Raw genomic sequence first — 56,818 nt, forward strand, 5'->3', positions numbered from 1 at the left:
CCGCCAGCGGCAGCATGCTCATGCCGGCTTCTGACGGCGAATAGCCCAGCGCCACTTGTAACAGCAGCGGCACCAGGAACGGCAGTGCGCCGCTGCCCAGGCGCGCAAACAGGTTGCCGAGGATCCCCACGGCAAAGGTGCGCGTCTTGAACAGCACCGGCGAGAACAGCGGGTTGTCGATGTGCCCGGCGCGCAGCCAGTACGCCGCCAGGCAGGCAAGCCCGCCGAACAACAGCAACATCACCCGCAGGTGCGGCAGGTGCAGTTCGCCCAGGCCCTCCATGGCGATGGTGATCAGCACCATCGCCGCGCCGAACAGCAGAAAGCCCAGGCCGTCGAAGCGCGTGCGCTCGCTGCCGCGCAGGTCGGGGATGAATTTCCACACGGCATAGCAGCCGATCATGCCCACCGGCAGGTTGATCAGGAAGATCCAGTGCCAGGTCAGGTATTGCACCATCCAGCCGCCCATCGTCGGGCCAAGCAAGGGGCCGAGCAGGCCGGGAATGGTGATGAAGCCCATGATCCGCACCAGCTCGGAGCGCGGATAAGCCCGCAGCACCACCAGCCGCCCGACCGGCAGCATCAGCGCGCCGCCCAGGCCCTGGACCACCCGTGCCCCCACCAGCATGCTCAAGCTACTGGACAGCGCACACAGCAACGACCCGATGCTGAACAGCATGATCGCGCCAAAGAAAATCTTCTTGGTGCCAAAGCGGTCGGCGATCCAGCCCGAGGCGGGAATCAGCAAGGCCACGGTGAGCATGTAGGCGATCACCACCCCTTGCATGCGCAGCGGGTTTTCCGCGAGGTCCTGGGCCATCGCCGGCAGCGCGGTGTTGAGAATCGTCCCGTCCAGCGACTGCATGAAGAAGGCAATCGCTACCACCCAGGGGAGCCAGCGGGCGGTCTTGGCATCGAGAGGGGCACGATTCGGCATGGGATCCCTTTTTATTAGCAGGCTATGTGTTGGCGATTATGCGCCATCCGTCGCCCCTTTTCCCACTGGCGGTTCGTCTATAGCTGACAAGCTCGCATGCTCGCCCACCAGGAAGTCCAGCAAGGCCCGATGCACTGCCAGCGCGGCTTCGCGGGACTCCAGGTCCAGCAGATGGCCGGTGTGTTCGGCCACGGCAAAGCTGCTGCGGCCTACATAGTGTTTAAACAGCTGGGCCTCGTCGGCCGGGGTGTATTCGTCCAGCGCGCCGTTGAGAAAGTGCACCGGTGTTTCAATCTGCTTGAGCGCCGGCAAGTAGTTGCCATCGCCCAAGCCCAGCACCTGATGAATATGAAAGCGCGCCTGGCGGTACTCGGTGGTGGCCATGGTCGACAGGTGCCGATGGTTATTGCGTTTGAGGCGCGGCGACAGGTATTTGCCCACCGTTTCGTTGAGCAGATGGCCGACCGCCGACTTGTCATCAGCCTCGATCAGCACACGCACGCGCTCGACATATTCCAGCATCGCCTGGTTGAGGTTGGGCGCCAGGGCCATCACCACCGAGCTTTCGATGGAGGGCGGGTTGTGCGCCAGGGTCAACAGCGTGGAGATGCCGCCCCATGATGCCGAGACCAGATGATTGACTTTGAAACGCGCCACCAAGGCCCGCAGGATTTGCACTTCGTCGTCCTTGGTGACCAGGTCGAGTTCGGTGTTGTGCTCGCGCGACAAACCAGAGAAGGGCAAGTCGAACAGCAGCACATTGAAGTGCTCGGCCAAGCATTTGCTGGTACGGGCAAAGGAGCGCGTGGTGGATAGCGCGCCGTTAACCATCAGTACGGTTTTTCTGTGCGGGTCGTTACCCAGTTGCTCTACGTGAACGTTGTAGTGCTTGTACAACTTCTCAATGACAAAACTTCCATGGTTCATCTCAAGACTCCAGCTTGCCTTTCCCAGGCAAGGTTATGCTCTCGTGGGCAGGGGTGGCGGGATAGACGTTTCTTTGCAGTGCAGGTTATTGCTCTGTAGGAGCGAGCTTGCTCGCAAAAAACGTCAACGATAACGCAGTGCTGATAGCCAGCCGGCGGTGTCTGTAAGTTCTTCGCGAGCAAGCTCGCTCCTACGGTTTATAAGGTCAGCGTCAGGCGCTTTACCAAAGCGCCTGGCAACAGGTTGGAAGCGGTGTTGCGCTGGTCATAGGTACTGGCCGACAACAGCAGCTCCCGATCAGCAGTCAGCGCTTCCAATTGCGAACCGAGCAACTGATAGACACTGTCATCAAAGCGCATGGTGCTGACCGGCGCCTGGATCTCGCCGTTTTCAACCCAGAAGGTCGCAAAGCGCGTCATGCCGGTCAGACGCGCTGCCGGCAGGTCGGAGTAGTTCAGGTACCACAGGTTGCTGATATACAGCCCGGTGCCCAACTGCTTGAGAATATCGGTCTGGGCCAGGTTGCCGGCCGCCATTTGCAAGGCGCTGGGCGACTCGTCGCTGCTGGCGCCGTTGGTGTTCAAGCCGTATTCGGCGGCGCTGCGCGAGTTGATCAACTGGCCCTCGGCCTGGCCTGCATTGATCAGGGTGACATCCTCGCGCGGGTAGCCTTCAGTGGAAAACGCCTGGCTCAGGGAGCCGCTGATCTGCTCATCCACCGTCACCAGCGGGCTCAGTGACTGATCACCCGCGTACAGGCGTTGCAACGAACTGCCTTTGCTGGCGATGGCCTGGGCCGAAAAACCACCCCAGGTGATGATGCTGATGATTTCTTCCAGCGCTGCCGGCGCCAGGTAGGCGCGGTATTGGCCGGGCGCCAGGTTGTGCAGCGGGCGATCGAGAAACGCCAGTTGCTCCCGGGCCTGTTGGAAACGGGCGGCGAATTCGGCGCTGTTCCAGGTATGCCCGGCGTAGCTGGCTTTGACCGCTTCGCCATTGGCGTGGAACAGGCTGAAGTCGAAATTGAAGCTGTTAGCCCGGTGCCAGCCGAACGCGCCCGTTGAGCTGGCGAAACCACGGCTGATGGGGCCTGCGGCGTAGAAACCGACCAGGTCCACACCGTCGGCGGCTTGGCTGATATCGTCCAGCACCTGGGCCAGTTCCGGCAGCGGGCGCAGCTGTTCGTTATGGTTGTGCCAGGCGTCGGGGTTCAACAGCAGGTACGGGTCAGGCGGTAACAGCGGCAAGGTTTCGCGCAGTTGTTGCAGGCCATTCGCCAGGCGTTGGCGATCCAGCTCCGCTTCGCCCGACAGGGTGATACCCAGGTCGGCGTGGCGCCCATCGTTGATCAATTTGAGGTTCAGGCTGGCCTGCTGTACCTGGCCGGCCTGGCGCACCTGTGCGTGGTTGAAGCGCACGAACTCGGACGCTTCATCCGCGTAGCCGAGTTGAAAGTGTTCCTTGTCGGTGATGGCTTGCTGGAGCCAGTCCACCAGTGCCTTGAAGTGGTTCATCAGGCATCTCCCCCAAATACATCGACATTGCTGAATACACAGGCCGGCGACGCATGGCCGACGCGGATCACCTGGTTGGGTTCGCCCTTGCCGCAGTTCGGCGTGCCCAACACCTTGAAGGTGCTGGCATCGCCCACCGCGCTGAGCTTGCGCCAGAACTGCGCGGAAATCGCCCGGTAGTTGGGGTTCTTCACCACGCCCTTGAGTTCGCCGTTTTCGATCAACTGGCCCCACTCGCAGCCGAACTGGAACTTGTTGCGCGCATCGTCGATGGACCACGAACGGTTGGTCGACATCAGGATGCCGTTCTCTATGCCGCCCACCAATTGCGCGAGGCTTTTATCGCCGGGCTCGATATTCAGGTTGGCCATGCGGTCGATGGGCGCACGGTTCCAGCCGCAGGCGCGGCTGTTGGCAACGCCTGGCAGGTTGGCGCGAAACTGCGACAAGGCCCCGCCCAAGGGCTTGAGCAGCAGGCCCTCGCGAATCAGAAATTGCTTGCTGGCAGGCGTGCCGTCGTCGTCATGGCCGTAGCTGGCAAGCTGTTCGGGGATGTCCGGGTCGAAGGTCACGTTGAGCAACGGTGAGCCATATTGCAGATGGCCGAAGTCGCTGGCCTTCACAAAGCTGGTGCCGGCGTAATTGCGCTCGTCACCGAGGATGCGGTCCAGCTCCAGCGGGTGGCCGATGGATTCGTGGATCTGCAGGATCATCTGGTCGGGCATCAGCAGCAGGTCACGCGGGCCGTGGGGCGTATTCGGTGCGAGCAGCAACTGCAGGGCTTCGTCGGCCACTTTGCGGGCGGCGCCCACCAGGCCGAAGCGCTGGATCACGCCGGCACTGCCTTGCTGGCCGAAGTTGGTGCCGCCCAGGGTGCGGGTCTGGCTGTCGTTGCCGTCGAAGGCGGTGACGCTCAAACCGGGGAACACGAAACGCTGGGCCTGACGCAATTGCGCGCCGGCGCTGTTGAGGTAGATCTGTTCGACCCGCGTGGTGCCCAGGCTGACTTCCCAACTCACCAGGCGCTCATCCTTGGGCACGGCGGCGGACTCATCGCCGAGCAATTGGTAGCAGTCGCTCAGGGAAGGGAAGGGCTGGTCGAGGTCGGGCGACAGGTAGTCGGCGACGTCGCTGGACACTGCTTGCTGGTGCAGGTCGAGCAGGGCGTGGGGCTTGATCAACCGGGCTTGCTGTTCAGCACGCTCAAGGGCGGCTTGCAGGCCGGCAAGGGAAATATCGTTGGTCGCGGCGTAGGCTTCCACGCCGTTGAGACGCACGGTAAGCATGGCGCCTTCGTCATGGCCCAGGTGAGGCGGTTCGGCGACGTTCTTGCGCACCGACAGGTACTGGCCGGATTCGCGAACGTAGCGCAGGGAGAAAAATTCGGCGGTGGTGCGCAGGGCACCGAAGTGTTTCTTGAGCGTGGCGTGGTGTTCGAACATGGGGCCTTCCTTGTGGGCGGCTCGGCGCGGGCAGGCCAACAGAGTAGGCCTGGGCGGGGAGCTGATCAAGGGAGGTTTTGTTGTGTCTGGTCGGGCCTCATCGCGGGCAAGCCCGCTCCCACATTTTGAGTTGTGAACCCATTCAACTGTGGGAGCTGGCTTGCCTGCGATGCAGGCACCGCGGTGTATCAGTTACTGCGCAATCTCACGCAACGGCTTGCCACGCACCGGCGCATCGCCTGCCACGTAGTAGTCGGCGGTGCTGCGCGGCAGCGGCTGGCGGCCACGGATCTTGTCGGCGATTTTCTCGGCGATCATGATCGTCGGCGCGTTGAGGTTGCCGGTGGTGATGATCGGCATGATCGAGGCATCGACCACACGCAGGCCCTGCATGCCATGCACGCGGCCTTCACCATCGACTACGGCCATCTCGTCGGTGCCCATCTTGCACGAGCAGGACGGGTGGAACGCGGTCTCGGCGTGCTCGCGGATGAACTTGTCCAACTGCTCATCGGTTTGCACGTCGATGCCCGGGCTGATTTCGCGGCCACGGTATGGGTCCAGTGCCGGCTGCTGCATGATTTCACGGGTCAGGCGGATGCCATCGCGGAACTCCTGCCAGTCCTGCTCGGTGGCCATGTAGTTGAAGAGGATGCTCGGGTAGTCCCGTGGGTTTTTCGACTTCAGCTGGATACGGCCACGGCTTGGCGAACGCATGGAGCCCATGTGCGCCTGGAAACCATGCTCTTTCACACCGTTGCTGCCGTTGTAGTTAATGGCTACCGGCAGGAAGTGGTACTGGATGTTCGGCCACTCGAATTCTTCACGGGTACGGATAAACCCGCCCGCTTCGAACTGGTTGCTGGCGCCGATGCCGGTGCCGTTGAACAGCCATTCGGCACCAATCGCCGGCTGGTTGTACCAGAGCAGCGAAGGGTACAGCGACACGGGCTGGGTGCAGGCGTATTGCAGGTACAGCTCAAGGTGGTCCTGCAGGTTTTCACCCACGCCCGGCAGGTCGTGGACCACCGGGATGTCGAGGCTTTCCAGCAATTTGGCCGGGCCGACGCCGGAGCGTTGCAGCAGTTGCGGCGAAGCGATTGCGCCGCTGCACACCAATACTTCTTTACGCGCACGGGCTTCAACGCGCTCTTCGGCCGCGCCGATCAGGTAACGCACGCCCACTGCACGCTTGCCTTCGAACAGTACTTTGTCGGTGAGGGCATGGGTGACGATGGTCAGGGTCGAACGCTTTTTAGCCGTGTCCAGGTAACCGCGTGCGGTGCTGGCGCGACGGCCGTTCGGCGTGACGGTACGGTCCATCGGGCCGAAGCCTTCTTGCTGGTAGCCGTTCAAGTCTTCGGTACGTGGGTAACCGGCCTGTACGCCCGCTTCAACCATGGCGTGGAACAGCGGGTTGTTGCCCGCTTTCGGCGTGGTCACGCTGACCGGGCCGTCGCCACCGTGCCAATCGTTGGGGCCGATGTCGCGGGTTTCGGCTTTGCGGAAATACGGCAGGCAGTCCAGGTAGGTCCAGTCTTCCAGGCCCGGCAGCTTCGACCAGTTGTCGTAGTCCATGGCGTTGCCACGGATGTAGCACATGCCGTTGATCAGGGAAGAGCCACCCAGGCCCTTGCCGCGACCGCATTCCATCCGGCGGCCGTCCATGTGGGGCTCTGGATCGGTTTCGTAGGCCCAGTTGTAGCGGCGGCCCTGCAGCGGGAAGGCCAGGGCGGCTGGCATCTGGGTACGGAAGTCGAGGCGGTAGTCCGGGCCACCGGCTTCCAGCAACAGGACGGTGACGCCTTCGTCTTCGGTCAGACGGGTCGCCAGGGTGTTACCGGCGGAGCCGGCACCCACAATAATGTAATCGTATTCTTGGGACATGAATGTACCCTCTTTGAAGTATGGTCAGGTCTGGCGAGTGCTTCGCACTCGATCGCTGGCAAGCCAGCTCCCACATTTGATCGGGTTCACACAGAGCAAATGTGGGCGCCGGGCTTGTCGAGTCGTCGCACCGCCGCGATGGCCTCACGGGCAATACAAGACTCGCTGGTGTTAGAACACCGAGGCGTAATCGCCCAATTCAACCTGTACCGATTTGATGCGGGTGAAGTTGTTCAGCGAGCTGATGCCGTTCTCACGGCCCACACCCGACTGCTTGTAGCCACCGACCGGCATTTTCGCGTCGGACTCGCCCCAAGCGTTGATCCAGCAGATACCGGCTTCCAGTTGATGAATCACGCGGTGGGCGCGGTTCAGGTCGCGGGTGACCAGGCCAGCGGCCAGGCCGAAGTCGGTGTCGTTGGCGCGACGGATCACTTCTTCTTCGGTTTCATAGGTGAGGATGCTCATCACCGGGCCAAAGATTTCTTCACGCACGATCACCATGTCGTCGGTGCAGTCGGTGAACACGGTCGGGGCCACGAAGGCGCCTTTGGCGAAGTCGCCGTCAGTCAGACGATCGCCGCCGCACAACAGGCGGGCGCCTTGTTCTTTACCTTTGGCGATGTAGCCCAGCACGCTTTCCATGTGGGCGAAGCTGACCATCGGGCCGAAGTTGGTGTTTTCGTCTTCCGGGTTGCCGATGCGAATACGCGCAACACGCTCAACGATCTTGGCTTCGAACGCGGCTTGCAGGTGCTTGGGCACGAACACGCGGGTGCCGTTGGTGCAGACCTGACCGGAGCTGTAGAAGTTGGCCATCATGGCGGTATCGGCGGCGCGGTCGAGGTCGGCGTCGTCGAAAATGATCAGCGGGGACTTGCCGCCCAGTTCCATGGTCACGTCTTTGAGCGAGGAGCTCGACGCGCTGGCCATGACTTTCTTGCCGGTGTCGGTGCCGCCGGTGAAGGAGACTTTTTCGATGCGCGGGTGCTCGGTCAGCCAGGTGCCGACTTCACGGCCGCTGCCGGTCAGTACGTTGAACACGCCCGCTGGAACGCCAGCCTCGGTGTAGATCTCGGCCAGTTTCAGGGTGGTCAGCGAGGTGACTTCGCTTGGCTTGAAGATCATCGCGTTACCGGCAGCCAGGGCTGGTGCGGATTTCCACAGGGCGATCTGGATCGGGTAGTTCCACGCGCCGATACCGGCAACCACGCCCAGCGGCTCGCGGCGGGTGTAGACAAACGAGGTGTCGCGCAGGGGGATCTGCTCGCCTTCGATGGCGGGCACCAGGCCAGCGTAGTATTCCAGCACGTCAGCACCGGTGACGATGTCGACGTACTTGGTTTCAGAGAAGGCTTTACCGGTGTCCAGGGTTTCCAGGGCGGCCAGTTCATCGTTGCGCTCGCGCAGGATGTCCACGGCACGACGCAGGATGCGCGAACGCTCCATGGCGGTCATGGCGGCCCAGATTTTCTGGCCTTTTTCAGCGCTGACCACGGCACGTTCAACGTCATCGAAGGTGGCGCGTTGCACTTGGGCGAGAACTTCACCGTTAGCCGGGTTGATGGCTTCGAAGGTGGCATCGCTGCCAGCGTCGCTGTAGCCGCCGTCAATGTAGAGTTTTTGCAGGTCGAAACGGGCCATAAAGTCCTCGCAAGTGCATAAGTGGTTGGCGTTAACCGCCGAACAGTGGGCCATAAGGGTGTGGCAACACTGAGCGGCAGCAGTTCAGGGGTTGAGCGGTTATGTGTGCTCTAACTCACCTGCTTGGCCAATTGGAAATCCATGTATTCGTAAGCGATCCGTTGCGCCTGCGCCGTGTCGAAAGCGTCTCCCGACAGGGCGCCGCGCAACCACAAACCGTCGATCAGAGCCGCCAGACCTCGGGCTGCTTTGCGTGCGTGCGGCAGCGGCAGCACTCGGCGGAACTGGCAGCACAGGTTGGAATACAGACGTTGATCGTTGATCCGCTGCAACCTGTGCAATGACGGGTGGTGCATGCTGGTGGCCCAGAAGGCCAGCCAGGTTTTCATTGCCGGGCCGTTGACCTGGCTGGCGTCGAAGTTGCCTTCGATGATCACCTGAAGGTGCGCCCGTGGGCTGTCATCCTTCAAGGCACGCCTGCGTTCTTGCACGTTCTCGATCAGCGCATTCATCAGGTAGCGCATCGTCGCTGCGATCAGGCCGTTCTTGTCCTGAAAGTAGTGGCTGATGATGCCGTTCGAGACGCCGGCCAGACGGGCGATCAACGCAATGCTGGCATCTCCCATCCCGACCCGATCGATGGCCGTCAATGTGGCTTCGATCAACTGCTGGCGGCGTATGGGTTGCATACCGACCTTGGGCATGTAGCACCTCTCCTTAGGCCTGCCGATGGGCGATCCACGTCCGTCGGCTTGAGGGCCAGTCTATTTTGTTTTGATTGAACGTTCAATCAACAAAGAATAAGATCTGCGACAAATGGTCGCTGCCTACAGATGTTTCCTACCTGCGAGCTGCAACCTTCGACACCTGCAAAAACCCTTGAAACAGGCCACTTCAGAGCCTGATCACCGCCTTGGCGGGCTCAAGAATTTTCGGGGTGTCTTTATAACACCCGTCCGTCGACTGCCGAAAAATCGATGTCCCGGGATAACCGTTGCCTTGTGTTTCTCTTTCGCACTGCCTGGAGCATCTGCGCCATGAGTTCTGCCTCTCTTATAAAGACCCCACCGGAAAAGGTCCGGGTCAACGGTTGGGTGTTCTACACCTCCACCGCGCTGATTTTATTGTTGACCGCCATTCTGATCGTCGCCCCGCAGGAGGCCGGGCGCCTGCTCGGCGTAGCACAGGCCTGGCTGTCGAAAAGCTTTGGCTGGTACTACATGGTGGTCATCGCCGCCTACCTGGTGTTTGTGGTCGGCCTGGCGTTTTCGTCCTATGGGAAACTTAAGCTGGGTGCGAAGGACGATACCCCAGACTTCAGCTACGGCGCCTGGGCCGGCATGTTGTTCTCGTCGGGTATCGGCATCTCGCTGTTGTATTTCGGTGCGTCCGAGCCGTTGGACCACTACTTCAACCCGCCCGAAGGCGCTGCCGCCAGCAATGGCGCGGCACGCCAGGCGCTGCAACTGACCTTCCTGCACTGGGGCCTGCACGGCTGGGCGATCTATGCGCTGGTGGGCCTGGCCGTGGCGTACTTTGCTTATCGTCACAACCAGCCGCTGGCCTTGCGTTCGGCGCTGTACCCGCTGGTGGGCGAGCGTTGGGTGAAGGGCGCGGCCGGCCATGCGGTAGACGGTTTCGGCATGTTCGTGACCCTGCTGGGCCTGGTGACCAACCTGGGGATCGGCTCGATGCAAGTGTCGTCGGGGCTGGAAAACCTGTTCGGCATGGAGCACAGCAATACCAATTTGCTGATCGTGATCATCGTGATGAGCACCGTGGCGACCATTGCCGCCGTGTCGGGTGTGGAAAACGGTATTCGCCGCCTCTCCAACCTCAACATCGTGCTGTTCAGCGGTTTGCTGATCTTTGTGCTGTTGTTCGGCCCTACCTTGCACCTGCTCAATGGCCTGGTGCAGAACACCGGTGATTACCTCAACGGTATCGTGCTCAAAACCTTCGACCTGTATGTGTACGAAGGCGACGGTGCCAAGACCGAACGCTGGATGGGCCTGTGGACCCTGTTTTACTGGGCCTGGTGGATTTCCTGGGCGCCATTTGTAGGCATGTTCATCGCGCGTATTTCCCGTGGGCGTACCGTGCGTGAACTGGTGGCTGGCGTATTGCTGATCCCGCTGGGCTTTACCCTGGCGTGGCTGTCGATCTTCGGCAACTCGGCCCTGGACCTGGTGCTGAACCACGGGGCGGTGGAGTTGGGCAAGACGGCGCTGGAGCAACCGTCCATGGCCATCTACCAACTGCTTGAGCATTACCCGGCGTCGAAAGTGGTGATCGGCGTGTCGATCTTCGTGGGCTTCGTGCTGTTCCTGACGCCTGCGGATTCCGGCGCGGTGATGATGGCCAACCTTTCCTGCAAAGGCGGTAATGTGGATGAAGATGCGCCGCACTGGTTGCGTATCTTCTGGTCGGCGGTGATCACCCTGGTGACCATCGGCCTGCTGTTTGCCGGTAACTTCGAAGCCATGCAAACCATGGTGGTGTTGGCGGGGCTGCCGTTCTCGGTGGTGCTGGTGTTCTTTATGTTCGGTTTGCACAAGGCCATGCGCCAAGACGTGGCCATCGAACAGGAGCAGGCGCAATTGGCTGAACGCGGGCGTCGTGGTTTCAGCGAGCGTTTGACTGCCCTGGACCTGCAACCGAGCCAGGCCACCGTGCAGCGCTTTATGGACAAGCACGTAACGCCGGCGTTGGAAGAAGCCGCGAGTGCGTTGCGTGATCAGGGCCTGGAAGTGCAGACCTTGCTGGGCAAATCCAAGCGCTGCATCGGCGTGCGAATCGAGATGGACGAAGGCAACCCGTTTGTCTACGAAGTGAGCCTGGATGGCTACTCGGCAGCACCCGCTGACCTGCCTGAAGAAGAGCGCACTCGTTACTACCGTGCTGAGGTGTACCTGCACAACGGGCCTCAGGAGTATGACCTGATGGGCTTCACCCAAGAGCAGATCACCCGGGATGTGCTCGATCAGTTTGAAAGCCATCGGCAGCTCCTTGGCCGGGTCTATAGCTGATAGTTGAGCTGGCGGCGCCTTAACTGGCGCCGCTTAGCTAATGTGAAAGCAGATCAAAATGTGGGAGCGGGCTTGCTCGCGAATGCGGTGGATCAGTAATAGATGTACTCACTGACACACCGCATTCGCGAGCAAGCCCGCTCCCACATTTGCTCTGCGGTGCGGCTTAGCCCAGGTTCTTGCCCAGCAGGGCATGGTAGAGCTCACTGTCTCCCAAAATCCCCACCACCTTGTTGTTGTCGTGCAGCACCAGCTTGTTGCCTGTCTGGTAGCGAATCTGCAACGCATCGCGCATGCCGATGTTCGAGTCCACCAGCGTCGGTACGCGGCCCAAGCCTTCCACGGCCTGCCCTGGCGCCCAGTTTTGCAGGTTCATCGTCACGCCATTCTGGCGTGCGCCCTGGATGGTGTTGCCTTCGGCCAGGTCCAGCCAGGAGTCGCCACCCGGATCAAGGCACACTGAACCATTCACACGCGTGCAGTTATCCAGGGTGCGCATCAGGCTGCGCCCGCACAGCACGTTCAGCGGGTTGGTATGGGCGACGAAGGTGCGCACATAGTCATCCGCCGGGTTCAGCACAATCTCTTCCGGCACGCTGTACTGGATGATCTTGCCGTCTTTCATGATCGCGATACGGCTACCGAGTTTGAGTGCTTCGTCCAGGTCGTGGCTGACGAACACGATGGTCTTGCTCAACTTGCGTTGCAGTTCGAGCAGTTCATCTTGTAAGCCTTGGCGGATCAGCGGGTCGAGGGCCGAGAAGGGTTCGTCCATCAGCAGGATATCGGCGTCCATCGCCAGGGCGCGGGCCAGGCCGACGCGCTGCTGCATGCCGCCGGACAACTCGTCGGGCTTCTTGTTGCGCCATTGGCTCAGGCCTACCAGTTCGAGCTTTTCGTCCACCAGCGTGCGCCGTTCTTTCTCTGGGCGGCCCTGCATCTCCAGGCCGAAGCTGATGTTCTCGCGCACCGTCAGCCAGGGCATCAGGGCAAACTTCTGGAACACCATGGCGATGCGTTTGGTGCGCATCATTTTCAGTTCGGCGGGGGTGCAGGAGGCGATGTCGATCTGGCGACCTTCATGCTCCACAAACAGCTGGCCACGGCTGACGGTATTGAGGCCGTTGATGCAGCGCAGCAAGCTGGACTTGCCTGAGCCCGAGAGGCCCATCAGCACACAGATCTCGCCTTTCTCGATGTCCAGGCTGGCCTTTTCAACGCCGACAATCTGCCCGGTCTTCTTCAGGATTTCGTTACGGCTCATGCCCTGGTCCAGCAGCTTGAGCGCTTCGCGTGGGTCTTTGGAAAAGATCACGTCGACATTGTCGAATCGGATAATGCTCATGCATCACCCCCTACTTTAGCGTCGGGTTGTTTGCAGATACGGTCGAGCATGATGGCGAGCAATACAATGGCCAGGCCCGCTTCAAAGCCCAAGGCAATGTCTGCGGTGTTGAGTGCGTTGACCACCGGCTTGCCGAGGCCATCAGCGCCCACCAGGGCCGCGATCACCACCATCGACAGCGACAGCATGATGCACTGGGTAATGCCGGCGGCAATGCTCGGCATGGCGTGGGGCAGTTCAATGCGCGAGAGCAACTGGCGGCGCGAGCAGCCAAAGGCTTTGCCGGCGTCCATCAGCTCTTGCGGCACATCACGGATACCCAGGTAGGTCAGGCGGATCGGCGCGGCAATCGCGAACACCACCGTGGAAATCAGCCCAGGCACCACACCCAGCCCGAAGAGGGTCAGGGTAGGGATGAGGTAGACGAAGGTCGGCACGGTCTGCATCAGATCGAGTACCGGCCGCATCATGGTGTAGAACATCGGCTTATGCGCGGCAACAATGCCCAGCGGCACACCGATGACCACGCAGACCAGGGTGGCGAACAGCACCTGCGCGAGGGTTTCCATGGTTTCCTGCCAGTACCCCAGGTTGAGGATCAGCAGGAAGGAGGCGATGACAAAAACAGTCAGTCCCCATTTACGTTGAATAAAGTGAGCCAGCAGCGCAATCAGACCGATCAATGCCAGTGGATTGAACCAGGTCAGCGCAAACGTCACGCCGTGGATCATCGTTTCCAGGGTCGATGCGATTGCGTCGAAGTAGTTGGCCCCGTGTTGGGTCAACCAGTCGACGAAGGCAGCGATGTACTGGCCTAGTGGGATTTTCTGTTCAGTCAGCATGGTAGTGAATGTCCACATGCGAAGGGGAAAACATCCCAGGCCAGCGCACCGGCCTGGGGTCAGCGGGTGCTATTTGGCGAGGTAAGCTTTAACGGCATCGAGCCCTGGTTTGCCATCAACGGTGGTGACACCGGCGAGCCAGGTGTCGAGCACTTGCGGGTTCTTCTGCAGCCAGGCCTTGGCGGCAGCATCGGCCTTCATCTTGTCGTCCAGGACGTTCCCCATCAGGGTGCTTTCCATGTCGAGGGTGAACACCAGGTTCTTCAGCAACTGACCAACGTTGCTGCACTCCTGGGTGTAGCCTTTGCGGGTGTTGGTGTAGATGGTGGCCTGGCCGTAGTTGGGGCCGAACGAGTCGTCACCACCGGTCAGGTACTTCATCTTGAAGCGAGTGTTCATCGGGTGCGGTTCCCAGCCGAGGAACACGATGGCCTGGTCGCGCTTGGAGGCGCGCTCAACCTGGGAGAGCATGCCGGCTTCGCTGGATTCAACCACCTTGAAGCCGGCGGTTTTCAGGCCGAAGGCATCTTTGTCGATCAGCGTCTGGATGGTGCGGTTGCCATCGTTGCCCGGCTCGATGCCATAGATCTTGCCGTTCAGCTCATCCTTGAATTTGGCGATGTCGGCGAAGTCCTTCAGGCCCTTGTCGTACAGCGCTTGTGGGACTGCCAGGGTGTACTTGGCGTTCTCCAGGTTGGCGCGCACGGTTTCCACGGTGCCGGCATCACGGTACTGCTTGATGTCGTTTTCCATGGTCGGCATCCAGTTGCCGAGGAAAATGTCCATGTTCTTGCCGTCGGCCAGGGACTTGTAAGTCACCGGTACCGAAATCATCGTGGTGCGCGGCTTGTAGCCCAGGCCCTTGAGGATCTCGCTGGTGGTCGCGGTGGTGACGGTGATGTCGGTCCAGCCGACATCGGAGAAGTTGACGGTCTTGCACTGTTCCGGTTCTGCGGCGTGTGCCACGACTGGCAGACTCAGCATGGCGGCCAACAACAACGAGGGTGAACCTTTCATGTGGGTAGACTCCTGTGTCTTTTCTGGCGGCATTCGCCGCGCTTTATAAGTGTTGCGGTTGGAGCGTGAGACAACAGCTCTGGCGCGGTGCCTTGCAAACGAGTCGAGACTGATCATGTACCAGTGAAAATCTGACGCCTACAGGGGGCGTCGTATCCAGTACAGGGAGGGTCGCATCCAGTACCGATGACGTCGCTTACAGGTTTTTCCGAAGGTAAAACTGCTGTTTTTACCCTTCTGCACCGCAAAAAACGGCCAAAACTGGCGTTCGCACGCGAGCGCCGCTGGTGAGCATGAGTGCGTCGGTGTGAGACGCCGTGATGACGAATAAAAGCTTGATGATGCCGCCATCTGGGCGATCTGAGCGTAGCACCTCGTTCAAGCCCGGCCCGTGCTTATCGAGGAGTTTCACGTTAATGGCTATCAGCGTTTTCGACCTGTTCAAGATCGGCATCGGGCCTTCGAGTTCGCACACCGTGGGGCCCATGCGCGCCGCGGCGTTATTCGTTCAAGGGTTGCGTGAGCGTGGGAGGCTGGAACAGGTGCAGCGTGTCGAAGTGCAACTGTACGGCTCGTTGTCGGCCACCGGCATCGGTCATGGCAGCGACACCGCCACCATCATGGGCCTGATGGGCGAATGGCCGGACGCAATCGACCCCACGCAAATCGGCGCCCGCATTCACACCTTGCGCGAAACCGACACGTTGCTGCTCGACGGGCGGTTGCCGGTGCCGTTTGTGTGGGCCCGGGACATGCGCCTGCTCGATGAGAACCTGCCGTTTCATCCCAACGCCATGACCCTGGTGGTGTTTGGCGAAAACGGCGAGTTGCACCGCGACACCTATTACTCGGTGGGCGGCGGTTTCGTCGTGGATGAAGCCCAGGCCCAAAGTGGTGTGGCGGACATGGACCGTACCGAGCTGCCCTATGACTTTTCCAGTGCCGTGGAGCTGTTGCAGCTGTGCAAGACCCACAACCTGCGCGTTGCCGAACTGATGCTGGCGAATGAAAAAACCTGGCGCAGCGAAGAAGAAATCCGCAGCGGCCTGATGAAGCTCTGGCGCGCCATGCAAGATTGCGTGGAGCAGGGCCTCAAGCACGAAGGCATCCTGCCTGGCGGCTTGAACGTGCGCCGTCGCGCCGCCAAGTTGCACCGCAGCTTGCAGGAGCTGAACAAGCCCAATGTGATTGGCTCGACCTTGAGCGCCATGGAATGGGTCAACCTGTTCGCCCTGGCGGTCAACGAAGAAAACGCCGCCGGTGGGCGCATGGTCACGGCGCCTACCAATGGCGCGGCGGGGATCATCCCGGCGGTGTTGCACTACTTTATGAAGTTCAGTGAAGAAGTCACCGAAGCCAACGTGGTCGACTACCTGCTCGGCGCGGCGGCGGTGGGCATCCTGTGTAAAAAGAACGCCTCGATCTCGGGGGCCGAAGTCGGTTGCCAGGGTGAGGTCGGTTCCGCGTGCGCCATGGCTGCGGCCGGATTGGCGGAGATCCTCGGCGCCACGCCGGAGCAACTGTGCAACGCCGCCGAAATCGGTTTGGAACATAACCTTGGCCTGACCTGCGACCCGGTGGGCGGTTTGGTGCAAGTGCCGTGTATCGAGCGCAATGCGATCGCGGCGGTGAAGGCGATCAACGCGGCGCAAATGGCGTTGCGTGGCGATGGCCAGCACTTCATCTCGTTGGACCGGGTGATCCGCACCATGCGTGATACCGGGGCCGATATGCATGACAAGTACAAAGAGACATCGCGGGGTGGGTTGGCGGTGAGTGCGGTCGAGTGCTGAGACCGAGTTGCCTGCATTCGCGAGCAAGCCCGCTCCCACACTCGACCGCATTTCGTCAGGATGTACTCGGTCAAATGTGGGAGCGGGCTTGCTCGCGAATGCGGTAGCTCAGCCAGCGCTGCTCACAAAGTGAACACCCTAAGCCAAAATCGCCACCTTTTAGCGCGTCGCAAATAGATAAGTAGCTTCCGAACGATTCCTACACGATCACACGCCTGATGTGCTTTGGGTGACAGACTTCTCCTACGCCCGCAAAGCGCCTTCCCACAAGTGCTACCGATCTGCTCACACCCCTTGAACCCCGCCCGTTAGGCGTCATATCCCGCACTTCACGCGCGGGCTTGTATAGACGCATCAACAGGTCGTTTTCAGGAGTTCTTGAATAGCCATTCAATTTTAGGCATGGCATTTGCTCTATCAATTGCAAAGCCTCTCCTTTTCAGGACGAGCGCAATAACAAGAGCCTCGCCTGAGGCCACCACCTGCTTTGTGTGATGTGAGGAGATACTGCGATGACGTCGACCAACTCCGGGGCCCAACCCCAGAACCGTGCGCCTCAATCCATCGGCTTTTTGCTGCTGGACAATTTCACGCTGATTTCCCTGGCGTCAGCCGTGGAGCCACTGCGCATGGCCAACCAGCTGTCCGGCCGCGAGCTGTATCGCTGGACAACGCTGAGTGTCGACGGCAACCAGGTGTGGGCCAGCGATGGCCTGCAAATCACCCCCGATGCCTCCATGCACAAAGCCCCCGTCCTGGACACGGTCATCGTGTGCGGCGGCGTGGGTATCCAGCGCACCGTCACCCGTGAGCATGTGTCGTGGCTGCAAAGCCAGGCACGCCAGTCTCGTCGCCTCGGCGCGGTGTGCACCGGCAGCTGGGCCCTGGCCTGCGCCGGCTTGCTCGACGGCTTTGATTGCAGCGTGCACTGGGAATGCCTGGCGTCGATGCAGGAAGCCTTCCCGCGGGTGGCCATGAGCACGCGCCTGTTCACCCTCGACCGGAACCGCTTCACCAGCTCCGGCGGCACCGCGCCCCTGGACATGATGCTGCACCTGATCAGCCGCGACCACGGCCGTGAATTGTCCGCCGCCATCTCCGAGATGTTCGTGTACGAACGCATCCGCAACGAACAGGATCACCAGCGTGTGCCGCTCAAGCATATGCTCGGCACCAACCAGCCAAAACTGCAGGAAATCGTCGCGCTGATGGAAGCCAACCTCGAAGAGCCGATCGACCTGGACGAACTGGCGGTGTATGTCGCCGTGTCGCGCCGGCAGTTGGAGCGGCTGTTCCAGAAATACCTGCACTGCTCGCCGTCACGCTACTACCTCAAGCTGCGCCTGATTCGCGCACGGCAACTGCTCAAGCAGACGCCAATGTCGATCATCGAAGTCGCCTCGGTGTGCGGGTTTGTGTCTACGCCGCACTTTTCCAAGTGCTACCGCGAGTACTTCGGCATTCCGCCTCGGGATGAGCGCGTAGGCTCCAACACCACCCAGCAAGTGGCGATGATGCCGATTCCGCCGGCACTGGTGCTGTCACCGTTGTCGGGGCCGATGTCGGCGTTGAGCCAGGCGCGCAACGAGTCGACGTTTGCCAGCGTAAGGCTCTGACACCAGGCTGCCTTATGGTAGGAGCGAGCTCGCTCGCGAAAAACCCAAGATCGCCGTGGGGTATCTGACGCCCCGCGTTATCATTGGCGATTTTCGCGAGCAAGCTCGCTCCTACAGAGGATGTATTTCAGGCGCCAGAGCTTTGTTTGAACTGCATCAGCGCAGGCAACAATTGCTTGTCGATCGCCTGCCTCACCGCCGGCAAAATCGTCGCACTGCCGCTGTACATCTTTTCAACCATGCCCTTGAGCGCCTTGGCCCGCGCTTCGCTCAACCCGCGCACCGCACATTCGCAAGCCTGCTCGGCGGTAGCGCCGCTGGACACTTCAAAACCCAGTGAGCGCAGTTGGCCCAGCAGGTCATCCTGGTCAATCAAATCCGCGTGCATCATGACGGTCATCCTGGTGTAGGGAGCGGGAATTGACTTGGATTCTGGTAGGCCCCAGGACTGGCGGCAAGGGCAGAATCCAGCGATGGCTCGTATGGCTATGAACAGGTCGTTTTCGGGTCACTTGATCTGACCCGTAACAGGCACACTGACCCCAGGCACGCAGCTTGACGGTTTGGTCACCCTCGAATGCACGGCTCACACAAAGCACTCTGCCCCGATCCCGTCACGGCTGGATTGGGGCTTTTTTTTGCGCGGGCAGCCCGATCACCCGGCCGAGCAGGGCAGGCCGGGGTAGGTCGGCGTGTTCCTGGCTCAGGGCAGTGAGTTTTTCCAGGGTGGCGCCGGCAAACGGCGCCGACTGCGGCCCGGCCAGGTCGACATGCAGCAGCATCTGCTCGTTACCGGCCAACTCGCGCCCTTCGCCCACAAGGTGCAGGCTGTGATAGAGATGCAGGCGCTTGGCGTCGTGGGCGATCAGTTGGGTATGCACCTCAACCTCGGTGCCGAGCTTTACCTCGTGCAGGTAGTTCAGGTGCAACTCCAGGGTGAACAGCGAGTGGCCGCTGGCTTCGCGGTTTTCGCTGTCCAGCCCCAGGGTGTCCATCAGCGCATCGGTGGCGTAGCTGAAGATCAGCAGGTAGAACGCGTCACGCAGATGGCCGTTGTAGTCGACCCAGTCCGGCAGGATTTTCGTGGTGTAGGTGGTCAGTGCGGGCATGGTAGGAATTCCAATGTGTAGGAGCGAGCTTGCTCGCGAAAAACTCAAGATCGCCGTGGGGTACCTGATGCCCCGCGTTATCGTTGGCGATCTTCGCGAGCAAGCTCGCTCCTACAGGGTTATTCGGCGAAGTTCATGCCGTGCTTGGCCTTGGTTGTTTTTACGGCTTCCAGCACCGCTAGCAGGCAGTCATCACGATAGCGCTCCAGCGCCGAAATGCTGTGGTTACCTAACTGATCGGCGGTGCCGTCGACCACATCATCAATCAATTTTTCAGTCAGTTCAGGTGCTGGTAGATAAGTCCACGGCAACTGCAACGCTGGGCCGAACTGCGCCATGAAGTGGCGCATGCCGGCATCGCCGCCCGCCAGGGTGTAAGTGAGGAAGGTACCCATGAATGACCAGCGCAACCCGGCACCAAAACGAATGGCATCGTCGATTTCGCCGGTGGTCGCCACGCCGTCATTGACCAGGTGCAGCGCCTCTCTCCACAGCGCTTCCAGCAGGCGGTCGGCAATAAACCCCGGCACTTCCTTGCGTACATGCAGCGGGCGCATGCCGAGGGATTCATACACCTTGATCGCTGCCCGGATCGCCTCTGGCGCGGTGTTTTTGCCGCCCACCACTTCTACCAGTGGCAACAGGTAGACCGGGTTGAAGGGGTGGCCAACCACGCAGCGTTCCGGGTGGGTGGAGCTTTCATAGAATTCGCTGGGCAACAGCCCGGAGGTGCTGGAACCTATCAAGGCATTGGGCTTGGCCGAGGCGCTGATCTGGCTGTGCAATTGCAGCTTCAGCTCCAGGCGTTCCGGGGCGCTTTCCTGGATGAAGTCGGCGTCTTTCACGCAGTCTTCGATGGTGGTGACAAAGCGCAGGCGGTCTTGGGAGGCACCGGGCGCCAGGCCCTGTTGTTCAAGGGCAGTCCAGGCGTTGGCGACGCGTTTGCGCAGGGCTGCCTCGGCACCGGGCGCGGGGTCCCAGGCGACTACATCCAGGCCACGGGCAAGGGCACGGGACACCCAGCCGCTGCCGATGACGCCGCTGCCCAACGCGGCGAAGGTTTTGATGTCGGTGATAAAGCGCATGGCATATTCCTAAAAAGTTCGGTAATCCCCTGTGGGAGCGGGCTTGCTCGCGAATGCGGTGTGCCAGTGGGTGCATTCGGTACTGACCCACCGCATTCGCGAGCAAGCCCGCTCCCACAGGGTTGTGTGGTGTCTGTGTTAGCCGCGTTGGGTCAGGCCCATCTTGATGCGGCCTTCGGCCGGGGTCAGGACCCGTGCGCCTAACCGGCTGAGAATTTCACTGGCGCGTTCCACCAACTGGCCATTGGTGGCGAGCACGCCCTTGTCCAGCCACAGGTTGTCCTCAAGGCCCACCCGTACGTTGCCGCCCAGCAGCACCGCCTGCGCGGCCATCGGCATTTGCATGCGACCAATGCCGAAGCCCGCCCACACCGCGTCGGCGGGGAGGTTGTCGACCATGGCTTTCATGGTGGTGGTGTCGGCCGGTGCGCCCCAGGGAATGCCCAGGCACAGTTGGAACAGCGGGTTATCGAGCAACCCTTCCTTGATCATCTGCTTGGCGAACCACAGGTGGCCGGTGTCGAAAATCTCCAGCTCGGCCTTTACGCCCAGTTCCTGGATACGTTTGGCGCCGGCACGCAGTTGCGCCGGGGTGGACACGTAAATGGTGTCGCCATCACCGAAGTTCAGCGTGCCGCAGTCCAGGGTGCAGATTTCCGGCAGCAGCTCTTCGACGTGGGCCAGGCGGGTCAGTGGGCCGACCAGGTCGGTATTGGGCCCGAACTCCATGGGATTCTCGCCGCCACCGATCTCCAGGTCGCCGCCCATGCCGGCGGTGAGGTTGACGATGATGTCGATGTCGGCCTCGCGGATGCGCTCCATCACTTCACGGTACAGGGCTACATCGCGGCTGAATTTGCCGGTTTGCGGGTCGCGTACATGGCAATGCACCACGGTGGCGCCGGCTTTGGCGGCCTCTACCGCGGCGGCGGCGATTTGTTTGGGCGTGACCGGCACGTGTGGGCTTCGGGCGGTCGTGTCGCCAGCACCGGTGAGTGCGCAGGTGATGATGACGTCGTGGTTCATGAGGCGGTTCCTTACAGGCGTGGTGGTGCCGTTCGCGGTCGCAAGTGGCCGCGAAACGGTGGTTCGCAAAACGTTATTTGCTGGTCAGTTGCAGGTTGGTCGCGGCAGGTTTGCCGTCGAAAGTGGTGACGCCATCGAGCCAGCGCTGCCGGTCTTGAGGGTGATCCTTGAGCCACTGCCGTGCGGATTCCAAGGCGTCCTTGTGATCCAGCAGCGGCTGCATCATCCGGCTCTCGTCGGCGGCAGTGAATGTCAGGTTGGTCAGTAGCTTATGCACGTTGGGGCACTGTTCGGCGTAGGCCGGCGCGGTCACGGTCCACACGGTGGCCATGCCTTCGTTCGGGCCCAGGGCGTCTTCGCTGCCGGAGAGGTAAGTCATCGCCACATTGACGTTCATCGGGTGCGGCGCCCACCCAAAGAACACCACGGCTTCCTTGCGGCGCACGGCACGGTCCACGGCCGCCAACATGCCGGCTTCGCTGGACTCCACCAACTGGAACTTGCCCAGGCCGAACTGGTTCTTGGCGATCATCGCCTTGATCTGGGTATTGGCGCCCGAGCCCGGCTCGATGCCATAAATCTTGCCGCCCAGCTCTTTCTCGAACCTGGCGATGTCGGCAAAGGTTTTCAGGCCCTTGTCGGCCAGGTAAGTCGGCACTGCGAGGGTGGCGCGGGCGTCTTCCAGGCTGGCTTTGTCGAGGACTTTGACTTGCTTGGCGTCGACGAACGGCGTGATGGTCTGGGTCATCAGCGGGTTCCAGTAACCCAGAAACAGGTCCAGGCGCTGGTCGCGGATGCCGGCAAAGATGATTTGCTGAGAGGCGCTGGTTTGTTTGGTCTTGTAGCCGAGGCCATCGAGCAGCACCTGGGCCATGGCGCTGGTGGCGATGACGTCGGTCCAGTTCACCACGCCCATGCGCACGTTCTGGCAAGCAGGGGCATCCGCTGCCATGACAGGGGTGCTCAAAATAGCGCTGGCGCTGAGTGCAAGTACGCAGCGGCTGATCAGTCGGTTCATGGGTGTAGCCCTCGGCAGGTCGTTATTGTGGGTGCCGGCGTCTTGGTGCGCCGTGGGATCACGTTACGCAGCTTGGCGCCCCGCAAAGCGCACGGCGGCGACTCGCTCTTGCACTGCAGCGACCTGTGCTCTTGAATGGCCGGTTGAACTGGCGTATCACAGTGACCACGCTGCCCGTCCGACGAGAGCGCCACCATGTCCCAGGATGTCTATTTCTTGCTGATGCCGGGTTTCTCGGCCCTCGGTTTTATCTCCGCACTGGAACCGTTGCGGGTGGCCAACCGCTTTCGCGGCGAGCTGTACCGCTGGCACATCTTGAGTGCCGATGGCGGCGCGGTGCTGGCGAGCAACGGTATGTCGGTCAACGCCGACGCCGCGCTTGAGCCGCTGAAAAAAGGCGCGACTTTACTGGTGGTGGCCGGTTTCGAACCCCTGCAGTTCGCCACGCCCGCCCTGGAGCATTGGCTGCGCCGCCTCGACCATGAGGGTGTGACCCTCGGCGCCATCGACACCGGCGCCTGCGTGCTGGCCGAGGCGGGCCTGCTCGACGGCCACCGCTTGACCTTGCACTGGGAAGCCATCGACGCCTTCAAGGAAGCCTATCCGCACCTGAGCGTGACCCAGGAACTGTTCGAAATCGACCGGCGCCGCATCACCTGCGCCGGCGGCACGGCCTCCATCGACCTGATGCTCGACCTCATCGCCCAGGCCCACGGCCCGGAGCTGGCTATCCAGGTTTCCGAGCAATTCGTACTAAGCCGCATCCGCCCGCGCAAAGACCACCAGCGCATGCAGATCGCCACGCGCTACGGCATCAATAACAAGAAGCTGGTGCACGTGATCGGCGAAATGGAACAGCACACCGAACCGCCCCTGAGCACCTTGGCCCTGGCCGAAACAATCAAGGTCACCCGACGCCAACTGGAGCGGCTGTTTCGCCTGCACCTCAACGACACCCCCAGTAACTTCTACCTTGGCCTGCGCCTGGAAAAAGCCCGCAAACTGCTGCGCCAGAGCGACATGAGCGTGCTGGAAGTGAGTATTGCGTGCGGGTTTGAGTCACCGTCGTATTTCACGCGAAGTTATCGAGCCAGGTTCGCCAAATGCCCTAGGGAGGACCGGCGACGGGAGGTGGTTTAAGCGTTGGTGCAGATTCAAGGTGGGAGCTGGCTTGCCTGCGATTGCGATGTATCAGTTGGCCTATGCAGTGCTGACCCGCCGCCATCGCAGGCAAGCCAGCTCCTACATTGGTAAGTAGTGTGGTGTCAGGAAGCGCATGTGGTGGTGTGGGAATATTCTTGTTTTGCAAGGTTGCGGGCGATTACTGGAAACGGACTGCTAACGTTCAAAGGGTTCCTTACGTAACCATAAGAGGTTGGCATGCTGAAAAAACTAATCACTCTGATCGCACTCGCGTCCACCCCAGTGTGGGCCGCCCAGGCGCCAGCGCCTTTCACGGGCGCCGATTACAGCGGGCGTTATGAGTGCACTGGCCAGGACAAACATATCGGCAACTTCAAAGGCGTTGTCGACATGAAACTCGACGCCAAGCAAAGCACTGGCAAATATGCGGCCTACACCTTCACTCTGACCCTGGAAGACAAGTCCCGCTATGAAGGCATGGCCGCCGGGACTGCCGATACCCTGGGTATCTACTTCGCCCACACCGACCCTGCCTTGAAAGACTTTGGTGTGGGTGTCGCCCAAGTAACACCTACCCCAGAAGGCAAGGTGTCCTTCGTCAAGTATTACTACGGCCCAGAATACGAAGGCGGCGGGCACGGCCTGGAGCACTGCGTCAAAAGCTGACGCGCAGTTATTTCTTCATCAGGCCTGAGCAGGCTGTTTTATAGGCCTCGTGCTGATACTTGTTGAGCGTCGCGGGCAGATCAAAGGTGTGCTTCTTGTTCTGTGCATTGATGGTCTGCGGCGACAGCAGCGTCACCTCCACCCCATCCAGCAACTGAAACACCCCTTCAATCTTGAACGTCGTCGGGCCACCGGCGAACTCGCCTTTTTTGCTGCGCTTCTTAATGGCAATGCGCGTGATGCCGTTGGCCTGGACGAATGCTTTTGCCTGGGCGGCAAAGGCTTTGACGTTGGCCGCTTCGTCGTCATCGTCGAGGGCGATTTTCTTGGTGGCCAGGGCGACGTGGGTCAGCGCCTGGTTGTCCAGGGAGGCGACGGCGATGATGGCTTCGCTGCCTTTGATTTCGATGCCGCAGAGAGTCATGAGTAGCCTTGATCAAAAGAGAAAGTGGCGCGATTGTCGCTTATTCCTGGCCAATCGACTCCAAAAACTCCGACCGCTCATCACTCATCCGCGCCAGGCAGTCGTTGTGCGCAATGGCATAGGCCTTGGTGCCGGTTACCGCCGGGAAGGTGTCCACTGCACAATCGGCGTCGCGCAGTTTTTCCCATTTTTGCTGGGCATCCTTCAGACGGGCGGTAATGTCCGCCAGTTTGGTCTTGTCGCTGCCGTAGGTCGAACCCATGCGCTCCAGCAACCCCTGATAGTTATCCTTGAGCAATTGCTCGGCGGTGGTTTTGTTGTAGGTGGCGCATTCCAGGGTTTGCTGGTCGTTCTCGATACCGTCGCACGGCGTGCTGTCGGGGTCTTCGGCCGCGTGGGCGGTGGTTGCGATGAGTGCCAAAGCCAGGAAAATCGATTTCATTGCGCCGTCTCATATCAGGTGATGAGGAATTCTGGCTCAAGCGTAAGACAAAGAACAGCCGACCGTGGGGCCTGTCTTCGCAGCCTTTGTCGCGGATTGACGCTTTCGGCAATTCCCCTGTCGTTTTTGCACCCGGCTCCGTCGGTGCCTGGGCATATGCTGGCCCCAAAGCGCCGGCAGACGATTCGGCGCATGAATCGCCAATAAGGGGACGCCTGATGAGCCCAGCCGAGTTGCACGCCGACAGCATCGTTATCGACGGTCTGATTATTGCCAAGTGGAACCGCGACCTGTTCGAAGACATGCGCAAAGGTGGCCTCACCGCCGCCAATTGCACGGTGTCGGTGTGGGAAGGCTTCCAGGCCACGATCAACAACATCGTTGCCAGCCAGACCCTGATCCGCGAAAACAGCGACCTGGTGATCCCGGTGAAAACCACCGCCGACATCCGCCGCGCCAAGGAGCAGGGCAAGACCGGCATCATCTTCGGCTTCCAGAATGCCCATGCCTTTGAGGACCAGCTCGGCTATGTCGAGATCTTCAAGCAGCTCGGCGTGGGCGTGGTGCAGATGTGCTACAACACCCAGAACCTGGTGGGCACCGGTTGCTATGAGCGCGATGGCGGCCTCTCGGGTTTCGGGCGTGAGATCGTCGGCGAGATGAACCGCGTCGGCATCATGTGCGACCTGTCCCACGTCGGCTCCAAGACCAGCGAAGAGGTCATCCTCGAATCGAAAAAGCCGGTGTGCTACTCCCACTGCCTGCCGTCCGGGCTTAAAGAGCACCCGCGCAACAAGTCCGATGAAGAGCTGAAGTTCATCGCCGACCATGGCGGTTTTGTCGGCGTGACCATGTTTGCGCCGTTCCTTGCCAAGGGCATCGACTCGACCATCGACGACTACGCCGAAGCCATCGAATACACCATGAACATCGTCGGCGAAGACGCGATCGGCATCGGCACCGACTTCACCCAGGGCCATGGCCAGGATTTCTTCGAAATGCTCACCCATGACAAGGGTTACGCCCGCCGCCTGACCAGCTTCGGCAAGATCATCAACCCGCTGGGCATCCGCACCGTGGGCGAGTTCCCCAACCTCACCGAGACCCTGCTCAAGCGCGGCCACAGCGAGCGCGTGGTGCGCAAGATCATGGGCGAGAACTGGGTCAACGTACTCAAGGACGTCTGGGGCGAATAAGCCACTGCTCGCTTAATCCTTCACCCGCCGCCATCCGCGCGGCGGGCATCAAAACGAATTTTCTGGAGTTAAGTTTCCATGGCCAAGATCGCCCCGCAATTGCCTATCGAAGTCGACAGCGAAACCGGTGTCTGGACCTCCGACGCCCTGCCGATGCTGTACGTGCCACGCCATTTCTTCGTCAACAACCATATGGGCATCGAAGAAGTGCTGGGCGCTGACGCCTACGCCGAGATCCTCTACAAGGCTGGCTACAAGTCCGCTTGGCACTGGTGTGAAAAAGAAGCTGAATGCCACGGCCTGGAAGGCGTTGCGGTGTTCGAACACTACATGAAGCGCCTGTCGCAACGCGGTTGGGGCCTGTTCAAGATCCAGGACATCGACCTGGACAAAGGCACCGCCAGCGTCAAGCTGGAACACTCGGCGTTCGTCTATGTGTACGGCAAGGTCGGTCGCAAGGTGGACTACATGTTCACCGGCTGGTTTGCCGGCGCCATGGACCAGATCCTGCAAGCGCGTGGCAGCAAGATCCGCACTGTCGCCGAACAAGTCTACGGAGGCTCCGAAGAGGGCCACGATGATGGTTTGTTCACCGTCAAACCGTTGTAAGCCGAGGACCGTGCCATGGCTTTCGAAGCAATGTTCCAGCCGATCCAGATCGGCAAACTGACCATCCGCAACCGGGTGCTCAGCACTGCGCATGCCGAGGTGTATGCCACCGACGGCGGCATGACCACCGACCGCTATGTGAAGTACTACGAAGAGAAAGCCAAGGGCGGTATTGGCCTGGCGATCTGCGGCGGCTCCTCGGTGGTGGCCATCGACAGCCCGCAGGAATGGTGGGCGTCGGTGAACCTGTCCACCGACCGCATCATCCCGCACTTCCAGAACCTGGCCGATGCCATGCACAAGCATGGCGCCAAGATCATGATCCAGATTACCCACATGGGCCGGCGCTCGCGGTGGGACGGCTTCAACTGGCCGACCCTGATGTCGCCGTCCGGCGTGCGTGAGCCGGTGCACCGTGCCACCTGCAAGACCATCGAGCCGGAAGAGATCTGGCGCGTGATTGGCAACTACGCCCAGGCTGCGCGCCGGGCCAAGGCCGGTGGCCTGGACGGGGTGGAATTGTCGGCCGTGCACCAGCACATGATCGACCAGTTCTGGAGCCCGCGGGTCAACAAGCGTACCGACGAATGGGGCGGCACTTTCGAGGGCCGCATGAAGTTCGGCCTGGAAGTGTTGAAGGCCGTGCGTGCAGAGGTGGGTGACGACTTCTGCGTGGGCATGCGCCTGTGCGGCGACGAGTTCCACCCGGACGGCTTGTCCCACGAGGACATGAAGCAAATCGCCAAGTACTACGACGACACTGGCATGCTCGATTTCATCGGTGTGGTGGGCTCGGGTTGCGACACCCACAACACCCTGGCCAACGTCATCCCGAACATGAGCTACCCGCCGGAGCCGTTCCTGCACCTGGCGGCCGGCATCAAGGAAGTGGTCAAGGTGCCGGTGCTGCACGCGCAGAACATCAAGGACCCGAACCAGGCCACGCGCATTCTGGAAGGCGGCTATGTGGACATGGTCGGCATGACCCGTGCGCACATTGCCGACCCGCACCTGATCGCCAAGATCAAGATGGGCCAGATCGACCAGATCAAGCAGTGCGTGGGCGCCAACTACTGCATCGACCGCCAGTACCAGGGCCTGGATGTGCTGTGCATCCAGAACGCCGCGACCTCCCGTGAATACATGGGCGTGCCGCACATCATCGAGAAGTCCACCGGGCCCAAGCGCAAGGTGGTTGTGGTGGGCGCCGGCCCGGCCGGGATGGAAGCCGCGCGCGTGGCGGCTGAACGTGGCCACGACGTGACGCTGTTCGAGAAAAAAGAGTTTATCGGCGGGCAAATCACCACCGCGTCGAAAGCGCCGCAGCGTGACCAGATCGCCGGTATCACCCGTTGGTATCAACTGGAACTGGCGCGCTTGAAAGTCGACCTGCGCCTGGGTGTTGCAGCCGATGCCGAGACCATCCTGGACGTGCGTCCGGACGTGGTGGTGCTGGCGGTGGGCGGTCATCCGTTCATCGAGCAGAACGAACACTGGGGCGCCGCCGAAGGCTTGGTGGTGAGCAGTTGGGACGTGCTCGACGGCAAGGTGGCGCCGGGCAAGAACGTGCTGGTGTACGACACCATCTGTGAATTCACCGGCATGTCGGTGGCCGACTTCTTGGCCGACAAAGGCAGCCAGGTGGAAATCGTCACCGACGACATCAAGCCGGGCGTGGCGATCGGCGGTACGTCGTTCCCCACGTACTACCGCAGCATGTACCCCAAGGAAGTGATCATGACCGGCGACATGATGCTGGAAAAGGTCTACCGCGAGGGCGACAAGCTGGTGGCCGTGCTGGAGAACGAATACACCGGCGCCAAAGAGGAGCGGGTGGTCGACCAGGTGGTGGTGGAGAACGGCGTGCGTCCGGACGAGGCCATTTACTACGGGCTCAAGGAAGGTTCGCGCAACAAGGGCCAGATCGACGTTGAAGCCTTGTTTGCGATCAAGCCGCAGCCCTGCTTGAGCGAAGCGGGCGAGGGGTACTTGCTGTTCCGCATTGGTGACTGTGTGGCCCAGCGCAATACCCACGCCGCCATCTATGACGCCCTGCGCTTGTGCAAGGATTTCTGACGAGGTGAACTCGGTCAAATGTGGGAGCGGGCTTGCTCGCGAAGGCGGTGTATCAGGCACTGGATGCATCGACTGACACGCCGTCTTCGCGAGCAAGCCCGCTCCCACATTCAGGGCCAGTTTCACAGTAGACCTGTGTGGTCTTCGGGAGCTTCACCATGCTGAATACCCTTCTTCCCATCCTGCTCTTTGCCGCCCTGGGCCTCGCCGTCCTCGGCGCCCTGCGCCGGGTGAACATGTGGCGCCGTGGCCGCGCATCCAAAGTCGACCTGCTCGGTGGCCTGCTGGCCATGCCCAAGCGCTACATGGTCGACCTGCACCACGTGGTCGCCCGTGACAAATACATCGCCAACACCCACGTTGCGACGGCGCTGGGCTTTGTGCTGTCGGCGCTGCTGGCGATTGTGGTGCACGGCTTCGGCCTGCAGAGCCGCATCCTTGGCTATGCGCTGCTGCTGGCGTCGACATTGATGTTTGTCGGCGCGATCTTCATGTACCTGCGCCGCCGCAATCCGCCTGCGCGCCTGTCCAAAGGCCCGTGGATGCGCCTGCCGAAAAGCCTGATGGCCTTCTCGGCGAGCTTCTTCCTGGTGACCTTGCCGGTGGCCGGGATTCTGCCCGCTGACTTCGGCGGCTGGTTGCTCGCGGCATTGCTGAGCGTGGGCGTGTTGTGGGGCGTGTCCGAAATGTTCTTAGGCATGACCTGGGGCGGGCCGATGAAACACGCCTTCGCCGGTGCCCTGCACCTGGCCTGGCACCGCCGCGCCGAACGCTTTGGCGGTGGCCGCTCCACCGGGTTGAAACCGTTGGATCTGAGCGATAAAACCGCACCGCTGGGCGTGGAAAAGCCCAAGGACTTCACCTGGAACCAATTGCTTGGCTTTGACGCCTGCGTGCAGTGCGGCAAGTGCGAAGCGGCGTGCCCGGCGTTTGCCGCCGGCCAGCCATTGAACCCGAAAAAACTCATCCAGGACATGGTGGTCGGCCTGGCCGGTGGCACCGATGCCAAGTTCGCCGGCAGCCCGTACCCCGGCAAACCGGTGGGCGAACACGGCGGCAACCCGCACCAGCCGATCGTCAACGGCCTGGTGGACGCCGAGACCCTGTGGTCGTGCACCACCTGCCGCGCCTGCGTGGAAGAGTGCCCGATGATGATCGAGCACGTGGACGCCATCGTCGACATGCGCCGCCATCTCACCCTGGAAAAAGGCGCTACGCCGAACAAGGGCGCCGAAGTCCTGGAAAACCTGATCGCTACTGACAACCCTGGCGGCTTTGCCCCCGGTGGTCGCCTGAACTGGGCGGCAGACCTGAACCTGCCGCTGCTCAGCGACAATGGCAGTTGCGATGTGCTGTTCTGGGTCGGCGATGGCGCCTTCGACATGCGTAACCAACGTACCCTGCGCGCCTTCGTAAAAGTGCTCAAGGCCGCCAAGGTCGACTTCGCCGTGCTTGGCCTGGAAGAACGCGACAGCGGTGACGTGGCGCGCCGCCTCGGCGATGAAGCGACATTCCAGCTGCTGGCCACGCGCAATATCCAGACCCTGGCCAAGTACAGTTTCAAGCGCATCGTCACCTGCGACCCGCACAGTTTCCATGTGCTGAAAAACGAATACGGTGCCTTCAACGGCAACTACCGGGTGCAGCACCACAGCACCTTCATGGCCGAGCTGATTGGCGAGGGCGCGCTGAACCTGGGCCAGCACAAAGGCAACAGCGTGACCTACCACGACCCGTGCTACCTGGGCCGCTACAACGGTGAATACGAGGCGCCGCGTCAAGTGCTGCGGGCGTTGGGTATCGAGGTCAAGGAAATGCAACGCTCGGGCTTCCGTTCACGCTGCTGCGGTGGCGGCGGCGGCGCGCCGATCACCGACATTCCCGGTAAGCAACGCATTCCCGATATGCGCATGGACGACATCCGCGAAACCGGTGCCGAACTGGTGGCCGTGGGTTGCCCGCAATGCACCGCGATGCTGGAAGGCGTGGTCGAACCACGCCCGTTGATCAAAGACATCGCCGAGCTGGTCGCCGACGCGTTGCTTGAAGACGCCGCGCCAGCCAAAGCCCCCCTCAAGCGTGAACCTGCGGAGGTGCACTGATGAGCGACATTATCCGCCGCGACCCACGGGCCGAATGGATCGCCCGTAACCGCCTGCACCCGTTGCACGCGGCCATGCAGCCGGTGCAACACAGTTGGATGGGCCCCAACGGCATCATTCGCAAAAACGTGCATGGTGTCGGTTTTATCGGCCCCAACGGCATCAAGCGCATCGACCGCAGTGGTGCCCAGCAGGGCGGCGCAGCCAAGCGTACCGCGGCGGTGGAAGTGCAATTGCCGCTGCATCAGGTGCCGGTCCCGGCGTTCTACATCAACGTGGTGCCAGACATGGTCGGCGGCCGCCTGAGCAGCCACGACCGCGACCTGCTTGGCCTGGCGCGCCAACTGGCCGGCAGTGACGGCGCGGTGTTGGCGGTGGTGTTCGGTGAACACAAGGAAAGCGCCTTTGCCACCGCCGGCGTCGACCGACTGCTGGTGCTGGAGGGGCATGAATTCGAAGGTTATGCACCGGAGCAACGCGTGCAGGGTTTGCGTGCTGTGGATAACCAATTCAGCCCGCGCCACTGGCTGCTGCCAGACAGCCGCAGCGGTGGTGGCGAACTGGGGCGACGTTTTGCCGCCAGCCTCAAGGAACGCCCGGCAACGCGGGTGTGGCAGATCAAGGGCGATGAATGCATCGGCCGGGCCGGTGCCGGCCAGGAAGACCTGGCGCGACCGTTGCCCCGTCTGATCCTCGCCGCCGCCGAATGTGCCGATCCGGTCAGCGAGACCCGCCACGAAGTCTTGCCCGTGGAATTATCCACAGGCCTGGCGCGCAGTTTGCCGCGTATCGAAGACCTCGGCGCGGTGGCGGTCGACCCGGCAGCGATTCCAATGGCCGAGGCCGAGTTCATTTTCTCCGGTGGCAACGGTGTGAAGGACTGGGCGCTGTTCCACCAGACCGCTGCGGCTCTGGGCGCCACCGAAGGCGCCTCGCGGGTGGCGGTGGATGATGGCTTCATGGCGCGTGATCGCCAGGTCGGCGCCAGCGGTACCTGGGTCACTGCGCGGGTGTACGTAGCCGTCGGGATTTCCGGGGCGATCCAGCACCTGCAAGGCATTGGTGCCTGCGACAAGGTGGTGGCAATCAACCTCGACCCGGGTTGCGACATGATCAAGCGTGCCGACCTGTCGGTGATTGGCGAAAGCGCCGCGATACTCAACGCTTTGATCGCAGCGGTCGAAACCTACCGCAACGGCGCCAAGCGCGATGCAGCCTGAGGATATGACCATGACGAACACTGTATTCAGCCTGGTGTCCATCGGCGCTCACCCCACCTCCGGGCGCCCACGCCGCGCCGAGCAGGACGCGCGCGCGGTCGAGCTGGGGCTGCAACTGGCTGGGGATAGGTTGCAGGTACTGCACGCGGGTGATGTCAGCGAACCGACCCTGCGCAGCTACCTGGGCATGGGCCTGCCGCAACTGCAGGTACTCGAACAGCCGGCGGGCGCCGATGCGTTGCCGGTGCTCAGCGAGTATCTGCGCGACGCGGGCGCCCAAGTGGTACTGACCGGAAGCCAGGCAGAAACCGGCGAAGGTTCGGGGATGCTGCCGTTCCTGTTGGCCGAACAACTGGGCTGGCCGCTGATTGTGGGGCTGGCGCAGGTGGAGTCCATCGACGCCGGCGTAGCCCTGGTGCTGCAGGCGTTGCCTCGCGGCCAGCGGCGGCGCTTGAAGGTGCGCCTGCCGTTTCTTGCCACTGTGGATAACGCCGCGCCCAAGCCACGCCAGAGCGCCTACGGCCCGGCGCAACGGGGTGAACTGGCCGCCCATGACGTCGAGATTGAACAGGATGAGTTATTCACAGGCGCACTGCTGCAACCGGCCAAGCCCCGGCCCAAGCGCCTCAAGGTGATCAAGGCCAAGAGCGGCGCCGATCGGATGAAGGCTGCCACGGCCAAGGCCAGTGGGGGTGGGGGGCAGGTGCTCAAGGGCGTCAGCGCCGAAGAAGGCGCGCAGGCGATTCTCAAGCTTCTTGTAGAAGAGGGTGTCGTACGCTGATACCTGACCACCACCAAACCTTGTGGGAGCTGGCTTACCCACAAGACCTGTTGATCCGCCTGTGGATAACCTGTTCGCGGCTGTCCACAAGCCCGGCGTATCAAGCTCTCCAGCCCTTTGTACGAAAAATAACCAGCCTAACTCTCGGTTTTTGCTCAGGTTTTCATCGGCTCAATGCCTCGACTTGCCCCCAAAGTCTGTTGGCGCTTTTGTGGATAAGATGTTCGCTATCCGCTACAGGCCTTATGAAACGTGGCTTTCGCAGGATTGGTTAATAATTGATCAAATCTAACTTTTTCGCGTTTTTAACTGCGGCACATCCCCGATTTATGAGGGTTTCCCAGGCTTTTCCACAACCCGGACAAAGTTGCCCCCAAAGTCTGTTGGTGCATCTGTGGATAAGGTGTTCGCTTACCGCTGAAAGCCACGCCAAACAAGGCTCTTGTAGGTTTGATCAATAAATGAACAGCTTAAGATAAAACCCGCAAGTTTAAATAAGTCACGGATTTTCTTGATTTAATTTGCGTGCACAGCGTACTTGCCCACAATTGCTGTGGGTGGCTTTGTGGATAAGTTGTTGGGTAAAGGCTGTAGGGCAGGGCGCTAACGGCTTGTAGGAGCGAGGGGGACGCCTAGTTCTTGCTCGCGAAAAACGTCAACGATAACGCGTGCTTCCTGGATAAACACGGTGCCTGTGAGTTTTTCGCGAGCAAGCTCGCTCCTACAGTGTGATCCATAGGTGTCAGTTATTCGTGTGCTGCCACACCTTTGAGGTACGGCGCCGGAGCAGCGCCCAGGTTGCTCAACATGCGCTCGCTGTACCAATCCACAAAATTAACCACGCCAAACTCATAGGTCTTGGAGTAAGGGCCTGGCTGGTAGGCGGTGGAGTTGATCCCGCGCTGGTTCTCTTCGGCCAGGCGGCGGTCCTGGTCGTTGGTGGCGTCCCACACCTGGCGCATGCGCTCCACGTCGTAGTCCACGCCTTCCACGGCGTCCTTGTGCACGATCCACTTGGTGGTGACCATGGTTTCCTGGGCGCTGATCGGCCACACGGTGAACACAATGATGTGGTCGCCCATGCAGTGGTTCCAGGAGTGGGGCAGGTGCAGGATGCGCATCGAGCCCAGATCCGGGTTCTTGATGCGGCCCATGAGCTTGGCGCAGCCTTGTTTGCCATCCAGGGTCATCGACACAGTGCCCTTGAGCAGCGGCATGCGCACAATGCGGTTACGCAGGCCGAAGCTGGCGTGGGCGTAAGGGATCTTTTCGGCATCCCAGGCGGCAGCGGAAGCGGCCACGTGATCCTTGAACGCCTGGTCGGCGCGCGGGTCGGTAACGTCGTCCCACTCCAGCAGGGTTTTCAGCAGTTCGGGGTGTGACGCGTTGCAGTGGTAGCACTCGCGGTTGTTTTCCAGCACCAGCTTCCAGTTGGCTTTTTCGAACAAGGTGGTCTGGATCGCCACCTTGGTGTTCTCCATGTCGTAGGGTTCCATGTAATGGCTGAGCGTCGACAGGAAGTCATCGATGGCCGGTGGGTTTTCGGCCAGGCTGATAAAGATGTAGCCACCAGCAGTCTTCACGTTCACCGGCTTCAAACCGTACTGCTTCATGTCGAAATCGGCGCCCATCTCGGTGCCGGCGAACAGCAGGCGGCCGTCCAGCTCGTAGGTCCACTGGTGGTAGTGGCAGACCAATTTGGCGACCTTGCCCTTGTCGCTGGTGCACAAGCGTGAGCCACGGTGGCGGCAGACGTTGTGGAACGCATGCACCACGCCGTCGGCCCCTCGGATCACGATGATCGGGTTCTTGCCCACTTGCAGGGTGAGGTAGTTGCCCTTGGTGGGGATTTCGCAGGTCATGCCGGCGATCAACCACTCTTTCTGGAAGATCTCCTGCATGTCGATATCGAACAGCCGCTCATCAGAGTAAAACGGCTGCGGCAGCGAAAAAGTGCGCTCGCGCTCTTGCAGCATTTGCGCGGTGGCCTTGCGTGCGGGTTCCAGCGGATCGCCCAAGCTTAAGGTTGCGGTGACGTCCATCGTGTGTGTCCTCATGGCCATTCTGTGTGGCCGGCGAATAGTGGCTACGGTTGGTGCTGTGCAAGGCGTAAAGAACGCGTCTTTGTTGGGAGCGAGTGTGGGCCCGGCGTCACGTCGAACCTTATCCATGGGCGACATGGCCCAATCTGATCCCGACGCGCAAGCCCCTGTCTTTGGGGGCTGGTCGCCGTAAGTATGTGAATGTCGCAGATAGGTAAATGGGTGGTTCTCGCGTTACGCAGAATCGCCACCATAAGGCCGACGTCGGCGGTGGAGAACAACATGTCCAATAATTTCCTGAATCCGGTAACCACCCAGACCTGGGCCAATGGTCGGCACATCGTCCGCTGCGTCAAAGTCATCCAGGAAACCTGGGATGTGCGCACCTTCTGCTTTATGGCCGATCAGCCGATCCTGTTCTTTTTCAAGCCGGGGCAATTCGTCACCCTGGAGCTGGAAATCGAAGGCCAGCCGATCATGCGCTCGTACACGATTTCCAGCTCACCGTCGGTGCCTTACAGCTTTTCGGTGACCATCAAGCGCGTACCCGGCGGCCGGGTTTCCAACTGGCTGCACGATACGTTGCACGAAGGCCAGGAGTTGGCCGTACACGGCCCCGTCGGGCTGTTCAATGCCATCGACTTCCCAAGCCCTAAAGTGCTGTACCTCAGCGGTGGGGTCGGGATTACGCCGGTGATGTCCATGGCGCGCTGGTTCTACGACACCAACGCCAACGTCGACATGACCTTTATCCACAGCGCCCGCTCGCCCAAGGACATCATCTATCACCGCGAGCTGGAGCACATGGCGTCGCGGATCGACAACTTCAGCCTGCACCTGATTTGCGAAAAACACGGCCTGGGTGAGCCCTGGGCCGGGTATCGCGGCTATCTGAACCACAAGATGCTGGAGCTGATGGTGCCGGACTTCCTGGAGCGCGAAGTGTTCTGCTGCGGCCCTACGCCGTACATGAACGCAGTGAAGCGTTTGCTGGAAGTCGCCGGTTTCGACATGACCCGTTATCACGAAGAATCCTTTGGCGCGACACCACCGGAAGCCCGTGCCGATGCGGTGGAGCAGGCCGAGCAAGCGGCGGATGCGCCGGAGATCGACCTGGCGGACCTGCATCAAGTGGAATTTATCGCGTCCGGCAAGAGCATTCGCGTGGCGCCGGGGGAGACCGTGCACGCCGCGGCCGCCAAGCTCGGCCTGCTGATCCCCAAGGCCTGCGGCATGGGCATCTGCGGTACGTGCAAGGTGATGAAGCTGGGCGGCGAGGTGGAGATGGAGCACAACGGCGGGATTACCGAAGAGGACGAAGCCGAAGGCTACATCCTATCGTGCTGCAGTGTGCCCAAGGGTGACGTGCGGATTGAGTTCTGAGGGTCAGTACAAGCCCGGTCGGCGGTCTTGGTGAACGTGGTTATGCTCGCTGATAAACTTGTTCCTGGCCTCTGCCAGTGGCAACTGAGCGACTAACCGCTGTTCGCGTTGGTGGGAGGCTGCGCCAGCCAATGGGTAGCCGTCGGCATCGACGATGGTCGAGCCGCCAACCCAGTTGACGCCGCGCTCCTCGCCGTAGCGGTCGCAGGCGGCAATGAACATGCGATTGACGGCAGCGTTGGCTTGGAGGCGGACAATTTCTCCCGGCCGCTCGCCAGCCGGACGCGGACCCTCTGGCCAGTTCACCGGAGCGCATAGCAGGTCGGCGCCGGCCAAGGCTGCAAGGCGGACCCACTCCGGCAGTTCGAGGTCGTAGCAAACCATTGTGGCGATCCGCCCGACTTGGGTGTCGACGACAGGAGGCGGTTCGGTGCCCGGCGTGAAGATCAGCTTTTCCCGATTCCATAAGTGGCCTTTGCGATACACCGTCAGCCGGCCTGCGGGTTGGACCAGCGCAACGCTATTGGCGACTCGCCCAGCGCTCAGACGCTCACAGAAACCGGCGACGATGATGATATCCAGTTCATTGGCCAGGGCACGCCATAGGCTCAGCGTTGGGCCGTCATCGGCCTCGGAGGCCGCATACGCCTCCTCGCGATTATCGAAGGCGTACCCGCTTTGCATCAGTTCCGGCAGAACGATGACTTGCACCGCGAGGGCGCTTGCGTCACGGATCGCGCTCTCACTGAGCGCCCTGTTGTAATCAAGGTCGCCAATACGGGGCGCCAGTTGATGGCAAGCAACCGTTGCCAATGTCATGGCTATTTCCTCTCTAACAGGCGTTCACTGGCCTTAATGGCACGGGCCTCGCGGGCGTGGTCGATGCCGCGGGCCATGATGCAGTAGGTGGTGGCCGACACGACCAGGCCCACCACGAATGCAATGTCAGCTCCGCCCAGCCACAGTGCCGCCGGCCCTTGGTAAAAGCCCAGGGACATGAACGGGATCATCGCCGCGATGCCCAGGAAATAAGCGGTGAGCCCTGTACTTGACCAGCGGCGGTAGATGCCGGCTGGGTTAAACAGATCGCTGATTGCGTAGCGCCCTTTTCGTACTGCGTAGAAATCCGCCAGGTTCACCGCCGTCCAGGGCACGAGGAAATACAACATCATGAGTACGAAGTTATTGAAGCTGTGCAGATAGCTTTGCGGGATGCTCAGGGCGATTCCAAAAATCACGGCGGCCACTAGGCTGATGCCAATGATTCGACTTTTCAGGCGAGGCTTTATCGAGATGAACCCATCAATGGCACTGATCCCGGTGAGCATCGCGCCATAGCAGTTGACCGCCATGATGCCGACCAGCGCGGGTACTGCGATCAGCACGGTAAAGGTGCCAAATCCCGGAAGCAATTGATTGCCCACGGCCTGCACGCTGCCGATGGCATCGGGTGAGGGCAGCGCCGAGGCGAGAAAGGCTCCCAGCGACATCAGCCACAGCGCCGAGCCGGCAGCGCCCAGGTACGTCCAGCCAATAACACTGCGCGACGGCGTGTTATAGGGCAGGTAGCGCGAGTAGTCCGAGACGTAGACGGCATAGCTGATCTGGTAGCCCGCCGCGGCTGAAAGCTGAATCAGAAACGCCGACCAGGAAAAATGAGCGTCGACCACCGCCGTGTCGGCCTGCAAGGTCATCACGGCAGCCACCGTCAGGACCGCGAACACGCTGATCATCACGTAGGTCAGCCAGCGTTGCACGGTGTGCAACAGGTCATGGCCGATCACAGCGATCACCACGGCCAGGATGATCATCAAGGCATACCACGGTGTCCGATTGCCGGGCAGCACGGTATTAATGGCGTCTGTGGCGAGAATCACGTTGAACACGTTAAAACCGATGTACACGAAGACCACCGCGATAAAGGGCACGATTGCCCCGCGCAAGCCGAATTGCGCCCGCGACTGAATCATCTGCGGCAAGCCCATGCGCGGCCCCTGGTTGGCGTGGAAGGCCATCGCGAACGTGCCAAGGCACACGCCGATGACAATCGCCAGGATGGCGTAGACCAGGCTCAACCCCAAGGCTGCGCCGGTAAACCCGGTGACCATGGTAGTGAGTACGAAGTTACCGGTGAACCAGAACGGCGCTTGATGCCAGACTTTGCCGTGGCGTTCATTGCGCGGCACATAGTCAATGGAACGGGTTTCTATTTTCAGCGCGGGACGGGGAGCTGCCGCTTGGTCGCAGGGCATGTTCATAGGTTTCACGATCTGTTTTTATTGAGTGATCGATGAAGAGTCTTACAAGCAAATGTACGATTGAATCGGTATTTGCAAATAATCACTTCAGAAATCTCTGAACTGAGTGCGCAAAACCTTGCAGAAGTGAGGATTGGCTGATATCGGACTTTCTTATTCCCAAGCGATATAGAGACAATTCCTACAATCTTCTACGCTGATGAACGAACGCGTCGTTGTCGCCCTTAGTAATAGAGCAGTAGGTGGACGTCCTTTATCCAGCCAAGGATGCTCGACATGTCTGCTATCCCTTCTCGTAGTAAAGGCGCTGCGCGCTTACTGACCGATGATGTCACCGCGCTTATCCCCGATTTTCCTTTTCACTACGCCCGGTTCCTCAACCAGGCTGCCAGCAACGGGACGGCGTTGGCGCAGGTTTCCAACAGTGCCCACGGCAGCAAGGTCTTGATCGTGGGGGCTGGCGTCGCCGGCCTTGTCGCGGCTTATGAAGCCCTGCGCATGGGTTTGCATCCCGTGGTCGTGGAGGCCAGTCATCGCATGGGTGGGCGATTCTATTCCTATGTAGTGGGCGACCCACAAGACCCGGCCAACAGTGTTATCTGCGAAATGGGGGCCATGCGTTTTCCCGTTTCTGGCAAGGCGCTGATGCACTATTTCGACAAGGTCGGCATGAGCGCCAACTCGGCGGATTTTCCCAACCCAGGCTCGGCTGCAACTCTCAGTACGGTGGTCGACTATCAACACAAACAGGTCTATTACGAAGGCAAGAATTTGCCCGATGAATACCTGGAAATCGAGCGTAAGTTGTTTGAGGTTTTTCTGGAACAGGCCCCGATCCATTTCACTGAAATGGAAGCGGCAATGTCCGAGGGCAGCGTTGACCAGGCGAAGATCAAGACGTTGTGGAATGCGATTCTGGATGCAGGTTGGGACAATCTCAGCTTTTTTGCCGCCATGGTGGAACAGGCCGGTTGGAGTCGGGAGGACATCGACCTGTTTGGCCAGATCGGGTTTGGGACGGGAGGGTGGAATACCGACTATCCGAACTGCTTTCTAGAGGTGTTACGGGTGTTGTACACCGGCCTGGATACCAACCACAAGTTGATGTACGACGGCTCTACCGAACTGCCTTGTCGGTTATGGGCGCGCAGCCCGGATGCGATGGGCGACAGCATGGCCCACTGGCCTTCGGGCACTACCGTCGCAAGCCTGAGCGCTCAAGTCATTCCCCAGGTTTTCGGGCAGGAGGTGCGGCAGATCATAAGGCGCCAAGACGGCGAGTTCGACGTGTACATCTTTGATCATAACCAGGGGGGCGAACGTCAATACACCTTCCCTGCCGTGATCTACACACCCCAGAAGCGGATTCTGGACAAATTTCGCTATATGAGCGGCATCGATCATTTCAACGCCATGAATAGCCTGCTGTCCGTCAAGGAATGGGAAGCGGTGATGTACACCCACTACATGCAGTCGGCCAAAATATTCGCCCAGACCAAGCGACCTTTCTGGACCGATATCGGGGTGGACCATCAGTACAAGATGAGTGTGACCTTGTCGGACCGGATTACCCGTGGCACTTACCTGTTGGATTACGCGGCGAGTCAAGGCGCCTACAAGGGCAGCGGAATGTTTTTGTCTTACACCTGGAACGACGACAGCCTCAAGTTCATGGGGGATCGCACGACGCCGTTGCCTTCCCATGCTGCACTATGTTCGACCTTGTTGGACTCGGTGTATGCCCACCACCAACTGGACCTTGCAGCGGAGTTCGGCATGACCGATCCCTTTGTGGAAATCAACTGGGAAGAGCAGCCGTTTTTTCTTTGTGCTTTCAAGATGAATCTGCCGGGGCAGTACGAATACCAGCGCCTGTTGTTTTCGCAGTTCATGAACGGTGTGCATAGTGGGAACCCGGATGGGTTCATTATTGCTGGAGATGATGTGTCTTTCACTGGCGGTTGGGCAGAGGGCGCGGTGACGACAGCCCTGAACGCGGTTAATAAACTGGCGGTAAGGTTCGGTGGCGGCACCTTTGTTGGTAACCGTGGCCCCATTGATGAATGGGTGGCGCTTCAGCCAAAGGCATTGTAGGAGCGAGCTGAGGGCTGCTTCGGTACCGCGCCGGAGGTCATGAGGCTCCGACGCGGTCCTCAGTTAATGATTACTGAGCGTAGACCTGCACCACAAAGTGTTGGCCAGATGCTGTCAGTTCATAGACTTTGTCGTAGATCCTGAGCGTCCTGGATGGCTCGCGGATGGTGTCGCCGACTTTGGCGCTTTTCCTGAACTCATCCCAGTCGATAACAGTGGTGGTGGTAGTACCATTGTTCAGCACGGTGTTCACGTTGCTTTGATATTCCATGATTAAGCTCTCCATTGATTTACCTTTGCCGCCGATTATTCGGCTGGCGGTGAAACCCGAAAGGGGGCAGATATCGCTGCGTTTTCCTTGCGGGTAACAAGAGGCTAGACAATAAAAACGAGCTGTATTGCTGTCAGAAATATCAAAAAACAGTCTCGGCGATCGGCCAGTACGGACTGGCCGAGTTCGTACGTTAAGCGTTCATGACTTCCCGAATATCGGCAGCCAATTCCCTTACACGCTCTTCCTCGGTATCCCACGCACACATGAAGCGCGCACCGCCTTTGCCGATGAAGGTGTAGAAGCGCCAGCCCTTGGCGGTCAGCGCTGCAATCGCGGGTTCCGAGAGCTGCAGGAATACGCCGTTGGCCTGTACCGGGAACATCAATTCCACGCCGGGAATATCCGCCACCAGGCTGCTCAGCAATTGCGCGCAATGGTTGGCGTGGCGTGCATGCTTGAGCCAGGCGTCGTTTTCCAGCAGGCCCACCCATGGCGCCGAGAGAAAGCGCATTTTCGACGCCAACTGACCGGCCTGTTTGCAGCGGTAGTCAAAGTCTTCAGCCAGTTTGTGATTGAAGAACAGGATGGCTTCACCCACCGCCATGCCGTTTTTGGTACCGCCAAAGCACAGCACGTCCACGCCGGCTTTCCAGGTCAGGTCGGCCGGTGAGCAACCCAGGAATGCACAGGCATTGGCGAAGCGTGCGCCGTCCATGTGCAGGTTCAGGCCCAGCTCCTTGCAGGTGGCGCTGATGGCGCGGATTTCTTCGGGGGTGTACACGCTGCCGACTTCGGTGGCCTGGGTCAGGGTGACTACGCGGGGTTTGGGGTAGTGGATATCCTGGCGCTTGAGGGCGATCTCACGGATCGACTCCGGGGTCAGCTTGCCGTTTTCGGTGCGGGCGACGAGCAGTTTGGAGCCGTTGGAGAAAAACTCCGGCGCGCCGCATTCGTCGGTCTCGACGTGGGCGGTTTCCGAGCAAATCACGCTATGGTAGCTCTGGCACAATGAGGACAGCGCCAGGGAGTTGGCGGCCGTGCCGTTGAAGGCGAAGAACACCTCGCAGTCGGTCTCGAACAGATTGCGGAAACCGTCGGCGGCGCGGTGGGTCCATTCATCATCGCCGTAGGCGCGTTGATGGCCCTGGTTGGCTTGTTCCATGGCGGCCCAGGCTTCCGGGCAGATGCCGGAATAGTTGTCACTGGCAAATTGTTGGCTCTTGTCGGTCATGGCCCGTTCCTGTGGTCGATGTTGGTGCGCACTTTACCCAAGATTGCCGGGGGCGCGCACGCACTGTAAATGCAAAGTCGTTGGGGAATTATGCACGGTACTCAAACCCTGCCTGTCGGACCTGTCCGAGATGGCGCTTTGGATCTGCTCAAGTGGCTGGCGCTGTTGAGTATGGTGCTCGATCATCTGCGCTATGTGGGGCTGAGCCTGGATGGGCTATACGTGCCGGGGCGCCTGGCGTTTCCGTGGTTTTGCCTGGCGATTGCGGCCAATTTGCATCGCGTCCGTTACGCCCCGGTGACCGGCCATTGGCGCTACTTGGGTTGGTTGCTGCTGTTCAGCGTGATCAGCGAGGTGCCGTATCGGATGTTCATCGAAGATGCCGATACCTTGAACGTGTTGCCGACCTTGGCGCTGGGCTTAATGGTTGCCCGAGGTTGGCAGCAAAAGGCGTTGGTTGATCGAGGATTGGCGCTGATCGCCGTCACAATGGCGGCCGTGTTCTCACACCAGTTGATGTTCGGTTTCTTTGGTGTATTGCTGCCGCTGGCGATATTGCTGGTGTTTCGCCGGCCCTGGTATTTCAGCGGGCTGCCGGGTTTAGTCTGTGTCGCCGCCAATCAGTGGCAGATTCTGCTCAATAGCGGCACGCCTGTGGCGTTGTTGGGGTTGGCTGCATGTCTGAGTGCGCCGCTGGCTGGGTTGATCTTACTACGGCACGCCCGGAGCGCTGCGCCACCAGCAATGCGCCGCTGGGCCTATGCCCTTTATCCGCTTCACTTCCTCCTGCTGCTGCTCCTTCGCAAGCTCATCGCCTAACCCTCCTGTAGGAGCGAGCGTGCTCGCGAAAAACGTCAACGATTACGCGTGCTTACTGAATAAACACTGCGCCCATGAGTTTTTCGCGAGCAAGCTCACTCCTTCAAATTGTCAGGCCTGCCAATATCATTCGTTCGGCCATGTCGTAAACGCACCTTTGCGTGGCGTGCGCAGGCATTTGGCCCGCACGCGCCAGCCCTACCATCGCATCAAAGGGCCCTGCGAGGGCCTCAACAATACGAAAGGCTGGGAGAGACGCGATGTTCAGCAAACAAGACCAGATTCAGGGATATGACGACGCACTGCTGGCGGCGATGAATGCCGAGGAGCAGCGCCAGGAAGACCATATCGAGCTGATCGCGTCGGAGAACTACACCAGCAAGCGCGTGATGGAAGCTCAAGGCAGCGGCCTCACCAACAAATACGCCGAAGGCTACCCGGGCAAGCGCTACTACGGTGGCTGCGAGCATGTGGACAAGGTCGAAGCCCTGGCTATCGAACGCGCCAAGCAGCTGTTCGGTGCCGATTACGCCAACGTGCAGCCGCACTCCGGTTCCTCGGCCAACAGCGCCGTGTACCTGGCGCTGATCAATGCCGGCGACACCATCCTGGGCATGAGCCTGGCCCACGGCGGTCACCTGACCCACGGCGCTAAAGTGTCGTCCTCGGGCAAGCTGTACAACGCGGTGCAATACGGCATCAACACCGACACCGGCTTGATCGACTACGACGAAGTCGAGCGCCTGGCGGTCGAGCATAAGCCGAAGATGGTCGTGGCGGGCTTCTCGGCCTACTCCAAAACCCTGGATTTCCCACGCTTTCGTCAGATCGCCGACAAAGTAGGCGCGCTGTTGTTCGTCGACATGGCCCACGTTGCCGGCCTGGTTGCCGCTGGCCTGTACCCCAACCCGCTGCCCTACGCCGACGTGGTCACCACCACCACCCACAAAACCCTGCGCGGTCCACGGGGCGGCCTGATTCTGGCCAAGGCCAACGAAGAAATCGAAAAGAAACTCAACGCCGCGGTATTCCCCGGCGCCCAGGGCGGCCCGCTGATGCACGTGATCGCCGGCAAGGCCGTGTGCTTCAAGGAAGCGCTGGAGCCTGGCTTCAAGGCTTACCAGCAGCAAGTGATCGATAACGCCCAGGCCATGGCCGAAGTGTTCATCAAGCGTGGCTACGACGTGGTCTCCGGCGGCACCGACAACCACCTGTTCCTGGTCAGCCTGATCCGCCAGGGCCTCACCGGCAAAGAGGCGGACGCCGCCCTGGGGCGCGCCCACATCACCGTCAACAAGAACGCGGTGCCGAATGACCCGCAGTCGCCGTTCGTGACCTCGGGCCTGCGCATCGGTACCCCGGCGGTGACCACCCGTGGCTTCAAAGTGCCGCAGTGCGTAGAGCTGGCCGGCTGGATCTGCGACATCCTCGACAACCTCGGCGACGCCGATGTCGAGGCTAACGTGGCCAAGCACGTGTCTGCCCTGTGCGCTGATTTCCCGGTTTATCGCTGAGCGCGGTTTTGGAGTAATGACTATGCAACGCTACTCAGGCTTCGGCCTCTTCAAGCACTCCCTCAGCCATCACGAAAACTGGCAGAAGATGTGGCGCACGCCGACCCCTAAAAAGGTCTATGACGTAGTGATCGTCGGTGGCGGCGGGCATGGTCTGGCGACCGCCTATTACTTGGCCAAGGAGCACGGCATCACCAACGTGGCCGTGGTCGAGAAAGGCTGGCTGGGCGGCGGTAACACCGCGCGCAACACCACCATCGTGCGTTCCAACTACCTGTGGGACGAGTCGGCGCACCTGTACGAACACGCCATGAAACTCTGGGAAGGTTTGTCCCAGGACCTGAACTACAACGTGATGTTCTCCCAGCGTGGCGTGTACAACCTGTGCCACACCCTGCAGGACATCCGTGATTCCGAACGCCGTGTGAGCGCCAACCGCCTCAACGGCGTGGACGGCGAACTGCTGAATGCCCAGCAAGTGGCCGACGAAATCCCGTATTTGGATTGCTCGAAGAACACCCGTTACCCCGTACTCGGCGCCACCGTGCAACGGCGCGGCGGCGTGGCCCGTCACGATGCCGTGGCCTGGGGCTTTGCCCGTGCCGCCGATGCCTTGGGCGTGGACTTGATCCAGCAGACCGAAGTGATCGGTTTTCGCAAGGAAAACGGCGTGTGCATCGGTGTGGAAACCAACAAGGGCTTTATCGGCGCCAAGCGCGTCGGTGTGGTGACTGCCGGTAACTCCGGGCACATGGCTTCGCTGGCGGGCTTTCGCCTGCCGATCGAATCCCACCCGCTGCAAGCCCTGGTGTCGGAGCCGATCAAGCCGATTATCGACAGCGTGATCATGTCCAACGCGGTGCACGGTTACATCAGCCAATCCGACAAGGGCGACCTGGTGATCGGCGCCGGTATCGACGGCTACAACGGCTACGGCCAGCGTGGCTCGTACCCGGTGATCGAGCACACCATCCAGGCCATCGTCGAGATGTTCCCGGTGCTGTCGCGGGTGCGCATGAACCGCCAGTGGGGCGGCATCGTCGACACCACGCCGGATGCCTGCCCGATCATCTCCAAGACCCCGGTACCGAACATGTTCTTCAACTGCGGTTGGGGTACGGGCGGCTTCAAGGCCACCCCAGGCTCAGGCAACGTGTTTGCCGCCAGCCTGGCCAAGGGTGAAATGCACCCACTGGCCGCCCCTTTTTCCATCGACCGTTTCCACAACGGTGCGCTGATCGACGAACACGGCGCTGCGGCCGTCGCCCACTAACAGGAGAAATTCCCTATGTTGCATATCTTCTGTCCTCACTGTGGCGAACTGCGCTCCGAAGAGGAATTCCACGCGTCCGGCCAAGCGCACATCCCGCGCCCGTTGGACCCGAATGCCTGCACCGACGAGCAGTGGGGCGACTACATGTTCTTTCGCGACAACCCGCGCGGCCTGCACCACGAACTGTGGATCCATGCCGCCGGTTGCCGCCAGTATTTCAACGCCACCCGCGACACCGTCACCTACGAAATTCTTGAAACCTACAAGATCGGTGAGAAGCCTCAGTTCACCGCCAAGGCCTCTGGAGAGAAGGTATGAGCCAGATCAATCGCCTGTCCAACGGTGGCCGCATCGACCGTAATAAAGTCCTGACGTTTACGTTCAACGGTCAGAGCTACAAAGGCTTTGAAGGCGACACCCTGGCCGCAGCCCTGCTGGCCAACGGCGTCGACATCATTGGCCGCAGCTTCAAGTACTCGCGCCCACGGGGCATCTTTGCCGCAGGCGCCGAAGAGCCGAACGCGGTGCTGCAGATCGGCGCCACCGAAGCCACGCAGATCCCCAACGTGCGCGCCACCCAACAGGCGCTGTACCAGGGCTTGGTTGCTACCAGCACCAACGGCTGGCCGAGCGTGAACAACGACATGATGGGCATTCTCGGCAAGGTCGGCGGCAAGCTGATGCCGCCGGGCTTCTACTACAAAACCTTCATGTATCCGCAATCGTTCTGGATGACCTACGAGAAGTACATCCGCAAGGCGGCGGGCCTTGGCCGTTCGCCCACCGAGAACGATCCGGACACCTACGACAACTTCAACCGTCATTGCGACGTGCTGGTGGTCGGTGCAGGCCCATCCGGCTTGGCAGCGGCACTGGCGGCGGCGCGCAGCGGTGCCCGCGTGATCATCGCCGACGAGCAAGAGGAATTTGGTGGCTCGCTGCTCGATTCCCGTGAAAGCCTCGACGGCAAGCCCGCCACTGAATGGGTCGCCAGCGTCATTGCCGAATTGAAAGCCCTGCCGGACGTGGTGCTGCTGCCCCGCGCCACCGTCAACGGCTACCACGACCATAACTTCCTGACCATTCACGAACGCCTGACCGACCACCTGGGTGACCGTGCGCCGATTGGCGTGGTGCGTCAGCGTATCCACCGCGTACGTGCCAAGCGGGTGGTGCTGGCTACTGGTGCGTGCGAGCGTCCGCTGGTGTACGGCAACAACGATGTGCCGGGCAATATGCTCGCAGGTGCGGTGTCAACCTACGTGCGTCGTTATGGCGTGGCACCGGGTAAAAAGCTGGTGCTGTCGACCAACAATGACCATGCCTACCGCGTAGCGCTGGACTGGTTCGATGCGGGCCTCACCGTTGTCGCGGTGGCCGATGCGCGTCACAACCCACGCGGTGCACTGGTGGAAGAAGCCCGCGCCAAAGGCATTCGCATCCTCACCGGCAGCGCCGTGATCGAAGCCCGTGGCAGTAAGCATGTGACCGGTGCCCGCGTGGCAGCCATCGACGTCAAAGCGCATAAAGTCACCAGCCCCGGCGAGTGGCTGGACTGCGACCTAGTCGCCAGCTCCGGCGGTTACAGCCCGGTGGTGCACCTGGCCTCGCACCTGGGCGGCAAGCCGACCTGGCGTGAAGATATTCTCGGGTTTGTACCGGGCGAAGCACCGCAAAAACGCGTGTGCGTGGGCGGCATCAACGGTGTCTACGGCCTTGGCGATTCCCTCGCCGATGGCTTTGAAGGCGGCGTGCGTGCGGCCAGCGAAGCCGGTTTTGCCCCGGTTGAAGGCACGCTGCCAAAAGCCTTGAGCCGTCTGGAAGAACCAACCCTGGCGCTGTTCCAGGTGCCCCACGAAAAAGCCACTGCACGGGCGCCCAAGCAATTTGTCGACCTGCAGAATGACGTGACCGCCGCCGCCATCGAACTGGCCACCCGCGAAGGTTTCGAATCGGTCGAGCACGTCAAACGCTACACCGCGCTGGGCTTCGGTACTGACCAGGGCAAGCTGGGTAACGTCAACGGCCTGGCCATCGCGGCCCGTTCGCTGAACGTGACCATCCCCCAGATGGGCACCACCATGTTCCGTCCCAACTACACGCCGGTGACCTTCGGCGCCGTAGCGGGCCGTCACTGTGGGCATATCTTCGAGCCGGTGCGCTACACCGCGCTGCAAGCCTGGCACGTCAAGAACGGCGCCGAGTTTGAAGACGTCGGCCAGTGGAAACGCCCGTGGTATTTCCCGCGCAACGGTGAAGACCTGCACGCCGCGGTGAAACGCGAATGCCTGGCGGTGCGTGACAGCGTCGGCCTGCTGGACGCCTCCACCCTCGGCAAGATCGACATTCAGGGCCCGGATGCCCGCGAGTTCCTCAACCGCATCTACACCAACGCCTGGACCAAGCTCGACGTGGGCAAGGCGCGCTACGGCCTGATGTGCAAGGAAGATGGCATGGTCTTCGACGACGGCGTGACTGCCTGTCTGGCCGACAACCACTTCCTGATGACCACCACCACTGGCGGCGCCGCCCGCGTATTGCAGTGGCTGGAAATCTACCAGCAGACCGAATGGCCGGACCTCAAGGTGTACTTCACCTCGGTCACCGACCATTGGGCAACCATGACCTTGTCGGGCCCCAACAGCCGCAAGCTGCTCAGTGAAGTCACCGACATTGACCTGGACAAGGACGGCTTCCCGTTCATGACCTGGAAAGAAGGCCTGGTGGGCGGCGTGCCGGCGCGGGTGTTCCGTATCTCGTTTACCGGTGAGCTGTCGTATGAAGTCAACGTGCAAGCCGACTACGCCATGGGCGTGCTGGAAAAAATCGTCGAGGCCGGCAAAAAGTACAACCTGACCCCGTACGGCACCGAGACCATGCACGTACTGCGCGCCGAGAAGGGCTTCATCATCGTCGGGCAAGACACCGACGGCTCGATGACCCCGGACGACCTGAACATGGGCTGGTGCGTCGGCCGTACCAAACCGTTCTCGTGGATTGGCTGGCGCGGGATGAACCGTGAAGACTGCGTGCGCGAAGAGCGCAAGCAGTTGGTGGGGCTCAAGCCGATCGATCCGAATGTGTGGCTGCCGGAAGGCGCGCAGTTGGTGTTCGATCCGAAGCAGACGATCCCGATGAAGATGGTGGGGCACGTTACCTCAAGTTATGCGCATAACTCCCTGGGCTATTCGTTTGCCATGGGTGTGGTGAAGGGCGGCTTGAAGCGCATCGGCGAGCGAGTGTTCTCGCCGCAAGCGGATGGCAGCGTGATCGAGGCCGAGATTGTTTCATCGGTGTTCTTTGACCCGAAAGGCGATCGCCAGAACATCTGATCGACCGAGTCGCCTGCATCGCAGGCAAGCCGGCTCCCACATTTGGAATGTATTGTCCTGTGGGAACCGGGCTTGCCCGCGATGAGGCCAGAACAGTCACCACAGAATTCAGAACAGGTGCTTTATGACAGCAGCCAATGTTTACCAACAACGCCCCACCACCGGTGCCAAGGCCGAGTCGTCGCTGCACCATGCCGACCTCGCCAGCCTGGTGGGCAAGGGCCGCAAGAACGCCGGCGTGACCGTGCGTGAAAAGAAACTCCTCGGCCACCTGACTATCCGTGGCGATGGCCACGACGCCGCCTTCGCCGCTGGCGTACACAAGGCGGTTGGCATCGAACTGCCCGGCCCCTTGAGCGTGGTCGTCAACGGTGAAACCAGCCTGCAGTGGCTCGGCCCGGATGAGTGGCTGTTGATCGTGCCGAGCGGTGAAGAGTTTGCCGCCGAGCAAAATCTGCGCGCTGCCCTGGGCGACCTGCATATCCAGATCGTCAACGTCAGCGGCGGCCAGCAGATTCTTGAACTGAGCGGCCCGAATGTGCGCGATGTGCTGATGAAGTCCACCAGCTATGAAGTGCACCCTAATAACTTTCCGGTGGGCAAGGCGGTGGGTACGGTGTTTGCCAAGTCGCAACTGGTGATCCGTCATACCAGCGACGACACCTGGGAGCTGCTGATCCGTCGCAGCTTCTCGGATTACTGGTGGTTGTGGCTGCAGGATGCCTCGGCCGAATTCGGCCTGAGCGTCCAAGCCTGACATGGCGCTCGCGCTGTCTCACCCCTTCACTGTAGGAGCGAGCTTGCTCGCGAAAAACTCAAAGACGCCGCGTTCATTCAGCATGCACGCATCATCGTTGGCGTTCTTCGCGAGCAAGCTCGCTCCTACAGTCGATAGCGTTGTTTGAGGAGTTATTCGTAATGAGCCGCGCCCCTGATACATGGATTTTGACCGCCGACTGCCCCAGCGTGCTCGGCACGGTGGACGCGGTCACCCGCTATCTGTTCGAACAGGGCTGCTACGTCACCGAGCACCATTCGTTCGATGACCGCCTTTCGGGCCGGTTTTTCATTCGTGTGGAGTTTCGCCAGCCCGATGGCTTCGACGAGCAAGCCTTTCGCGCAGGCCTGGCGAGCCGTGGCGAAGCGTTTGGCATGATCTTCGAACTGACGGCGCCGAACTACCGGCCCAAAGTGGTGATCATGGTCTCCAAGGCCGATCACTGCCTCAACGACCTGCTGTATCGCCAGCGCATCGGCCAGTTGTCGATGGATGTGGTCGCGGTGGTGTCCAACCACCCTGATCTGAAACCGTTGGCCGACTGGCACCAGATTCCCTACTACCATTTCCCCCTGGACCCCAACGACAAACCGTCCCAGGAGCGTCAGGTGTGGCAGGTGATTGAAGACACCGGCGCCGAATTGGTGATCCTTGCGCGCTACATGCAAGTGCTGTCACCGGAGCTGTGCCGCAAGCTGGACGGCAAGGCCATCAACATTCATCACTCGTTGCTGCCGGGCTTCAAGGGCGCCAAGCCGTATCACCAGGCGTACAACAAGGGCGTGAAACTGGTGGGCGCCACGGCGCATTACATCAACAACGATCTGGATGAAGGGCCGATCATCGCCCAAGGCGTGGAAGTGGTGGATCACAGCCACTATCCCGAAGACTTGATTGCCAAGGGGCGCGATATCGAAGGGCTCACATTGGCGCGGGCGGTGGGGTATCACATCGAGCGGCGGGTGTTTTTGAATGCCAATCGCACCGTCGTTCTCTAGATCGCTATCGCAGGCAAGCCAGCTCCCACATTCCTGGATGTGTGAACCCGATCCACGGTGGGAGCTGGCTTGCCTGCGATGAGGCCCTTACAAGCAACACAAGAAACAGCATCTGTACCCGAGCACTTAACGCGCTGCCCCAAGGGCAACGCAGTTCCATAAAAACAACAGCGAGGTGAAAGCATGTCTGGTAATCGTGGTGTCGTGTATCTCGGCAACGGCAAGGTCGAAGTACAGAAAATCGACTATCCCAAAATGCAGGACCCCCGTGGCAGGAAGATTGAGCACGGCGTCATCCTGCGCGTGGTCTCCACCAACATCTGCGGCTCCGACCAACACATGGTGCGCGGCCGCACCACGGCCCAGACCGGCCTGGTGCTGGGGCATGAAATCACCGGTGAAGTGATCGAGAAGGGCAGCGACGTCGAGAACCTGAAAATCGGTGACCTGGTGTCTGTGCCCTTCAACGTGGCGTGCGGCCGCTGCCGCTCCTGCAAGGAACAACACACCGGCGTCTGCCTGACCGTCAACCCGGCCCGTGCCGGTGGTGCCTACGGCTACGTGGACATGGGCGACTGGACCGGCGGCCAGGCCGAGTACGTGCTGGTGCCGTATGCCGACTTCAACCTGCTGAAACTGCCGGACCGCGACAAGGCCATGGAGAAAATCCGTGACCTGACCTGCCTCTCCGACATCCTGCCCACCGGCTATCACGGCGCCGTTACGGCCGGTGTTGGCCCAGGCAGCACCGTGTACATCGCTGGCGCCGGCCCGGTCGGCCTGGCCGCTGCCGCCTCCGCTCGTTTGCTGGGTGCAGCGGTGGTGATCATCGGTGACGTCAACTCAATCCGCCTGGCCCACGCCAAGGCCCAGGGTTTTGAAGTGGTCGACCTGTCCACCGACACCCCCCTGCACGAACAAATAGCCGCGCTATTGGGCGAGCCCGAAGTGGACTGCGCCGTTGACTGCGTGGGCTTTGAAGCGCGCGGCCACGGTCATGACGGCGTCAAGGCCGAAGCCCCGGCCACGGTGCTCAACTCGCTGATGGGCGTGGTGCGCGTGGCGGGCAAGATCGGTATCCCAGGCCTGTATGTGACCGAGGACCCAGGTGCTGTCGATGCCGCCGCGAAAATGGGTAGCCTGAGCATTCGCTTTGGCCTGGGCTGGGCCAAATCCCACAGCTTCCACACCGGGCAGACGCCGGTGATGAAGTACAACCGCCAACTGATGCAGGCGATCATGTGGGACCGTATCAACATTGCCGAGATCGTCGGCGTGCAGGTGATCAGCCTGGATGACGCGCCACGCGGGTATGGCGAGTTCGATGCGGGTGTGCCGAAGAAGTTTGTGATTGATCCGCATAGTTTGTTTAGTGCAGCTTGAGTTCAAGATAAAAGGGCGGCCAATGGCCGCCCTGCTGCATTATTTGAAAGCTAGAACTTTCGTAGTGAGGTAAGGCGCGTTTAGCGGTTCTGAATTCTCCACGCATAACCCATGCTTAGAGGTCTGGTAGTCGTATTTATTTAAAAGAGCAACTTGTATGGGTGCAGTACTTGTTGATCGTGCCGGCTGTATTAGTGGTGGTTTCATTTTCCCAAGTGCCAGCATCCGGTTTAGGTAGCTCGCCGACACGTTTGACCAGTCGGATTCGAGCGTCATCTCCCGCGCCAACATAATCACATCTGATGTAGGCGACAGTTGTGCCCGGACTTTCTGTTTCATTGGGATCCTCCGATCCCTCTGTGCTTGAAATTACCCGTTGCGCCAGTGTGACCCTGTCAAAGTGTAGCCCTGCATTCAGGTAAGACTTATCTGCGTCGGGTGCGCCGGGCTGATTGGAGCCTTTCCAATTACCAAACTGGTATTTGTAGGTTCCGTTGTCCAGGGAGCCATTGACCTGACTTAGATCTGGACAGCTTTCCGCCGACGCGTAAGTGGTTCCAAGTAACGCAGCCAGCGATATAAAACCTGACAGGCAGAAGAGGCTCAGAGAAGGCTGTTTTTTGAATGTTGAAGGGTTCATCCTTGTTTGCTCCAGTGCTTGAAGGAGTCTCCATCATCAATATTTAATTTGATATGAGCTACTGTGAATGTTGACAGGTTTTTAGATTCATTTTTTATGCGGTCTATAATCAAATTGAATAAGTATTCAAGATGTCTATCGTGTGGTGGGCGATTTACAGGTGACGTTGGAGCGGGCAAGCCCGCTCCGACAGTTTGATCCGAGTTTGCGTAGCCGAGGATTAGCGAATTGCCAGTGCCCCTTGATACACCGTAGGGCCGGTTGGCTGCTTACTCACTGAGCCACCTTTGGTTTCAGAACTTACCATCAACTCCACGGGTTGTTTGATGGTTTCCTGCTGGCGCGGATTCAGGCCAATGATACCTTTGCCATCCTCCGGCAACAGGCCAAGGGACACCGGTGTGCCGTCTTTGGGAATCGCCCAGAGTTCAAGGCTTTGGTCGGGTGCTGGCGCCGTGGAGGCAATCGGTTCTACTTCCAGGTAATCCTTGTGGGCCATGATCTGTGCGGCTGGCTGCTGGGTCGTGGTCACCAACGTTGCCGCGGATTTGACGCTGTCCTGGGTGTAGAGCGCGCCGCCGATACCGGCAACCACCACCACGCAGGCGCCGATGAACAGGCGAGGGCGGCTCCAGAACGCAGGCTTGTGCTCAATCACTGGGGGTTGGATCGCAGTCATAAGTCTCTTCTCGACAAATTTTGTAGTCAGTTCATGGACCCGCTTATCCTCGATGGGTTCCTGAGGGGCTCCGGAACAACCGACGGGTTACCCAGTCCAACGCCTGCGTTTACCCCTATACCCAGAGGTTGTTTCGATGAAGATTTCACGCGGTTTTGCCCTGTCCTGCCTGTTGACCGTGGCCGCCGGCCCGGTGTTCGCCGCAGGTTTCAGCCTTGGCGATGCAGCCAACGCCATTTCCGGCATGCAGGGTGGCAACAACAAGGCCGCTGCCGCCGCGCCTACGTCGGAAACGGGCGGCCTGCTGAAGGCCCTGACCTCGCAACTGAACATCACCCCCGAGCAAGCGGTGGGCGGCACGGGTGCCATGCTGGGTCTGGCCAAGAACAAACTCAGCGGCAACGACTTCTCGCAGTTGAGTAGCAGTGTGCCGGGCCTCGAGCAGCTGTCGGGTAATAACGCGTTGGGCAGCCTCGGTGCCTTGAGCGGGATGCTCGGCCAAACCGGCGGCAGCAAGACCAGCGGCCTGGACGGCCTGCTGGGCAACGTGAAAAGCACCAATGACTTGAACACCGCCTTCAGCGCTCTGGGCATGGACAGCGGCATGGTCGGCCAGTTTGCCCCGGTGATTTTGCAATACCTGGGCGGCGCGGGTGCCAGCAACTCCGTGCTGGGCAAATTGGCTCAGGCGTGGGGCACCGGCAGCTAAAGAGGCTCCTCGCGCAGTTGTTCGATGCGCGCATCCTTTTCCATCCAGAGCTGGTTGACCCAGTTCTGGACGGTCTGGCGAAACGCCGGATCATTCTCGTAATCCCCTTGCCACAACGCCGGGTCCAGCTCGCGGGTGCGGATATCCACGATCACCGTCGGCACCGCGCCGCTGATCAAGTCCCAGAACCCCGGAATCTTTTGCTGCGGGTACACCACGGTCACGTCGAGGATCGCGTCCAACTGTTCGCCCATCGCCGCCAGCACAAAGGCCACGCCGCCCGCCTTGGGCTTGAGCAACCGGTTATACGGTGAAGCCTGTTGCGTGCGCTTGGCCTCGTTGAACCGCGTGCCCTCCAGGTAATTGACCACGGTGACCGGCTGACGCTTGAACAGCTCGCACGCTTGCTTGGTGATCTTCAAATCCTGCCCCGCCAGCTCCGGGTGCTTGGCCAGGAACGCCTTGGTGTAGCGCTTCATGAAGGGGTAATCCAGCGCCCACCAGGCCAGGCCGAGGAAGGGCACCCAGATCAGTTCTTTTTTCAGGAAGAACTTGAAGAACGGTGTGCGCCGGTTCAATGCCTGGATCAGTGCGGGAATGTCGACCCAGGATTGGTGGTTGCTGATCACCAGGTAAGAGGTATCGCCGCGCAGGTCCTCGCCACCGCGAATATCCCATTGGGTGGGGATGCACGCGGCGAAGATCAGCTTGTCGATCTCGGCCCAGGTCTCGGCGATCCACATCACCGCCCATGAGGCATAGTCACGCGAGCGCCCTGGCGCCACCAGCTTGAGCAGGGCGAAGACCATCAAGGGGCCGATCAGGATCAGCGTGTTGAGTAACAGCAGCAGTGTAACCAGACAGCCGGTGAGCAGGCGGCGCATAAGCAACTCTTGGAATTCTGTGGGCGGGCCATGATAAGCAAGGTGAGTCTAGAGGCCAAATCGCAAAATGCCCGACGAATGTTTCACACTGTGCGCGATATGCTCGGTCATCCAACTAAGTGCTGTGTTTGCGGTCTAGACTCCGCCCACTTCTTTCGAGGAAATCCTGCCGTGAAATTACTCCTTGCCGCGTTCGCCCTGGTTGCTGTGCCTGTCATGGCGGCCGAGCCGACCCTTTACGGTCGCTACGAATACATCCAGTTGCCGGAGATCGGCCAGACCTTCAAGGCCAAGATGGACACCGGCGCACTGACCGCCTCGCTGTCGGCGCGTGACATCGAAACCTTTCAGCGCGACGGCGATGACTGGGTGCGCTTCCGCCTCGGCGGCGAAGACGCAGGTAACAAGGTGTATGAGCATAAGGTGTCGCGCATCAGCAAGATCAAGAGCCGCGCCGACGAAGATGATGACAAGGACGAAGCCAGCGTGGCCAAGCGCCCGGTGATCGACCTGGAAATGTGCCTGGGCGACGTCAAGCGCACCGTCGAGGTCAACCTCACTGACCGCAGCAGTTTCAACTACCCACTGCTGATTGGCGCCAAGGCCCTGCGTGAATTTGGCGCTGCGGTAAACCCGGCACGTCGCTACACTGCCGACAAACCGGACTGCTGATTGAACCCATGCCGCACATCCTGATTGTCGAAGACGAAGCGGCGATAGCCGACACGCTGATCTTTGCCCTGCAAGGCGAAGGCTTCACCACCACCTGGCTGACGCTCGGCCAGGCGGCGCTGGAGCATCAGCGCCAGACCCCGGCCGACCTGGTCATCCTCGACATCGGCCTGCCGGACATCACCGGCTTTGAAACCTGCAAGCAATTGCGCCGCTTCAGCGAAGTGCCGGTGATGTTCCTCAGTGCCCGGGATGCGGAGATCGACCGCGTGGTGGGGCTGGAGATCGGCGCCGATGATTACGTGGTCAAACCTTTCAGCCCACGGGAAGTGGCGGCGCGGGTCCGGGCAATTCTCAAGCGGGTCGGCCCGGGTGTGGCGCCGACGCTGTTCCAGGTAGATCTGGAGCGCATGCAGATTCTCTATCGCGGCCAACCCTTGAGCCTCACGCGCCATGAGTTCCGCCTGCTGCAAAGCCTGTTGGAACAACCCGAGCGTGTGTTCAGCCGCGAGCAACTGCTGGACGCGGTGGGCGTACCCTTTGATGCCGGTTACGAGCGCAATATCGACAGCCATATCAAAAGCCTGCGCAGCAAGCTTCGGAGTGTGGCGGCGGACGCCGAGCCGATCCAGACCCATCGTGGCCTTGGCTATAGCTACAGCCCGAGCCACAGCTGATGCGCCTGGGGCTGCGGATTTTCCTGGTGTATGCGCTGTTTATCGGCCTGACCGGCTACTTCGTGCTCAACACCGTGATGAAGGAAATCCGCCCCGGCGTGCGCCAGTCCACCGAAGAAACCCTGGTGGACACCGCCAACCTGTTGGCCGAGATCCTGCGCGAGGACGTGAAGAACGGCACCCTCGGCCAGAGTCATTGGCCAGCGCTGCTCAAGGCCTATGGCAACCGTCAACCGGGTGCGGTGATCTGGGGGCTGCCGAAAAACCAGGTCAACCATCGCATCTACG

50 protein-coding genes (2 of these 50 running past the window's edge) are annotated in these 56,818 nt (G+C 60.6%); 25 read left to right on the forward strand and 25 right to left on the reverse strand.

The window, feature by feature from the left end; all coding sequences use genetic code 11:
* From mdtD to betI, 7 genes are all read right to left on the reverse strand, one after another.
* On the reverse strand, positions 1 to 937 hold the 5' portion of the coding sequence (gene mdtD / locus A7K61_RS05020) for a multidrug transporter subunit MdtD (RefSeq protein ID WP_032894917.1). It extends 491 nt beyond the left edge of the window; the window shows 937 of its 1,428 coding nt (coding positions 1–937); its start codon is at positions 935 to 937; its stop codon lies off the left edge, out of view.
* 36 nt (positions 938 to 973) lie between these two features.
* Entirely contained in the window at positions 974 to 1,864 is an 891-nt protein-coding gene (locus A7K61_RS05025) for an alpha/beta fold hydrolase (protein WP_069557081.1), read from the reverse strand.
* Positions 1,865 to 2,061: 197 nt separating this feature from the next.
* Positions 2,062 to 3,378 carry a TldD/PmbA family protein gene (locus tag A7K61_RS05030; RefSeq protein ID WP_069557082.1) on the reverse strand — a complete coding sequence of 439 codons (1,317 nt, stop codon included), beginning with the start codon at positions 3,376 to 3,378 and terminating at the stop codon, positions 2,062 to 2,064.
* Positions 3,378 to 4,820 carry a TldD/PmbA family protein gene (locus A7K61_RS05035; RefSeq protein WP_069557083.1) on the reverse strand — a complete coding sequence of 481 codons (1,443 nt, stop codon included), beginning with the start codon at positions 4,818 to 4,820 and terminating at the stop codon, positions 3,378 to 3,380. The genes A7K61_RS05030 and A7K61_RS05035 overlap by 1 nt, the downstream gene beginning before the upstream one ends.
* A gap of 192 nt (positions 4,821 to 5,012) precedes the next feature.
* Positions 5,013 to 6,707, reverse strand: a complete 1,695-nt coding sequence (gene betA, locus A7K61_RS05040; protein WP_069557084.1) for a choline dehydrogenase — start codon at positions 6,705 to 6,707, stop codon at positions 5,013 to 5,015.
* 171 nt (positions 6,708 to 6,878) lie between these two features.
* Positions 6,879 to 8,351, reverse strand: coding sequence for a betaine-aldehyde dehydrogenase (betB, locus tag A7K61_RS05045; protein WP_069557085.1), 1,473 nt, complete (start codon positions 8,349 to 8,351; stop codon positions 6,879 to 6,881).
* A 110-nt stretch (positions 8,352 to 8,461) separates the two neighbouring features.
* Positions 8,462 to 9,055, reverse strand: coding sequence for a transcriptional regulator BetI (gene betI / locus A7K61_RS05050; RefSeq protein ID WP_044271839.1), 594 nt, complete (start codon positions 9,053 to 9,055; stop codon positions 8,462 to 8,464).
* Positions 9,056 to 9,445: 390 nt separating this feature from the next.
* On the opposite strand from betI, the gene A7K61_RS05055 reads away from it, so the two are divergent.
* Positions 9,446 to 11,380 carry a BCCT family transporter gene (locus A7K61_RS05055; protein ID WP_235369397.1) on the forward strand — a complete coding sequence of 645 codons (1,935 nt, stop codon included), beginning with the start codon at positions 9,446 to 9,448 and terminating at the stop codon, positions 11,378 to 11,380.
* Between the two features lie 166 nt (positions 11,381 to 11,546).
* Here the strand turns inward: A7K61_RS05055 and choV are convergent, their stop codons facing one another.
* From choV to A7K61_RS05070, 3 genes are all read right to left on the reverse strand, one after another.
* Complete coding sequence (gene choV, locus A7K61_RS05060) at positions 11,547 to 12,725, reverse strand: choline ABC transporter ATP-binding protein (protein ID WP_032894931.1); 1,179 nt, start codon at positions 12,723 to 12,725, stop codon at positions 11,547 to 11,549.
* Entirely contained in the window at positions 12,722 to 13,567 is an 846-nt protein-coding gene (gene choW, locus A7K61_RS05065) for a choline ABC transporter permease subunit (RefSeq protein WP_003194913.1), read from the reverse strand. Before choW ends, choV begins: the two co-directional genes overlap by 4 nt.
* A gap of 69 nt (positions 13,568 to 13,636) precedes the next feature.
* On the reverse strand, positions 13,637 to 14,584 hold the full coding sequence (locus A7K61_RS05070) for a choline ABC transporter substrate-binding protein (protein ID WP_032894932.1): 948 nt from the start codon (positions 14,582 to 14,584) through the stop codon (positions 13,637 to 13,639).
* A 416-nt stretch (positions 14,585 to 15,000) separates the two neighbouring features.
* Between A7K61_RS05070 and A7K61_RS05075 the strand changes: the two genes are divergently transcribed.
* Both A7K61_RS05075 and A7K61_RS05080 read left to right on the forward strand, forming a co-directional pair.
* Entirely contained in the window at positions 15,001 to 16,377 is a 1,377-nt protein-coding gene (locus tag A7K61_RS05075; RefSeq protein ID WP_069557086.1) for an L-serine ammonia-lyase, read from the forward strand.
* Between the two features lie 512 nt (positions 16,378 to 16,889).
* Positions 16,890 to 17,993 (forward strand): GlxA family transcriptional regulator, encoded by a 1,104-nt coding sequence (locus A7K61_RS05080; protein WP_003194907.1) that lies wholly within the window; start codon positions 16,890 to 16,892, stop codon positions 17,991 to 17,993.
* 127 nt (positions 17,994 to 18,120) lie between these two features.
* Here the strand turns inward: A7K61_RS05080 and A7K61_RS05085 are convergent, their stop codons facing one another.
* The 5 genes from A7K61_RS05085 to A7K61_RS05105 all read right to left on the reverse strand — a co-directional run bounded on the left by A7K61_RS05085 (position 18,121) and on the right by A7K61_RS05105 (position 22,231).
* Entirely contained in the window at positions 18,121 to 18,384 is a 264-nt protein-coding gene (locus tag A7K61_RS05085; protein ID WP_032894934.1) for a hypothetical protein, read from the reverse strand.
* Positions 18,385 to 18,607: 223 nt separating this feature from the next.
* Positions 18,608 to 19,102, reverse strand: coding sequence for a thioesterase family protein (locus A7K61_RS05090; protein ID WP_069557087.1), 495 nt, complete (start codon positions 19,100 to 19,102; stop codon positions 18,608 to 18,610).
* 119 nt (positions 19,103 to 19,221) lie between these two features.
* Positions 19,222 to 20,187 carry an L-carnitine dehydrogenase gene (locus A7K61_RS05095; protein ID WP_069557088.1) on the reverse strand — a complete coding sequence of 322 codons (966 nt, stop codon included), beginning with the start codon at positions 20,185 to 20,187 and terminating at the stop codon, positions 19,222 to 19,224.
* 138 nt (positions 20,188 to 20,325) lie between these two features.
* Positions 20,326 to 21,213, reverse strand: coding sequence for a 3-keto-5-aminohexanoate cleavage protein (locus tag A7K61_RS05100; RefSeq protein WP_044271833.1), 888 nt, complete (start codon positions 21,211 to 21,213; stop codon positions 20,326 to 20,328).
* A gap of 73 nt (positions 21,214 to 21,286) precedes the next feature.
* Entirely contained in the window at positions 21,287 to 22,231 is a 945-nt protein-coding gene (locus tag A7K61_RS05105; protein WP_047711955.1) for a choline ABC transporter substrate-binding protein, read from the reverse strand.
* A gap of 195 nt (positions 22,232 to 22,426) precedes the next feature.
* Here A7K61_RS05105 and A7K61_RS05110 point away from each other — a divergent pair, with 195 nt between their 5' ends.
* Both A7K61_RS05110 and A7K61_RS05115 read left to right on the forward strand, forming a co-directional pair.
* Positions 22,427 to 23,371, forward strand: a complete 945-nt coding sequence (locus tag A7K61_RS05110; RefSeq protein WP_032894941.1) for a GlxA family transcriptional regulator — start codon at positions 22,427 to 22,429, stop codon at positions 23,369 to 23,371.
* 240 nt (positions 23,372 to 23,611) lie between these two features.
* A complete protein-coding gene (locus A7K61_RS05115; protein WP_047711954.1) occupies positions 23,612 to 24,040 on the forward strand; it encodes a hypothetical protein in 429 nt (142 codons plus the stop codon).
* Positions 24,041 to 24,047: 7 nt separating this feature from the next.
* Here A7K61_RS05115 and A7K61_RS05120 read toward each other — a convergent pair whose 3' ends face one another.
* Both A7K61_RS05120 and A7K61_RS05125 read right to left on the reverse strand, forming a co-directional pair.
* Positions 24,048 to 24,464 (reverse strand): DUF3010 family protein, encoded by a 417-nt coding sequence (locus A7K61_RS05120; protein WP_069557089.1) that lies wholly within the window; start codon positions 24,462 to 24,464, stop codon positions 24,048 to 24,050.
* A gap of 40 nt (positions 24,465 to 24,504) precedes the next feature.
* Positions 24,505 to 24,906, reverse strand: coding sequence for a lysozyme inhibitor LprI family protein (locus A7K61_RS05125; protein ID WP_044271826.1), 402 nt, complete (start codon positions 24,904 to 24,906; stop codon positions 24,505 to 24,507).
* Between the two features lie 218 nt (positions 24,907 to 25,124).
* Between A7K61_RS05125 and A7K61_RS05130 the strand changes: the two genes are divergently transcribed.
* The 6 genes from A7K61_RS05130 to A7K61_RS05155 all read left to right on the forward strand — a co-directional run bounded on the left by A7K61_RS05130 (position 25,125) and on the right by A7K61_RS05155 (position 32,890).
* Positions 25,125 to 26,102: a dipeptidase gene (locus A7K61_RS05130; RefSeq protein ID WP_014720245.1), complete on the forward strand. Its 978-nt coding sequence runs from the start codon at positions 25,125 to 25,127 to the stop codon at positions 26,100 to 26,102.
* Between the two features lie 78 nt (positions 26,103 to 26,180).
* A complete protein-coding gene (locus A7K61_RS05135) occupies positions 26,181 to 26,711 on the forward strand; it encodes a DUF5943 domain-containing protein (RefSeq protein ID WP_008033249.1) in 531 nt (176 codons plus the stop codon).
* 15 nt (positions 26,712 to 26,726) lie between these two features.
* Entirely contained in the window at positions 26,727 to 28,787 is a 2,061-nt protein-coding gene (gene dgcA, locus A7K61_RS05140; protein ID WP_032894946.1) for a dimethylglycine demethylation protein DgcA, read from the forward strand.
* A gap of 158 nt (positions 28,788 to 28,945) precedes the next feature.
* Complete coding sequence (gene dgcB / locus A7K61_RS05145; protein ID WP_069557090.1) at positions 28,946 to 30,889, forward strand: dimethylglycine demethylation protein DgcB; 1,944 nt, start codon at positions 28,946 to 28,948, stop codon at positions 30,887 to 30,889.
* Positions 30,889 to 32,109: an electron transfer flavoprotein subunit alpha/FixB family protein gene (locus A7K61_RS05150; protein WP_069557091.1), complete on the forward strand. Its 1,221-nt coding sequence runs from the start codon at positions 30,889 to 30,891 to the stop codon at positions 32,107 to 32,109. Before dgcB ends, A7K61_RS05150 begins: the two co-directional genes overlap by 1 nt.
* 4 nt (positions 32,110 to 32,113) lie before the next feature.
* Positions 32,114 to 32,890: an electron transfer flavoprotein subunit beta gene (locus tag A7K61_RS05155; RefSeq protein WP_171905458.1), complete on the forward strand. Its 777-nt coding sequence runs from the start codon at positions 32,114 to 32,116 to the stop codon at positions 32,888 to 32,890.
* Between the two features lie 746 nt (positions 32,891 to 33,636).
* Here A7K61_RS05155 and gbcA read toward each other — a convergent pair.
* Positions 33,637 to 34,932 (reverse strand): glycine-betaine demethylase subunit GbcA, encoded by a 1,296-nt coding sequence (gene gbcA, locus A7K61_RS05160; RefSeq protein WP_032894948.1) that lies wholly within the window; start codon positions 34,930 to 34,932, stop codon positions 33,637 to 33,639.
* Positions 34,933 to 35,214: 282 nt separating this feature from the next.
* Here gbcA and gbcB point away from each other — a divergent pair, with 282 nt between their 5' ends.
* Positions 35,215 to 36,315, forward strand: a complete 1,101-nt coding sequence (gbcB, locus tag A7K61_RS05165) for a glycine-betaine demethylase subunit GbcB (protein ID WP_014720237.1) — start codon at positions 35,215 to 35,217, stop codon at positions 36,313 to 36,315.
* 3 nt (positions 36,316 to 36,318) lie between these two features.
* Here gbcB and A7K61_RS05170 read toward each other — a convergent pair whose 3' ends face one another.
* Both A7K61_RS05170 and A7K61_RS05175 read right to left on the reverse strand, forming a co-directional pair.
* Positions 36,319 to 37,134 (reverse strand): nitrilase-related carbon-nitrogen hydrolase, encoded by an 816-nt coding sequence (locus A7K61_RS05170; RefSeq protein ID WP_057710280.1) that lies wholly within the window; start codon positions 37,132 to 37,134, stop codon positions 36,319 to 36,321.
* A gap of 2 nt (positions 37,135 to 37,136) precedes the next feature.
* The gene (locus A7K61_RS05175; RefSeq protein ID WP_139129461.1) at positions 37,137 to 38,567 is read right to left on the reverse strand and encodes a cytosine permease; all 1,431 of its coding nucleotides are present in this window, start codon (positions 38,565 to 38,567) and stop codon (positions 37,137 to 37,139) included.
* 282 nt (positions 38,568 to 38,849) lie between these two features.
* Here A7K61_RS05175 and A7K61_RS05180 point away from each other — a divergent pair, with 282 nt between their 5' ends.
* Entirely contained in the window at positions 38,850 to 40,667 is a 1,818-nt protein-coding gene (locus tag A7K61_RS05180; RefSeq protein ID WP_069557093.1) for an FAD-dependent oxidoreductase, read from the forward strand.
* Between the two features lie 70 nt (positions 40,668 to 40,737).
* Here the strand turns inward: A7K61_RS05180 and A7K61_RS05185 are convergent, their stop codons facing one another.
* Together A7K61_RS05185 and A7K61_RS05190 are read right to left on the reverse strand one after the other, a co-directional pair.
* Entirely contained in the window at positions 40,738 to 40,938 is a 201-nt protein-coding gene (locus tag A7K61_RS05185; RefSeq protein ID WP_044271814.1) for a hypothetical protein, read from the reverse strand.
* A 193-nt stretch (positions 40,939 to 41,131) separates the two neighbouring features.
* Positions 41,132 to 42,172, reverse strand: coding sequence for a low specificity L-threonine aldolase (locus A7K61_RS05190; RefSeq protein ID WP_003194862.1), 1,041 nt, complete (start codon positions 42,170 to 42,172; stop codon positions 41,132 to 41,134).
* A gap of 90 nt (positions 42,173 to 42,262) precedes the next feature.
* On the opposite strand from A7K61_RS05190, the gene A7K61_RS05195 reads away from it, so the two are divergent.
* The 8 genes from A7K61_RS05195 to fdhA all read left to right on the forward strand — a co-directional run bounded on the left by A7K61_RS05195 (position 42,263) and on the right by fdhA (position 52,269).
* Positions 42,263 to 42,991, forward strand: coding sequence for a TraX family protein (locus A7K61_RS05195; protein WP_069557094.1), 729 nt, complete (start codon positions 42,263 to 42,265; stop codon positions 42,989 to 42,991).
* Between the two features lie 260 nt (positions 42,992 to 43,251).
* On the forward strand, positions 43,252 to 44,505 hold the full coding sequence (glyA, locus tag A7K61_RS05200; RefSeq protein ID WP_003194857.1) for a serine hydroxymethyltransferase: 1,254 nt from the start codon (positions 43,252 to 43,254) through the stop codon (positions 44,503 to 44,505).
* Between the two features lie 22 nt (positions 44,506 to 44,527).
* A complete protein-coding gene (locus tag A7K61_RS05205) occupies positions 44,528 to 45,778 on the forward strand; it encodes a sarcosine oxidase subunit beta (protein WP_003176546.1) in 1,251 nt (416 codons plus the stop codon).
* A 15-nt stretch (positions 45,779 to 45,793) separates the two neighbouring features.
* The gene (locus tag A7K61_RS05210) at positions 45,794 to 46,096 is read left to right on the forward strand and encodes a sarcosine oxidase subunit delta (RefSeq protein WP_003194855.1); all 303 of its coding nucleotides are present in this window, start codon (positions 45,794 to 45,796) and stop codon (positions 46,094 to 46,096) included.
* Entirely contained in the window at positions 46,093 to 49,110 is a 3,018-nt protein-coding gene (locus tag A7K61_RS05215) for a sarcosine oxidase subunit alpha (protein WP_069557095.1), read from the forward strand. The genes A7K61_RS05210 and A7K61_RS05215 overlap by 4 nt, the downstream gene beginning before the upstream one ends.
* A 124-nt stretch (positions 49,111 to 49,234) precedes the next feature.
* Entirely contained in the window at positions 49,235 to 49,867 is a 633-nt protein-coding gene (locus A7K61_RS05220; protein WP_069557096.1) for a sarcosine oxidase subunit gamma, read from the forward strand.
* Positions 49,868 to 50,028: 161 nt separating this feature from the next.
* Positions 50,029 to 50,886 (forward strand): formyltetrahydrofolate deformylase, encoded by an 858-nt coding sequence (purU, locus tag A7K61_RS05225; RefSeq protein WP_044271799.1) that lies wholly within the window; start codon positions 50,029 to 50,031, stop codon positions 50,884 to 50,886.
* A gap of 183 nt (positions 50,887 to 51,069) precedes the next feature.
* Complete coding sequence (gene fdhA / locus A7K61_RS05230) at positions 51,070 to 52,269, forward strand: formaldehyde dehydrogenase, glutathione-independent (protein ID WP_003194849.1); 1,200 nt, start codon at positions 51,070 to 51,072, stop codon at positions 52,267 to 52,269.
* A 136-nt stretch (positions 52,270 to 52,405) separates the two neighbouring features.
* Here the strand turns inward: fdhA and A7K61_RS32195 are convergent, their stop codons facing one another.
* Together A7K61_RS32195 and A7K61_RS05235 are read right to left on the reverse strand one after the other, a co-directional pair.
* On the reverse strand, positions 52,406 to 52,909 hold the full coding sequence (locus A7K61_RS32195) for a hypothetical protein (RefSeq protein ID WP_125970773.1): 504 nt from the start codon (positions 52,907 to 52,909) through the stop codon (positions 52,406 to 52,408).
* A 220-nt stretch (positions 52,910 to 53,129) separates the two neighbouring features.
* Positions 53,130 to 53,588, reverse strand: coding sequence for an anti-sigma factor domain-containing protein (locus A7K61_RS05235; RefSeq protein ID WP_044271796.1), 459 nt, complete (start codon positions 53,586 to 53,588; stop codon positions 53,130 to 53,132).
* Positions 53,589 to 53,724: 136 nt separating this feature from the next.
* Between A7K61_RS05235 and A7K61_RS05240 the strand changes: the two genes are divergently transcribed.
* On the forward strand, positions 53,725 to 54,297 hold the full coding sequence (locus A7K61_RS05240; protein WP_047711945.1) for a DUF2780 domain-containing protein: 573 nt from the start codon (positions 53,725 to 53,727) through the stop codon (positions 54,295 to 54,297).
* On the opposite strand, the gene A7K61_RS05245 is transcribed toward A7K61_RS05240, so the two are convergent.
* The gene (locus tag A7K61_RS05245) at positions 54,294 to 55,181 is read right to left on the reverse strand and encodes an acyltransferase (protein ID WP_044271786.1); all 888 of its coding nucleotides are present in this window, start codon (positions 55,179 to 55,181) and stop codon (positions 54,294 to 54,296) included. The two genes, A7K61_RS05240 and A7K61_RS05245, sit on opposite strands and share 4 nt — an antisense overlap.
* Before the next feature lie 171 nt (positions 55,182 to 55,352).
* Here A7K61_RS05245 and A7K61_RS05250 point away from each other — a divergent pair, with 171 nt between their 5' ends.
* The 3 genes in view from A7K61_RS05250 to creC are tightly spaced (at most 8 nt apart) and all read left to right on the forward strand, a layout consistent with a single transcriptional unit that may run on beyond the window.
* Positions 55,353 to 55,853, forward strand: a complete 501-nt coding sequence (locus A7K61_RS05250) for an ATP-dependent zinc protease (protein WP_014720226.1) — start codon at positions 55,353 to 55,355, stop codon at positions 55,851 to 55,853.
* Positions 55,854 to 55,861: 8 nt separating this feature from the next.
* Positions 55,862 to 56,530 carry a two-component system response regulator CreB gene (creB, locus tag A7K61_RS05255; RefSeq protein ID WP_003194839.1) on the forward strand — a complete coding sequence of 223 codons (669 nt, stop codon included), beginning with the start codon at positions 55,862 to 55,864 and terminating at the stop codon, positions 56,528 to 56,530.
* A protein-coding gene (creC, locus tag A7K61_RS05260) for a two-component system sensor histidine kinase CreC (protein WP_069557097.1) crosses the window boundary here: on the forward strand, positions 56,530 to 56,818 show its beginning. It continues 1,151 nt past the right edge of the window; only the first 289 of its 1,440 coding nucleotides appear in the window; it begins with the start codon at positions 56,530 to 56,532; its stop codon lies off the right edge, out of view. The genes creB and creC overlap by 1 nt, the downstream gene beginning before the upstream one ends.

This window comes from Pseudomonas sp. AP42, assembly GCF_001728935.1.
GTDB classification, from domain to species: domain Bacteria; phylum Pseudomonadota; class Gammaproteobacteria; order Pseudomonadales; family Pseudomonadaceae; genus Aquipseudomonas; species Aquipseudomonas lactis.

What these genes read in the sequence shown, in the direction of transcription:
- choW (WP_003194913.1), bottom strand. Translation starts at nt 13,567, where the DNA reads ATGCTGACTGAACAGAAAATCCCACTAGGCCAGTACATCGCTGCCTTC.
- gbcB (WP_014720237.1), top strand. Translation starts at nt 35,215, where the DNA reads ATGTCCAATAATTTCCTGAATCCGGTAACCACCCAGACCTGGGCCAAT.
- dgcA (WP_032894946.1), top strand. Translation starts at nt 26,727, where the DNA reads ATGGCTTTCGAAGCAATGTTCCAGCCGATCCAGATCGGCAAACTGACC.
- A7K61_RS05100 (WP_044271833.1), bottom strand. Translation starts at nt 21,213, where the DNA reads ATGAACCACGACGTCATCATCACCTGCGCACTCACCGGTGCTGGCGAC.
- A7K61_RS05080 (WP_003194907.1), top strand. Translation starts at nt 16,890, where the DNA reads ATGACGTCGACCAACTCCGGGGCCCAACCCCAGAACCGTGCGCCTCAA.
- A7K61_RS05215 (WP_069557095.1), top strand. Translation starts at nt 46,093, where the DNA reads ATGAGCCAGATCAATCGCCTGTCCAACGGTGGCCGCATCGACCGTAAT.
- gbcA (WP_032894948.1), bottom strand. Translation starts at nt 34,932, where the DNA reads ATGGACGTCACCGCAACCTTAAGCTTGGGCGATCCGCTGGAACCCGCA.
- betI (WP_044271839.1), bottom strand. Translation starts at nt 9,055, where the DNA reads ATGCCCAAGGTCGGTATGCAACCCATACGCCGCCAGCAGTTGATCGAA.
- A7K61_RS05180 (WP_069557093.1), top strand. Translation starts at nt 38,850, where the DNA reads ATGTCTGCTATCCCTTCTCGTAGTAAAGGCGCTGCGCGCTTACTGACC.
- choV (WP_032894931.1), bottom strand. Translation starts at nt 12,725, where the DNA reads ATGAGCATTATCCGATTCGACAATGTCGACGTGATCTTTTCCAAAGAC.
- dgcB (WP_069557090.1), top strand. Translation starts at nt 28,946, where the DNA reads ATGCTGAATACCCTTCTTCCCATCCTGCTCTTTGCCGCCCTGGGCCTC.
- A7K61_RS05105 (WP_047711955.1), bottom strand. Translation starts at nt 22,231, where the DNA reads ATGAACCGACTGATCAGCCGCTGCGTACTTGCACTCAGCGCCAGCGCT.
- A7K61_RS05075 (WP_069557086.1), top strand. Translation starts at nt 15,001, where the DNA reads ATGGCTATCAGCGTTTTCGACCTGTTCAAGATCGGCATCGGGCCTTCG.
- A7K61_RS05085 (WP_032894934.1), bottom strand. Translation starts at nt 18,384, where the DNA reads ATGATGCACGCGGATTTGATTGACCAGGATGACCTGCTGGGCCAACTG.
- A7K61_RS05185 (WP_044271814.1), bottom strand. Translation starts at nt 40,938, where the DNA reads ATGGAATATCAAAGCAACGTGAACACCGTGCTGAACAATGGTACTACC.
- A7K61_RS05235 (WP_044271796.1), bottom strand. Translation starts at nt 53,588, where the DNA reads ATGACTGCGATCCAACCCCCAGTGATTGAGCACAAGCCTGCGTTCTGG.
- A7K61_RS05155 (WP_171905458.1), top strand. Translation starts at nt 32,114, where the DNA reads ATGACCATGACGAACACTGTATTCAGCCTGGTGTCCATCGGCGCTCAC.
- A7K61_RS05170 (WP_057710280.1), bottom strand. Translation starts at nt 37,134, where the DNA reads ATGACATTGGCAACGGTTGCTTGCCATCAACTGGCGCCCCGTATTGGC.
- A7K61_RS05175 (WP_139129461.1), bottom strand. Translation starts at nt 38,567, where the DNA reads ATGCCCTGCGACCAAGCGGCAGCTCCCCGTCCCGCGCTGAAAATAGAA.
- A7K61_RS05070 (WP_032894932.1), bottom strand. Translation starts at nt 14,584, where the DNA reads ATGAAAGGTTCACCCTCGTTGTTGTTGGCCGCCATGCTGAGTCTGCCA.
- betB (WP_069557085.1), bottom strand. Translation starts at nt 8,351, where the DNA reads ATGGCCCGTTTCGACCTGCAAAAACTCTACATTGACGGCGGCTACAGC.
- A7K61_RS05115 (WP_047711954.1), top strand. Translation starts at nt 23,612, where the DNA reads ATGCTGAAAAAACTAATCACTCTGATCGCACTCGCGTCCACCCCAGTG.
- A7K61_RS05240 (WP_047711945.1), top strand. Translation starts at nt 53,725, where the DNA reads ATGAAGATTTCACGCGGTTTTGCCCTGTCCTGCCTGTTGACCGTGGCC.
- A7K61_RS05150 (WP_069557091.1), top strand. Translation starts at nt 30,889, where the DNA reads ATGAGCGACATTATCCGCCGCGACCCACGGGCCGAATGGATCGCCCGT.
- A7K61_RS05245 (WP_044271786.1), bottom strand. Translation starts at nt 55,181, where the DNA reads ATGCGCCGCCTGCTCACCGGCTGTCTGGTTACACTGCTGCTGTTACTC.
- purU (WP_044271799.1), top strand. Translation starts at nt 50,029, where the DNA reads ATGAGCCGCGCCCCTGATACATGGATTTTGACCGCCGACTGCCCCAGC.
- A7K61_RS05120 (WP_069557089.1), bottom strand. Translation starts at nt 24,464, where the DNA reads ATGACTCTCTGCGGCATCGAAATCAAAGGCAGCGAAGCCATCATCGCC.
- A7K61_RS05025 (WP_069557081.1), bottom strand. Translation starts at nt 1,864, where the DNA reads ATGAACCATGGAAGTTTTGTCATTGAGAAGTTGTACAAGCACTACAAC.
- A7K61_RS05095 (WP_069557088.1), bottom strand. Translation starts at nt 20,187, where the DNA reads ATGCGCTTTATCACCGACATCAAAACCTTCGCCGCGTTGGGCAGCGGC.
- betA (WP_069557084.1), bottom strand. Translation starts at nt 6,707, where the DNA reads ATGTCCCAAGAATACGATTACATTATTGTGGGTGCCGGCTCCGCCGGT.
- A7K61_RS05125 (WP_044271826.1), bottom strand. Translation starts at nt 24,906, where the DNA reads ATGAAATCGATTTTCCTGGCTTTGGCACTCATCGCAACCACCGCCCAC.
- A7K61_RS05090 (WP_069557087.1), bottom strand. Translation starts at nt 19,102, where the DNA reads ATGCCCGCACTGACCACCTACACCACGAAAATCCTGCCGGACTGGGTC.
- A7K61_RS05035 (WP_069557083.1), bottom strand. Translation starts at nt 4,820, where the DNA reads ATGTTCGAACACCACGCCACGCTCAAGAAACACTTCGGTGCCCTGCGC.
- A7K61_RS05220 (WP_069557096.1), top strand. Translation starts at nt 49,235, where the DNA reads ATGACAGCAGCCAATGTTTACCAACAACGCCCCACCACCGGTGCCAAG.
- glyA (WP_003194857.1), top strand. Translation starts at nt 43,252, where the DNA reads ATGTTCAGCAAACAAGACCAGATTCAGGGATATGACGACGCACTGCTG.
- A7K61_RS05030 (WP_069557082.1), bottom strand. Translation starts at nt 3,378, where the DNA reads ATGAACCACTTCAAGGCACTGGTGGACTGGCTCCAGCAAGCCATCACC.
- A7K61_RS05110 (WP_032894941.1), top strand. Translation starts at nt 22,427, where the DNA reads ATGTCCCAGGATGTCTATTTCTTGCTGATGCCGGGTTTCTCGGCCCTC.
- A7K61_RS05195 (WP_069557094.1), top strand. Translation starts at nt 42,263, where the DNA reads ATGCACGGTACTCAAACCCTGCCTGTCGGACCTGTCCGAGATGGCGCT.
- A7K61_RS05135 (WP_008033249.1), top strand. Translation starts at nt 26,181, where the DNA reads ATGGCCAAGATCGCCCCGCAATTGCCTATCGAAGTCGACAGCGAAACC.
- A7K61_RS05190 (WP_003194862.1), bottom strand. Translation starts at nt 42,172, where the DNA reads ATGACCGACAAGAGCCAACAATTTGCCAGTGACAACTATTCCGGCATC.
- A7K61_RS05210 (WP_003194855.1), top strand. Translation starts at nt 45,794, where the DNA reads ATGTTGCATATCTTCTGTCCTCACTGTGGCGAACTGCGCTCCGAAGAG.
- A7K61_RS05205 (WP_003176546.1), top strand. Translation starts at nt 44,528, where the DNA reads ATGCAACGCTACTCAGGCTTCGGCCTCTTCAAGCACTCCCTCAGCCAT.
- A7K61_RS32195 (WP_125970773.1), bottom strand. Translation starts at nt 52,909, where the DNA reads ATGAACCCTTCAACATTCAAAAAACAGCCTTCTCTGAGCCTCTTCTGC.
- fdhA (WP_003194849.1), top strand. Translation starts at nt 51,070, where the DNA reads ATGTCTGGTAATCGTGGTGTCGTGTATCTCGGCAACGGCAAGGTCGAA.
- creB (WP_003194839.1), top strand. Translation starts at nt 55,862, where the DNA reads ATGCCGCACATCCTGATTGTCGAAGACGAAGCGGCGATAGCCGACACG.
- A7K61_RS05130 (WP_014720245.1), top strand. Translation starts at nt 25,125, where the DNA reads ATGAGCCCAGCCGAGTTGCACGCCGACAGCATCGTTATCGACGGTCTG.